General features: G+C 46.2%; 40 protein-coding genes. 28 read left to right on the top strand and 12 right to left on the bottom strand.

Annotated elements, in window-relative coordinates; translation table 11 throughout:
* Window positions 1–81: 81 nt before the first annotated feature.
* The 7 genes from DN062_RS18605 to DN062_RS16995 all read left to right on the top strand — a co-directional run bounded on the left by DN062_RS18605 (window position 82) and on the right by DN062_RS16995 (window position 16,967).
* A complete protein-coding gene (locus DN062_RS18605) occupies window positions 82–9,195 on the top strand; it encodes a coiled-coil domain-containing protein (protein ID WP_205126767.1) in 9,114 nt (3,037 codons plus the stop codon).
* Window positions 9,196–9,284: 89 nt separating this feature from the next.
* Window positions 9,285–10,616 carry a TolC family protein gene (locus DN062_RS16970; protein WP_112160490.1) on the top strand — a complete coding sequence of 444 codons (1,332 nt, stop codon included), beginning with the start codon at window positions 9,285–9,287 and terminating at the stop codon, window positions 10,614–10,616.
* Window positions 10,606–12,792 (top strand): type I secretion system permease/ATPase, encoded by a 2,187-nt coding sequence (locus DN062_RS16975; RefSeq protein WP_112160491.1) that lies wholly within the window; start codon window positions 10,606–10,608, stop codon window positions 12,790–12,792. The genes DN062_RS16970 and DN062_RS16975 overlap by 11 nt, the downstream gene beginning before the upstream one ends.
* Window positions 12,793–12,803: 11 nt before the next feature.
* Complete coding sequence (locus tag DN062_RS16980) at window positions 12,804–13,997, top strand: HlyD family type I secretion periplasmic adaptor subunit (protein WP_112160492.1); 1,194 nt, start codon at window positions 12,804–12,806, stop codon at window positions 13,995–13,997.
* 289 nt (window positions 13,998–14,286) lie between these two features.
* A complete protein-coding gene (locus DN062_RS16985) occupies window positions 14,287–15,765 on the top strand; it encodes a SulP family inorganic anion transporter (RefSeq protein ID WP_112160493.1) in 1,479 nt (492 codons plus the stop codon).
* Window positions 15,766–15,779: 14 nt separating this feature from the next.
* Window positions 15,780–16,631 carry a universal stress protein gene (locus tag DN062_RS16990; protein ID WP_112160494.1) on the top strand — a complete coding sequence of 284 codons (852 nt, stop codon included), beginning with the start codon at window positions 15,780–15,782 and terminating at the stop codon, window positions 16,629–16,631.
* Between the two features lie 108 nt (window positions 16,632–16,739).
* Entirely contained in the window at window positions 16,740–16,967 is a 228-nt protein-coding gene (locus tag DN062_RS16995) for a DUF2798 domain-containing protein (protein ID WP_112160495.1), read from the top strand.
* Between the two features lie 7 nt (window positions 16,968–16,974).
* Here DN062_RS16995 and DN062_RS17000 read toward each other — a convergent pair whose 3' ends face one another.
* A complete protein-coding gene (locus DN062_RS17000; protein ID WP_112160496.1) occupies window positions 16,975–19,344 on the bottom strand; it encodes an EAL domain-containing protein in 2,370 nt (789 codons plus the stop codon).
* Complete coding sequence (locus DN062_RS17005; RefSeq protein WP_112160497.1) at window positions 19,341–20,255, bottom strand: tetratricopeptide repeat protein; 915 nt, start codon at window positions 20,253–20,255, stop codon at window positions 19,341–19,343. Before DN062_RS17005 ends, DN062_RS17000 begins: the two co-directional genes overlap by 4 nt.
* A gap of 239 nt (window positions 20,256–20,494) precedes the next feature.
* Between DN062_RS17005 and DN062_RS17010 the strand changes: the two genes are divergently transcribed.
* A complete protein-coding gene (locus DN062_RS17010) occupies window positions 20,495–22,822 on the top strand; it encodes a diguanylate cyclase (protein WP_112160498.1) in 2,328 nt (775 codons plus the stop codon).
* A gap of 18 nt (window positions 22,823–22,840) precedes the next feature.
* Here DN062_RS17010 and DN062_RS17015 read toward each other — a convergent pair whose 3' ends face one another.
* Window positions 22,841–23,251: a DUF3429 domain-containing protein gene (locus DN062_RS17015; protein WP_112160499.1), complete on the bottom strand. Its 411-nt coding sequence runs from the start codon at window positions 23,249–23,251 to the stop codon at window positions 22,841–22,843.
* Between the two features lie 227 nt (window positions 23,252–23,478).
* Between DN062_RS17015 and DN062_RS17020 the strand changes: the two genes are divergently transcribed.
* The 3 genes from DN062_RS17020 to DN062_RS17030 are packed head-to-tail and all read left to right on the top strand — an operon-like array spanning window position 23,479 to window position 28,678.
* Window positions 23,479–25,701: a GGDEF/EAL domain-containing response regulator gene (locus tag DN062_RS17020; protein WP_112160500.1), complete on the top strand. Its 2,223-nt coding sequence runs from the start codon at window positions 23,479–23,481 to the stop codon at window positions 25,699–25,701.
* A 28-nt stretch (window positions 25,702–25,729) separates the two neighbouring features.
* Entirely contained in the window at window positions 25,730–26,707 is a 978-nt protein-coding gene (locus DN062_RS17025; protein WP_112160501.1) for an ABC transporter substrate-binding protein, read from the top strand.
* Window positions 26,708–26,716: 9 nt separating this feature from the next.
* Window positions 26,717–28,678, top strand: a complete 1,962-nt coding sequence (locus tag DN062_RS17030; RefSeq protein ID WP_112160502.1) for a sensor histidine kinase — start codon at window positions 26,717–26,719, stop codon at window positions 28,676–28,678.
* A gap of 6 nt (window positions 28,679–28,684) precedes the next feature.
* Here the strand turns inward: DN062_RS17030 and DN062_RS17035 are convergent, their stop codons facing one another.
* From DN062_RS17035 to umuD, 7 genes are all read right to left on the bottom strand, one after another.
* Window positions 28,685–29,422: a glycerophosphodiester phosphodiesterase family protein gene (locus DN062_RS17035; protein ID WP_112160503.1), complete on the bottom strand. Its 738-nt coding sequence runs from the start codon at window positions 29,420–29,422 to the stop codon at window positions 28,685–28,687.
* Window positions 29,423–29,434: 12 nt separating this feature from the next.
* Window positions 29,435–30,490, bottom strand: coding sequence for a sn-glycerol-3-phosphate ABC transporter ATP-binding protein UgpC (gene ugpC / locus DN062_RS17040; protein ID WP_112160504.1), 1,056 nt, complete (start codon window positions 30,488–30,490; stop codon window positions 29,435–29,437).
* 3 nt (window positions 30,491–30,493) lie between these two features.
* The gene (gene ugpE / locus DN062_RS17045; protein WP_112160505.1) at window positions 30,494–31,342 is read right to left on the bottom strand and encodes a sn-glycerol-3-phosphate ABC transporter permease UgpE; all 849 of its coding nucleotides are present in this window, start codon (window positions 31,340–31,342) and stop codon (window positions 30,494–30,496) included.
* Window positions 31,343–31,350: 8 nt separating this feature from the next.
* On the bottom strand, window positions 31,351–32,235 hold the full coding sequence (gene ugpA, locus DN062_RS17050) for a sn-glycerol-3-phosphate ABC transporter permease UgpA (RefSeq protein ID WP_112160506.1): 885 nt from the start codon (window positions 32,233–32,235) through the stop codon (window positions 31,351–31,353).
* Between the two features lie 69 nt (window positions 32,236–32,304).
* Entirely contained in the window at window positions 32,305–33,633 is a 1,329-nt protein-coding gene (gene ugpB / locus DN062_RS17055) for a sn-glycerol-3-phosphate ABC transporter substrate-binding protein UgpB (protein ID WP_112160507.1), read from the bottom strand.
* Between the two features lie 174 nt (window positions 33,634–33,807).
* Window positions 33,808–35,085, bottom strand: a complete 1,278-nt coding sequence (umuC, locus tag DN062_RS17060; protein WP_112160508.1) for a translesion error-prone DNA polymerase V subunit UmuC — start codon at window positions 35,083–35,085, stop codon at window positions 33,808–33,810.
* Window positions 35,086–35,091: 6 nt separating this feature from the next.
* On the bottom strand, window positions 35,092–35,592 hold the full coding sequence (umuD, locus tag DN062_RS17065; RefSeq protein WP_112160509.1) for a translesion error-prone DNA polymerase V autoproteolytic subunit: 501 nt from the start codon (window positions 35,590–35,592) through the stop codon (window positions 35,092–35,094).
* Between the two features lie 504 nt (window positions 35,593–36,096).
* Between umuD and DN062_RS17070 the strand changes: the two genes are divergently transcribed.
* From DN062_RS17070 to DN062_RS17095, 6 genes are all read left to right on the top strand, one after another.
* Window positions 36,097–37,020, top strand: coding sequence for an Rpn family recombination-promoting nuclease/putative transposase (locus tag DN062_RS17070; protein WP_112160528.1), 924 nt, complete (start codon window positions 36,097–36,099; stop codon window positions 37,018–37,020).
* A 156-nt stretch (window positions 37,021–37,176) separates the two neighbouring features.
* The gene (locus DN062_RS17075; protein ID WP_112160510.1) at window positions 37,177–37,425 is read left to right on the top strand and encodes a type II toxin-antitoxin system HicA family toxin; all 249 of its coding nucleotides are present in this window, start codon (window positions 37,177–37,179) and stop codon (window positions 37,423–37,425) included.
* Window positions 37,422–37,772, top strand: coding sequence for a type II toxin-antitoxin system HicB family antitoxin (locus DN062_RS17080; protein WP_112160511.1), 351 nt, complete (start codon window positions 37,422–37,424; stop codon window positions 37,770–37,772). The genes DN062_RS17075 and DN062_RS17080 overlap by 4 nt, the downstream gene beginning before the upstream one ends.
* 282 nt (window positions 37,773–38,054) lie before the next feature.
* Entirely contained in the window at window positions 38,055–38,372 is a 318-nt protein-coding gene (locus DN062_RS17085) for an Rpn family recombination-promoting nuclease/putative transposase (RefSeq protein WP_112160512.1), read from the top strand.
* Between the two features lie 203 nt (window positions 38,373–38,575).
* The gene (locus DN062_RS17090; RefSeq protein WP_112160513.1) at window positions 38,576–38,980 is read left to right on the top strand and encodes a nucleotidyltransferase substrate binding protein; all 405 of its coding nucleotides are present in this window, start codon (window positions 38,576–38,578) and stop codon (window positions 38,978–38,980) included.
* Window positions 38,977–39,300, top strand: a complete 324-nt coding sequence (locus DN062_RS17095) for a nucleotidyltransferase domain-containing protein (RefSeq protein ID WP_112160514.1) — start codon at window positions 38,977–38,979, stop codon at window positions 39,298–39,300. The genes DN062_RS17090 and DN062_RS17095 overlap by 4 nt, the downstream gene beginning before the upstream one ends.
* Window positions 39,301–39,536: 236 nt before the next feature.
* Here DN062_RS17095 and DN062_RS17100 read toward each other — a convergent pair whose 3' ends face one another.
* Window positions 39,537–39,860: a flagellar protein FliT gene (locus DN062_RS17100; protein ID WP_112160515.1), complete on the bottom strand. Its 324-nt coding sequence runs from the start codon at window positions 39,858–39,860 to the stop codon at window positions 39,537–39,539.
* Between the two features lie 223 nt (window positions 39,861–40,083).
* On the opposite strand from DN062_RS17100, the gene DN062_RS17105 reads away from it, so the two are divergent.
* From DN062_RS17105 to fliS, 4 genes are all read left to right on the top strand, one after another.
* Complete coding sequence (locus DN062_RS17105; RefSeq protein WP_112160516.1) at window positions 40,084–41,961, top strand: flagellin N-terminal helical domain-containing protein; 1,878 nt, start codon at window positions 40,084–40,086, stop codon at window positions 41,959–41,961.
* Between the two features lie 81 nt (window positions 41,962–42,042).
* A complete protein-coding gene (locus DN062_RS17110; RefSeq protein WP_112160517.1) occupies window positions 42,043–42,438 on the top strand; it encodes a flagellar protein FlaG in 396 nt (131 codons plus the stop codon).
* Between the two features lie 55 nt (window positions 42,439–42,493).
* On the top strand, window positions 42,494–44,542 hold the full coding sequence (gene fliD, locus DN062_RS17115) for a flagellar filament capping protein FliD (RefSeq protein ID WP_112160518.1): 2,049 nt from the start codon (window positions 42,494–42,496) through the stop codon (window positions 44,540–44,542).
* Between the two features lie 22 nt (window positions 44,543–44,564).
* The gene (gene fliS / locus DN062_RS17120; RefSeq protein ID WP_112160519.1) at window positions 44,565–44,960 is read left to right on the top strand and encodes a flagellar export chaperone FliS; all 396 of its coding nucleotides are present in this window, start codon (window positions 44,565–44,567) and stop codon (window positions 44,958–44,960) included.
* 83 nt (window positions 44,961–45,043) lie between these two features.
* Here the strand turns inward: fliS and DN062_RS17125 are convergent, their stop codons facing one another.
* Window positions 45,044–46,015 carry an Rpn family recombination-promoting nuclease/putative transposase gene (locus DN062_RS17125; protein WP_112160520.1) on the bottom strand — a complete coding sequence of 324 codons (972 nt, stop codon included), beginning with the start codon at window positions 46,013–46,015 and terminating at the stop codon, window positions 45,044–45,046.
* A gap of 591 nt (window positions 46,016–46,606) precedes the next feature.
* Here DN062_RS17125 and DN062_RS17130 point away from each other — a divergent pair.
* From DN062_RS17130 to DN062_RS17160, 7 genes are all read left to right on the top strand, one after another.
* Window positions 46,607–47,059 carry a helix-turn-helix domain-containing protein gene (locus DN062_RS17130; protein ID WP_112160521.1) on the top strand — a complete coding sequence of 151 codons (453 nt, stop codon included), beginning with the start codon at window positions 46,607–46,609 and terminating at the stop codon, window positions 47,057–47,059.
* Window positions 47,059–47,628 (top strand): PIN domain-containing protein, encoded by a 570-nt coding sequence (locus tag DN062_RS17135; protein ID WP_112160522.1) that lies wholly within the window; start codon window positions 47,059–47,061, stop codon window positions 47,626–47,628. Before DN062_RS17130 ends, DN062_RS17135 begins: the two co-directional genes overlap by 1 nt.
* A 264-nt stretch (window positions 47,629–47,892) precedes the next feature.
* Window positions 47,893–49,353 carry a sigma-54 interaction domain-containing protein gene (locus tag DN062_RS17140; protein WP_112160523.1) on the top strand — a complete coding sequence of 487 codons (1,461 nt, stop codon included), beginning with the start codon at window positions 47,893–47,895 and terminating at the stop codon, window positions 49,351–49,353.
* Window positions 49,350–50,402, top strand: a complete 1,053-nt coding sequence (locus DN062_RS17145) for a sensor histidine kinase (RefSeq protein WP_112160524.1) — start codon at window positions 49,350–49,352, stop codon at window positions 50,400–50,402. The genes DN062_RS17140 and DN062_RS17145 overlap by 4 nt, the downstream gene beginning before the upstream one ends.
* Window positions 50,403–50,456: 54 nt before the next feature.
* Window positions 50,457–51,863 carry a sigma-54-dependent transcriptional regulator gene (locus DN062_RS17150; protein ID WP_112160525.1) on the top strand — a complete coding sequence of 469 codons (1,407 nt, stop codon included), beginning with the start codon at window positions 50,457–50,459 and terminating at the stop codon, window positions 51,861–51,863.
* Window positions 51,864–52,169: 306 nt separating this feature from the next.
* Window positions 52,170–54,125: an acetate--CoA ligase gene (acs, locus tag DN062_RS17155; protein WP_112160526.1), complete on the top strand. Its 1,956-nt coding sequence runs from the start codon at window positions 52,170–52,172 to the stop codon at window positions 54,123–54,125.
* 113 nt (window positions 54,126–54,238) lie between these two features.
* Window positions 54,239–54,835, top strand: a 597-nt coding sequence (locus tag DN062_RS17160; RefSeq protein ID WP_112160527.1) for a response regulator transcription factor, incomplete at its 3' end; no start/stop codon positions are given.

Consider the following 54,835-nt stretch of genomic DNA (forward strand, 5'->3'; position numbering starts at 1 on the left):
TTGAATGCCGCTATAGCCGATCTGCAAGCACAAATTAATGGTCTGAACACCGAAAGTGCAACAGCGGCTGACTTATCTGCCTTGGCTGCTCAATTAGCGGCTACTCAAGCTGATCTTGCCACGTTGTCAGGCTTATCGGCTGCGGGTGATGCTGCCAATGCAGACGCGCTAGCGTCTGAGGTTGCGAGCTTAAACAGCGCGTTGGTTGCTGCACAGACGCAAATGCAAAGCAAGCTTGACCAAGCGGTCGCTAGCATTAACGTGGAATTGGTACATCTGCAGGATCAGATCAACGCCTTAGACGGCGATGAAGCGCTGGAGTTGGTGTTAGCACTGCAAGCCGCTTTTGCTGATGCTGAAGCCAAAATCGCGGTTCTCGAAGCCTTTATCGAATCGGCTGAAGCGGCTGATTTAGCCTCTGCACTGGAAAGCGAAGTGGCAGCACTTTATGCCGCCTTGAGTGACAATGTAGCGACATTGAACAGCTCCCTTAATGCACTCCAAGCCAGCCTGCAAGCCAATATTGATCAAGTATCCAATGATCTGTCTGCAGCCTTGAATGCGGCGATTGCCGATCTGCAAGCACAAATTAATGGCTTGAACACCGAAAGTGCAACCGCGGCTGATTTATCTGAATTAGCTGCTCAATTAGCAGCTACTCAAGCTGATCTTGCCACCTTGGCAAGCTTATCGGCGGCGGGAGATGCTGCCAATGCAGACGCACTAGCGTCTGAGGTTGTGAGCTTAAACAGCACGTTGGTTACTGCACAGACACAAATGCAAAGCAAGCTTGACCAAGCGGTCGCTAGCATTAACGTGGAATTGGCCAATCTGCAGGATCAAATCAATGCCTTAGAGGGCGATCAAGCGCTGGAGTTGGTGTTAGCACTGCAAGCCGCTTTTGCTGATGCTGAAGCCAAAATCGCGGTTCTCGAAGCTTTTATCGCATCAGCAGAAGCGGCTGATTTAGCCTCTGCACTGGAAAGCGAAGTGGCAGCACTCTATGCCGCCTTGAGTGACAATGTAGCGACATTGAACAGCTCACTTAATGCACTCCAAGCCAGCCTGCAAGCCAATATTGATCAAGTATCCAACGATCTGTCTGCAGCCTTGAATGCGGCGATTGCCGATCTGCAAGCGCAAATTGATGGCTTGAACACTGAAAGTGCAACCGTGGTTGATTTATCTGCTTTGGCCGCTCAACTGGCGAGCACTCAAGCCGATCTTGCCACGTTGTCAAGCTTGTCATCGGCGGACGATGCTGAGATTCTTGCTACATTGGATGCATCACTATTAGCGCTTCAAACCAGTTTAGTGACCTACATTGATCAGGTGTCCGAGGATTTATTGAGCTCGCTTAATAGCAGTTTTAATTATCTGCAGACACAAATTAGTGGCTTAGAAAATACGTCAGCGGCGGATTTGTCTGAATTGGCTGCTCAACTGGCAAGCACTCAAGCCGATCTTGCCGCATTGTCCACCTTATCGGCGGCGGGCGATGCTGAGATTCTTGCTACATTGGATGCATCACTATTAGCGCTTCAAACCAGTTTAGTGACCTACATTGATCAAGTGTCCGACGATTTATTGAACTCGCTTAATAGCAATTTTAATTATTTGCAGACACAAATCACTGGCCTAGAAAATACGTCAGCGGCGGATTTGTCTGAATTGGCCGCTCAACTGACTAGCACTCAAGCCGATCTTGCCACTTTGGCAAGCTTATCTGCCGCTGGCGATACAGCCAATGCTCAAGCCTTGGCTGCTGAAGTGGCAAGCTTAACTTTAGAGTTAGCTGCACTCGAAACACGTTTAGAAAACAGCATCATTGAAATGACGAGCGATCTTTCTGCATCCCTAAATGCTGCGATTGTGGATCTGCAAGCACAAATAAATGGATTAAAGACAGAAAGTGCGACAGCGGCTGATTTATCTGCGTTAGCAGCCCAATTAGCGGCCACTCAAGCCGACCTTGCTGATTTGCAAACTTTGTCAGCCGCGGGGGATGCTGCAAATGCTGCCGATTTGGCTACAGAAGTGGCAAGCTTAACATCGGCGTTGGAATCATTGGAAACGCGTTTACAAGACAGTATTGATCAAGTGTCAAGTAATCTTACAAGCGCTCTGAATGCTGCCATTTCTGATCTTCAAGCGCAAATTGATGGCTTGAGTACAGACAACGGAACGGCTGCTGGGGATTTAGAAGCCTTAACTGAAGAAATTGAGACCCTCAAACAAGAGATAGCAGATTTAAAATTAGCCTCAGGAATTGATACTGGACTGACTGATACACTGGATGATCTTCAAGAGCAAATCACAGGTCTTCAAAGTCAGATCGATGATTTAAAAGCGGCATTAGAGGCACTCCAGCCCCCCACCGATCCTTTCGAAGGCGATACCTTAGTCTTCACGGTTGCTGAGCTTTTTGGCAGCAATGGCACGGCTTCAGTCAGCATCATCGCAGAGGCACTGCTTGAAGTACTGGCAACCTATGATGCCAGTACCATCACCATCAAAGTGACTGAGGCGTTGACGGTTGCCCAAGCCACGGCGCTGTCGCAAGCAGGCTTAGTGGCAGGAGCAGACAAGGTCGAATACGACATACGCGACTACGCCACCACTGTGCAAGCGGCCCTAGCGAATCCAGATCAAAGCTTAGCATTAGTCGGTGCAGGCCAAGTTGTTGCCATTGGCAATGAGTTGAATAACACCATTGATATGGCGGTCATGACCTCTGATATCAATCTTCGTGTCGAACTGGACGATGGCAATGACACCTATTTTGCAGGCCGTGGCGATGAAACCATCGTTGGTGGTCAAGGCGCTGATACGATTTATTTAACGCACCGAGACACATCTGCAGACACCGTCGTTTATCAATCGATTCTTGATGGTCAAGTACTGCCAAATGTTCTACTAAGCTTCTCAACCAATGAGCAAGACTACCGTGAAGGTTCCGTTCTGACGGTCAGTGTCAATGGATTAAGTTATAGCTACACTGTGGAAAAAGATCAGACCGTCACTGAAGCGCTAGAAGCGCTGGCCGCAGAACTCAGACAGTCTGCAGATGTTCAGGGTGTGGTTCTTAAGGTCGATTTAGATGTGGATACAAAAGTCGCCGACTTGGACATCTTTGCGAGTGGCAGTGTGCTAAACGTGTCCGGTGGTTCGACAGGCACCGAGGCGATAGTTAACGCAGGTCTAAAAACACAGATCCAGGTTGCGTTCTCCAGTGATGCTGAGGACTATCCAGCGAATACCAATGGCACGAATACGACAGAATTTACACGCTATATTAGTGTGACGATCAGCGGTATTGTTATCTCTGCTGAAGTCGTTGCTGGAGAGCCCGCTGACTCGGTTGCTGCCCTTGTTACAGCCATTAATGCGGCGCGTCTGGTGAATGATGAGTCAACACTTGTCAGTGGTAGTGTAGATCATAACCCTGTTTATCTCGGCGATATTATTGCGGAGGCAACCGCATCTGACGCGGTTTTGACGCTTATTGCGAATAGCGTTGGTGAAGAAGATGGAGCCACATTTGACGTCTCTGAAGCGACGATCACTGTTCCGGGCGTGCAGCAAGAAGTGCAGGTGGAGTTTAGCAAGAACGATGCCGACTATTTCGATGGTGGTAAGTTGCGTGTGACGATTGAGGGTGCATTGATTGAAGTCGATATGGTTGCAGGTGATGCTAAAGCGACCATTGAAAGTTTGAGACAAGCAATTGTTGACCAAGAACTAACGAGTCTCGAATCTGTCAGGTTTGGCCTCACAGAAATGTCGGTGAAACCACAATCACGTACTGGATTGAGCGATAATATTCGTAGCTTCTCAGCAAATGATTTAGATCTTAGTAGTGCTACTGGGATTCAAATTCTGCAAGCAGGAGAAGGCTTTTTTCGTGCATCAGGTCACGGAAGTCTTGAATTTAAATTTTCTTTATTAAATAACGAAGTTTATGATGATGTTTATGCGCTAGTAGATGCTATTAATGCAATTTTAGATTCAGATGAAAATTACAAGTTAACCGCAAGTTATAACAGTGAGTTTAATGCGTTAGACTTTGTTTCTAGCTCGGGTGGATTTAGTGGAATCATCTCGGAATCATTCCTGACGTTCAAGGGAAAGGTAGTTGATGGTAGTGTTATTACACTAGTGTCTGCTAGCGAAGGCGAGGATACGCTGAGTGTTTCGGCTAGCTTGGATTATCCTGGTGAAGCCCAACAAGCTACGCTAGAACTAAACAACTCTCAAACAGGAAAGTACGCAGACTACACCTTTGATAATGATGGTCAAGGTCCTGATTTTGACCGTGCAGCTGAAGTCTATTTTGAAGACGGCAAGGCTTGGATTACCATCACCCCGGTTAATGCAGAGGGCGTGAGGGACACAAGTAATGCCGTAAAAGTCTCGGCAGAAATGGGGAAAGATGCAGAAGAGACCCATGCCAACCTTGTCGCGGCCATTAATGAGAAGATTAATGGCGTTGAAATACTCGGTGAGCCACCTGCCCCTGATCCCATCTTATCTGAACTCCTAATAGGTGCGGAGTTATCCGGCAACGGTATTACCTTAACCGCTAAAGAGAATGGCAAACAAACCTTCGAAATTAGCGACATCACCTTAGATTATCAAGGTGTTAAGCAGATCGCGACCGCCAGCTTTACCACCTCTGACGCGGCGTACTATGACGGTGGCAAAATTGCGCTTGTCGTTAAACTGAGCGAAGACAAAACAGTCACCTTCGAAGTGCCAATGAAAGCCAACGAAGGGCCTGCATTAGAAACACTAAATGATCTCAAGGCACTATTAGACGCTGCGATCAATGATGCGAATCATGAGCAGTACATAGGCGATGTCATCGGTGCCGTTGACTTTAATCAGGATTCAGGCGAATTCACTCTGACTTCGAAAGAGAGCGTTAAAGAAGCCTTTACCATTGAAGAAGCAACGATTTCTATTGAGCCGGTGCAGCAACAAGCGACGGCGAGCTTTAGCAGTGATGAAGCTGATTACTATGAGGGTGGATCGATTGGTTTAACCGTCAATGGTAAGTCGTATGTGCAGGAGATGTTAGGGTCGACTTCAGAACCTGCTTTACTTTTTAATTTTTATAATCATCATCACCATTATGATGCCTTTCTGACAAAAGATTATTTGCTTTATCCCATGTCTTACTTCACGCTGACCATAGATGGTAATGATTACGATAGTCACGTTTTTCAAACTTATGTTCAAAACATGTTTGAAGTGCAATATGGGCATATTCGAGTTGAGCACTTTTTGGTATGGTTAGAGAGCCTAAATGGTATAAATAATGCGGAAGTGGTCGACGGACAAAATCAAATAAAAATTACACCTGCGTCCGATGTGCAGGTTAATTTTACTGGTTATCTTGAATTTTATGGTCAAAATAGTTATTTCTTCTTGTGGAGTGGTAATCCAGATTCCATTATTTTCCAACCAGAAGAAAGTATTATTACTTCAACCCTAGAAGCCCTAAAAGCACAAATAGAAGCCGATATAGCACAAGATGATGACGATAGCTTCGGCCTAGAGTCAATCACCCTTAACGGCTCAACCTTCACCCTCACGGCGAAAGATGCGGAAGATGGCTATGGTGAAATCAATATCACCGACGTCTTTAAAACGATGCCTGCACAGTCACAAATCACTGAAGTCGACTTCAGCGGTGTATTGCCGCAAAGCGTGTTAGACGGCGAGCAGCCTGAAGTGAGTCTAGGCATCGCTGGCACCCAAATCACCGCTAAAGCGGGTATCGATGACAATGCCACCGTCATTAATCTTGCCCAAGCTCTTATAGATGCACGTGATGGGGTCTTTGAGACTTTCAACGTTACACAAGGTATTGTTGAAGGGACAGACGGCGAGTACTTCGCCCTAATAGGTGAACAGCCTCTGTCTGCCGATGACGCCCTCAGTTTTGAACGGATCGAAGGCACTTTAACCATCAATGGCACTGAGGTCGTTATTGACTTTATGCCGACTCAAGCCAGCGATGGGGCAAAAACGGGCTCCAGCGTTCAAGATTTTATCGACTACCTTAACAGCTTCCCGCTTGTGGGGTTCGTTGAGTTAATCAATGGCGTCATTGCCATCGCGCCAGTCGTTAACCTTGATGGGCCAACGACAATCGACGCTAACTTAAGCTTCAATGTTCAAACTGACGGCTATGCCGAAGCGGATTACAGCAATGCGTTTGTTGATCTCACTGGAGCAGAGGCCGTAGCCTTCGAGCCAGCTGAACCTGCAGCGTTAACCATCGACTTTTTCTACACAGGTACACCGACCAGCTTTACCAACTTCGATATTCGTTTGAACGTCAATGATGGTCCGCTTTTACAGGCCCAGGGAGTGATTGCAGCAGGGTCTTCGTTGGCTGATATTGCGATTGCACTGAATGCCAGCTTAGCCTTTAGCGGGAGTGTTGTGTTTGAAGCGGTTGGTAGCGATCAGTTGATTGCGCGTACTGTCGAGACTGGTGCTGAGGCGAAGCTGTCTTTTGTGAGTGCAAGTCTATTTACGGATGTGGGTGCGGGTACGGGTGTGGCGAATAACTCACCGGTCAATGGCAAAGATGAGGTCCTGGCTGAGGACGCGAAGCCTGCCAGTGTGCTCTTAACCGAGTTTGCCAACCTGAAAGAGACCGCAGTACTCAAAGAAGGCGATTATGACGTTGCGCTTTCAATTAATGGTCAATCGGTTACTACAGAGTTCAATGCCACTGGCGATGCAACAGTGGCCGAATATTTAGCGTTTATTGAGTCTGCTTTGCAAGGAGTGGCAAATGTTGAACTGACGGCCGATGGCTTACAAATCACCACCCTTGAGACTGGCAACCAAGCCAGTATCGAGATCGCGGCGGGCGGTTTGTCATTAACGACCTTTGCCGTGCCTGTTGCGGCTATTGCTGATAGCGTTGGTAAGGTTGAAGTTGACGGCACAACCTTGATTCTGACGGGTAAAAACCCGGGTCCAGATCAAATGAACGTTGATGATCAGGGCTACACGTATCAGGTGATTGATCCAGAGCTGAGCCGAGTGCAAGTGATCGATTTGAACTTCTCAAATTCACAGTTTGACAATGTCAGCACCACGCCGAAAGGCACACTGATTAGTGTCACTGTAGATGGCATTATGTCCTCAGTGAAGCTTTGGGATGCCACTGACCCGCAAATTGCAGAAGGTGATAATTACAATCCTCATATAGCGTATGTCAATGTTGCAGGTCTGACCAGCACACGTTCAGAAGTGATTGTTGCAGCCTTAAAAGCGCAGATGATTCTGGACCATGGTTTGTCTCCAACCTCATCAGAGAGCCAGTTAGGGGCCGTGTTACAGGGGTTTGTTAATATCGCGACAGGTGAGTTTGAGGAGTCAGCGAACTCGAACAGTCTGCGGTTAGTGTCCGGTGAGTTTGGACCGAATAGCTTAGGCAGTATTGCCGAAGGCAGTATCAGCGTTCTAGTTGTGAATGCTGCAGATGTAACTCTGACCAACGCGGTATCGGCTGAAACAGTGGAAGATGGCACATTTGTGTTTAAGGACGAAACATCGAGTCTTAACGTTTTTGATAAAACCCATGAGCCCGGCAGTCAGTATGCTCAAACAGGGCAGGATGCTGGGGTGATTAACTACAATGATTCAGTCGACGCCAGTGCAGAAGGTTCAGACTATCTGTTGACGCTGTTGGGCGATAATCTTGCAGACTTTATACAGGGATATAAGAGTGGAGAGTCGCTGAGTCAGTTACTTGATCAGTATGGCATCAACAAAGACTACCTCTACGATGAGTATGAATTGGGTGAGTATACAAATACAGCGCCCGATGACTCATTTGCCTCAGTGACAGTATCGGAGCTAGCAGGTTTAGTATCAGGTGGCCGCACGGCTAGTGATTACGCGCTTAAAGCGGGCAACTATAGCTTCATTATCCAAATTGATGATCGTCAGCCGGAGGTGATTGAGTTTACGGCGTCCGCTACTATGTCGCTTATGAGTTTGGTTGATAGTTTACAGGCGCGTTTCCGTCCCTTTGGACAGCAGGAAATAGCAACCGTGACTCTGACAGAGCAAGGGTTGGTGATTACTTCAAGGGATTCAGGTGAAAACTCCGCGGTCAGTTTCTTATCTGACACACCTCTGTTCATTCAGTCGGTTGCGATGCTCAATGGTTTGCTGGATATCAACGACCAAGTGAAGGAAGGTGTTGCAGCGAAAGATGTTGATCAAGCTTGGGTTAATCCGGGCACTAATCACAACAGTGACTTCGAAAACGCATCTTATTACGGAGATAATCCTCTTTCAGGAGAAAATAACGAGGGTGTGCAGCAAACCCATACTAACCCTGAATCAGGTTATGTTGCCGATACCAGTTCGCCGAATCCTAATTCTAGCAATACTAACCAAGGTGATGGCGATCTATTCGGATCTGATCCTGGAAAGTACACTGATGAAGGTTTAGTGACGGATTATTTAAATGGTGGAAATCAAAATGGTGATGGTGTCTACACCTCGATTGATAACAAGGATCTAACCAATATCATTAATGAGACGGAAGCTGTCGAAGGTGTGGAGGCTGGTGAGTTAACCGCCAGCGATTCTGAAGACTTAGACATTGAGGTCGTTGAAGAAGGCTTTGCTGAATATGCTTGGGATGATTCAGTAGTCGCTGTTCTCAGTATCGGTATCTCGGGTCCTGATGTGATTCATCATTTCCAAGTTGATCATGATCTGATTGCCTTGGAGGGCGACTTGTTGCAGTCGACAGTGAGTGGAGAGGTTGAGTATTTGTCCAGCTTTGAATTTAAAGCTGGATTTGATCTAAGCGAAATGGAGTTCGGCTTAATCAGCGCAGCGCACAATCAAGCGGCGCACATGACAGTCGCAGCAGCGGATTTGACCAATGCTGAGAAAGTGGCGGATTTGCTAAACGATTTGTTTAACTTCAACTCTGTTACCGACAATGGTGAGATTAATACCTCGATCTTTGCGGTAGCTGCCGCTGACAATGCCGATGTGACCGCCATTTGGGCACATCAGCAATCCTCAACGGATGACAGTAGTTTGGAATCCTACGAGATGAAACTCTTGGCGTTGGTGAATACCACGGGAGGCGAGTTAACCGCTGAAAATTTCTTGCCACAACCGTCTGAGCAACTCTTGGGTTAATGAAGTTTAGTCGTTAGTGCCATCAAAAAACGTCGCCGGGCAGCCGGCGACGTTTTTGTGTTTTGATTAAGACGATAAGGACAACAAGCATGGTAAATGTGTCAAATCGATTTAGGTGGAAGCATGGTCTGCTCGCTTTACTTTGTATCAGTGGCGTGTCGGCAATCAGTGCAGAGGAGTCCGTGCATTTAGCCTTAGATGAGAAGTTTGATGCGCAACAGGCCCAAACTCAGCAAATCATCCATGCATCCGAAGAGCGCTTGGCGGATTTGATGCGAGAGGCCCTGTCACAGCATCCAAATATCCGGGTGAGTCAGGCCGAGTTACAAGCGGCGCAAGACGATCGTGAAGCGGCCGAGTGGGGACGATTCCCTTCGGTTGGTCTTGATAGTCAGTGGCGATCCGGTGGCTTGCAAACCACTGCTCGTATTGAGCAACCTTTGTGGACGGGGGGACGTATTCGGGGCAACATCGATTTAAGTGAAGCCCGTGAAGATGATGCGCGTGCTGGGGTGATGGAAACCCAATTAAGATTGCTGGAAGAAACGGCGTCGGCTTTCTTCGAGATCCTGCGTTTACAATCACGTATTGCGATTGCAAAAGAGAATGAGCGTGAGTTGGAAGGCTTGCTGGGCACCATCGAGCGTCGTGTCCGCGCTGAAATCAATCCTGTCGCGGATCAAACTCTGGCCTCTTCTCGTTTGTACCAAGCGCAGGCCGATGTGCAGGTGTTGATGCGTCAATTAAGAGTGGTGCGCAGCCGACTGAATCAATTGGTGAACCGCGAAGTGTTTCACTTGGTCACGCCACAAGCCTTTGAGCTGGTCACGGTGAATGAGCCTTGGGTAGCGGATAGAGTGGTCAGTTATTCGCCCACACGTGAGCGCCTGTTAACTCAGGTGCAGCAAGGTCGAGCCGATATCGCCATTACCCGCGCACAGAGTTTGCCATCCGTGGTCTTAGGACACGAACAACGAGTTGGTAAGCGTGTGAACGGCGAGGACTCATCGCGCAGTTACGTTGGGTTACAGATGCAATTGGATTCTGGTTTGGCCAATTTTTCTCGAGTGAGAGCCGCGCATGCGCGACTGGATGCCGCTACCGATCGGATTCAGGTGTATGAGCGCGAGTTGCGGACCACAATTGACAGTTTGCAAGCCGAGATCGACACCCTAGAACAGCAGATTCCAGCAACGCAAAATATGCTGGCGGCTGCTGAGCTCATTGTTGAGTCTTACTTACGTCAGTTTCACGTGGGTCGAAAAAGTTGGTTGGATGTGCTGAATGCGCAACGCGAGAAAGCCCAGGCACAAGCCATGTTGGCCGACTTGCAAGCGCCGTTAGAATTGGCCAAGCTGCGATTGTTATTATTAAGCGGTGACATTAACGAGAACACCTTAGGACGTTTGGATGAGTATTGAGACTTCTCAAACCACCCCCCCGATTATCCCAGCCGCTGAGACGCGCAGCCCGCGTGAGGCATTAGCGGGTTTGTTGTCAAAGTTAGCCGGTCTGAAGGGGCAAGCCATGCCAGCCTTTCGCTTGAGCCTGATTGAGCAAAGCCGAGACGGTCTGCAGTTGGATGATTTGCCTTGGCGTGATCAATGCATTGAAATGTGGATGGCAGCCTTCCCCAAAGGTCAGTGGCGACAGACAGAGGTTAATAAACTCGCACCCGGCGATTTTCCGTTGCTGTGGGTCGCAACAGACTATGCCCTTGCCTATCTTGTGAAAGGGCGTTTAAGTCATGGTGCCTGCCGTGTTGAGACACTGGATGGAAAAACCCTAGAACTTCAGGCCTCTGATCTTAAGGGGGGCTACTGGCTGGCCTTCGAAGTGTCGGAAGCTGTGAGTTCTATGGGAGACTCTGCTCCTAAAAGTGCCAGTGATTGGTTTGCCTTTGCCTTGCGTAAGCATCGTCGCGTGTTTATCGAGGGCGTATTTGCGACCTTTATTATCAGCTCCTTAGCCTTGTTTTCGGCGCTATATACGATGCAAGTCTATGATCGTGTTGTGCCAACGCGTGGCTTTTCCACTCTATGGGTGTTAACCGTTGGGATCATGGTGGCCATACTATTGGAGTTCATCATGAAGCAGGCGCGTTCCTATATTGTCGAGCGTGCATCGAAGCGGATTGACTTGGAATTGTCAGACGTCTTCTTTAGCAAGGCCATGGACATACGTATGGATGTTCGTCCGGCGACGGTGGGCACTTTCGCGTCTCAGATTCGTAACTTCGAGTCGGTTCGCGCGTTTATGACGGCGTCCACTTTGTTCATTTTAGCGGATGCGCCCTTTGCGTTGTTTTTTATTGGCGTGATTGCCATGATCGGCGGGCCCGTGGCGTTGGTGCCCTTGGTGATGGTGCCGATTGCGGTGATGACGGGCTTTTTGGCCAGTCGTAAAATTAAAGAATATACGCGCTTGCAAATGACCGAGTCGAACCAAAAAAATGGCTTATTGATTGAGTCGATTGATGGCATTGAGTCGATTAAAGCGGCAGGTGGTACATGGAAAATGCAAGACCGTTATCGGCAGTTGACGCAAACACTGTCGGCGAATGAGCTACGTTTAAAGCTGTTGTCCATGCGCTCTACGAATTTGTCGCAATCGATTCAGCAAATTAACTATGTTGGGATGATTGCGGTGGGCGCTTATGCCATTAGTAATGGCCAGCTTTCGATGGGAGGTTTGATTGCCTGCTCGATTATCGCAGGCCGAGCCTTGAGTCCAATTTCGCAAATTCCTCAACTGGTGTCTCAGTGGAATAATGCCAAAATTGCACTGGAAGCCTTAGACAATATTATGCAGGTACCTAGCGACCGTGAAGTGGACGCTAAACTCATTATTCCCGAGGCGTGTGAAGGTCGAGTGCGTCTGGAAAAGGTCAGCTTTGGGTATACACAAGAACGTCCGACCTTTGCCTCTTCGGCGTTGTTAATTAAGCCGGGTGAGCGCGTTGCCGTGATTGGCTCTGTCGGCTCAGGCAAGTCAACGTTGATTAAACTCTTATCTGGCTTGTACAAACCGCAAGCAGGCAGTGTCTATTTAGACGATATTGATATGCAGCATTTGGCTCCGGCGTTTTTGCGTGAGCATATTGGCTATTTGCCTCAGGATGTTCGCCTGTTTAATGGTTCGCTAAAGGCGAATTTAACACTAGGCTTGCCAACCCCGAGTGATAGCCGTATCTTGCAGGCGGCGGCACTGACGGGATTGGATCAAGTGATTCAGAATCACCCTCAGGGGCTTGAGTTAGAGATTACTGAAGGTGGGCGAGGTTTATCCGGTGGGCAACGTCAGTTGGTGGGGTTAACCCGTTTGCTGTTGGCACAACCTAAGGTGATGCTCTTGGATGAGCCGACCGCTTCGATGGATTCTCGTCTTGAAGCCAAGGTCATGAAGCATCTGTTCCAAGAAATTTCACCTCAGAGTATTTTGGTAGTCGTCACGCATAAGCCAGCAGTCTTACCTCATGTCGATCGAATCATTGTGGTGGATTCTGGGCAAATTGTGATGGATGACACGCGCGATAAGGTGTTGGCTTTGATGCGCCAACCAGTAAAAGCGCCTACAACAGGCACGGCCCCTCACTAAGTGGAAAATTTATGAAGTTGTTATGGTTTTTACGAACCTCAGACGCCTCTGCATCGAGTCATGAGGACAATACCCAGTCACCACGTATTGTGATCTGGGGAACTTTGTTGGTGTTATCCTGCTTCTTTACTTGGGCATATTTTGCTGAACTCGATGAGGTGACACGGGCCCAGGGCGCGGTGATTTCGAGCTCAAGAACCCAGCTGATACAGTCACAAGATGGTGGCACCCTAGAGGACTTATTGGTTCGAGAGGGTGACACGGTGGAGGCAGGGCAGTTATTGGTTCGTTTGGATCGGACCCGTGCAGAAGCGTCGTACTTAGAAACTCGCGCGCATTTTGCGAGTTTGTCGGCCATTGCGGCGCGCTTGTTGGCTGAAGCTTTGGATAAAAAACCGGAGTTCCCACCGGTGTTAGATGACTATCCGAGCTTGGTGTCCAATCAGCTAGCGTTAATGCAAAAGCGACGCGCGGCACTGAATGAAGAGCTCGCGGCGTTGGCGAATGTGCGTTCATTGTTGGAGCAAGAACTGCGGATGAATCGTCCTTTATTGGCCTCTGGGGATGTCAGTCGCACGGAGTTATTAAGGCTTGAGCGGCAGGTAGCCGAAATGGATGCGCAGATTACCAATAAGCGCAATGCCTATACTCAAGAGGTGCAAAGCGAGTTGAGCCAAGTGATGGCCGAGGTCAGTTCGGTTGAACAGCAGTTGGCTCAACGCCGAAATCTGCTGGATCAAACCGAGCTGTTTGCACCCATGCAAGGTATTGTGAAAAATGTGCGGATCAATACGCTAGGTGGAGTGATACGTCCAGGTGAGGAGGTAATGCAGATCGTGCCTCTGGAGGATGATCTGCTGATTGAAGCTAAAATCAATCCGGGTGATATCGCCTTTTTGCACGTGGGTTTAGAGGCACGGGTCAAGATAGATGCCTATGATTTTACGATTTATGGTGATTTGCCAGGTCGTTTGATTTTCATTAGTGCGGATACCTTAAATGAAGATTTACGAGAGGGTGAACAGCCGTATTATCGTATTCGCGTGCGGACCGATGGTCGTAAGTTTAGTGCGACGGATCGGGAGTTGGATATTCAGCCGGGGATGACGGCAACCGTCGAAATCAAAACCGGACGCCGCACGGTGTTGCAGTATTTGACGAAGCCGATTATCAAAACGCTAAGTGAGTCGATGGGCGAGCGGTAATACGGGTAAATCGAGCCTAGCGTTTTACAGCCTAACCCAAAACAGCGTATAATCGTGCCTTCGATTACTTATCTGGAAAAAGTCGGATGCTGACGCATTATATGGCTGTGACTCCACCCTAGCGTTCCCTCATTGTGATTCTCACCATCAAATTTGGTTGAATTGCAAAATCCCTGTAATAGGCTGAGTTTATCTTAGTCCCTTTCGTATGCCTGTTTGCCAACTCTGAATAATCCTCATTGAAGGGTGACGGGCAGTTGTGTTTACTCTCTGATAATGGATGCTTTAAATGTTGTTTTCTTCAACGCGCCAAGACTGGCTTGGCAATGTGCGTGGTGATTTGCTCGCGGGTTTAGTGGTGGCTTTGGCATTAATTCCTGAGGCGATTGCCTTCTCGATCATCGCGGGTGTCGACCCTCGTGTAGGCTTGTATGCATCATTTTGTATTGCCGTGATTATATCGATTGTTGGTGGCCGTCCGGGCATGATTTCGGCGGCAACGGGGGCAATGGCATTATTGATGGTGACGTTGGTTCGTGAGCATGGCTTAGAGTACTTACTTGCCGCGACGATTCTAACCGGGGTTCTGCAAATAGTCGCAGGTTACATCAAACTAGGTGCCCTGATGCGCTTTGTGTCGCGCTCGGTGGTGACAGGCTTTGTTAATGCGCTGGCGATTCTTATCTTTATGGCACAATTGCCTGAACTCACCAATGTGACTTGGCATGTATACGCGATGACAGCGGCAGGTTTGGGTATTATTTACCTCTTCCCCTATATCAATAAAACCATCCCATCGCCGTTGGTGTGTATTTTGGTGCTCACAGGTGTCGCACTGCTTCTGGATCTGGATATTCGCACCGTGAGTGATATGGGACAACTGCCTGATACCTTACCGATTTTCTTATGGCCGGATGTGCCCCTGACTCTTGAAACACTTTGGATTATTTTGCCCTATTCAGCCGCGTTGGCTGTGGTCGGTTTGCTAGAGTCCCTAATGACAGCAACGATTGTAGATGATTTAACCGACACCAAAAGTGATAAAAACCGTGAGTGCAAAGGACAGGGTATCGCCAACATCGGTGCAGGCTTACTCGGGGGTATGGCGGGCTGTGCAATGATTGGACAGTCGATTATTAACATTAAGTCGGGTGGACGTGGTCGACTTTCAACCCTATCGGCAGGCGTGTTCTTGTTGCTGATGATTGTCTTCATCGGTGATTGGTTAGGTGTGATTCCAATGGCTGCTTTGGTGGCGGTGATGATCATGGTGTCGATCGGAACCTTTAGTTGGGAGTCCATTACGAATCTTAAGAAGCATCCAATGTCGACCAATGTTGTGATGCTGGCTACCGTAGTGGTGGTCGTTGCCACGCATAATTTGGCGTATGGTGTGTTTGTCGGCGTCTTGATTGCAGCACTTAACTTTGCCAATAAAGTGGGCAAGTTCTTGTACATTAAGTCTGAAAAAGAAGTGGGCAATACACGTCGTTATCACGTTGTTGGACAAGTGTTTTTCAGCTCGGCTGAGTATTTCACTGCTGCTTTCGATCTTAAAGAAGATCTAGACAAGGTCATTATTGATTTAAGCCGTGCGCACTTTTGGGACATTACGTCCGTTGCCGCATTGGACATGATCGTGATTAAGTTCAGACGTGAAGGCATTGAGGTTGAGTTAATCGGACTGAATGAAGCCAGTGCCACCATCGTTGATCGTTATGGTGTTCATGATAAGCCTGATGCCATCGAAAAATTAATGGGTCACTAAGGAAGGATCAGACAATGAGTCAAGTTATTGCGTGTATCGATACCTTTAACCATACGGCTGAGACCGTGTGCGATTATGCAAATTGGGCTTCTGTGCAAATGCAGGCACCTTTGACGCTTTTGCATGTTCTGGAAAAAAACGAAGCACCTGTTAAAGCCAATTTATCGGGCAGTATTGGCTTAGGCGCCCGTGAACATTTGCTCGAAGAGTTGTCCAGCCTAGATGAACAACGCTCTAAAATTCTACGTGAACAAGGACGCTTGTTGTTAGAAGAAGCCAAAAAGCGCGTGGATGTCACGGCGATTCCTTCTCTAGAAACGTTGCAGCGCCATGGCGACTTAATTGAAAATCTACTCGACCTTGAGGCATCAACCCGTTTATTGGTGATGGGACGAGAGGGCAGCCATGCACACGAGACCTCACATATAGGTTCTCACCTAGAAAGTGTGATTCGTACCGTACAGCGACCTATCCTAATTAGTGTCAGTGATTTTAAAGCCCCGTCACGCTTTATGATCGCGTATGATGCCAGCCCCACTGCAAAAAAGGTGTTGGAGCGCGTGGCTGCCAGCCCTTTGCTAAAAGGCATTCCTTGCTTTGTGCTGATGGTCGGTGCTAAAACTGAGACTCAACTCGAGCAGTTAAGCGAAGCAAAGCAGACCTTGGAAAAGGCTGGGTTTTTAGTAGAGACGGATATACGCGCGGGCGAGGTGGATAGTGTTATACATCAAACACTGAAGGACGTAGAAGCCGATCTATTGGTGATGGGCGCCTACGGACATTCACGTATTCGGCAGTTTTTAGTGGGCAGTACTACCACTAAGCTGCTGCGCAGTGCTCAAGTACCATTACTTTTACTGCGTTAATGGATATTAAATTAGATTATTCTAATACATAATAGCGAGCACTAACGTTATTTGTCTGTGAGAGGCTTCTATTGAAGCCTCTTTCTATTTTTTAATGGGAGAAGGTTGATGTTACCAAAACGCTATACTCATCTCGTTGGCACTTTTTTGATGTCGATCCTCATGGTGTTTATCATGACGGCACTGATTACATTCATTAATACTGGCGTTGATTCAGGCTTTATATTGCGTTGGGCTAAGGCGTTTGTTGTTGCTTGGCCGCTTGCATTTTTACTGATATTTACGTTCGGTAAACGGATGCAACAGTTGGCAGCAAAGATTTGCACTCAGGATTGAAGCGAGTTTAAGGCAAGGTGCTAGGGCTTGGCATTCCAAAATAGGCGCCTTGAGAAAAATCGACGCCTAGTGCGGCAATTTGATCCTGTACCGCTTCGCAATGGACAAACTCAGCCACTGTTTGCAGGTTGAGTTGTTTTGCGAAGGTGACAATTCCTTGCGTTAAAATACGGGCATTCTGATCTTCATGAATGGACTTAATGAGGCTAGCATCTATCTTGATAATATCCACATTTAACCTGAGTAAGTGTTCAAAATTAGAATAGCCTGTGCCAAAGTCATCAATCGCAATACGGCAGCCATAGGCTTTAACCTTCTGAATAAAATGAATGACCTCTGCATAGTTTTTGATCCCGTCGGATTCAAGAATTTCAAAAATAACACGATGGCCAATATTGGACGACTGCAATGCGTCCATGATTTTCGCAGTAATATTTGGATCAACCAAGTCTGAATAGGAAAGGTTGATTGAAAACTCATAAGGGAGTGTTGAAAAGTGCTGAAAGCATTTTTCAATCATAATTAAGGTCAGTTGACGATCCAGTCGTAAGCGGTGCGCGATATCTAAAAAGACACCGGGTGAAACCAGTTCGTTGTGTTCATTTTGCATACGAATGAGGCACTCGTATTTAGAAATGCAGTGTTGATGGTTGTCGTATATGGGTTGAAAGTAAGGAAAAATTCGATCGTCATTCAGTGCCTCTCGCAGTTGACGTGCACGAAATTGATTCTCTGCGTAGAGGGCGTCTTTGGATTGTGAGTGATCGTAGACACAATAATGAAGTGATTGTTGGCGTGCTTCGTGAAGTGCTATGGCGGCTTGGGTCGTTTGTTTATTAGATGCAAGTGAATTTGACGATGTGCTAGAGGGTAAAACGGCACCACACGTAAAGTCGATGCTTAATAATTGCTCATGCCAAAGGACATTAAATGCCTTCAAGCGTAAAAAGAGGGCTGAGAGGGTTTCGTGTATTGCTTGCTCATTGGAAAAATGACCGACTAACGCAAACTCATCGCCGTATACACTGAACAACTCTGTTTGCAAGGCTTTCGGCAACTCTTGCTGAAACTCATTTAACCCTTTGGCAAAGGCAATTAAAACACTATCACCACATTGATCACCGAACAGCGAATTAATTTCACTGAATCTGTCTAGGTTGATTAAGATTAATCCTGAGTTTGGGTGTTGATGTAAATGCTGTGTTAGACGTAGGCGATTAGCAAGACCGGTCAGGCTGTCTGTATAGGCCGTCCTTAGGTCTGCTAAAAGGCGAATAATTCGTCGAATTAAATAGACGGACAGCAAGATCAAAATAACTGCAGTGGTAAGCAGAATTGTTTGATTGATGTGTTTGACTGGAATAAGAACCGAATCAATTTCTTCCTGAGGAACACCAATACCAAATACCATGCCCGAAAGTGTGCTTGAGTGCAAAAGGGAATAAGACCGCTGATCCACATTGATTCGAGAGATCAGCGGTGAGGTTTCACGGTTAAATGCTTCGAAGTAATGTGAACGCTGAGTCAGTTGTAATTCCAAAATTGAATTAATGAGGTTTTGAGCATGTCGTGTATCATCACTCAGGCTTAAACTTGAAAGGTTACGATTGTTGCTGTCCAGTAAGAAGGCAAAACTGTCCTGTGTCACTTCAATGTAACTGACAAGGTCAATGATTCGGTCCGCTGTCCAGTCCGTTGTTGCAAATCCTATGAATTGCCCGCGGGCATTAATCATAGGGGTGATTAGGGTTATTTGTGCTCGGCTTTTCCGTGCGTCAAAATAAACGGGCGTCCAATAGATATCCTTAATACGACCTCTTTCCCATCGCCAGTTGGCTGGGATCGCTTGGGTAAACCAGTCGCGCATTTCGTAGGACGCATCTTGAGTGTTCACTTTTGTTATTTCGTTGCCATCAAAAACAAACGCGGGATTGTAGTGGCGTTGATTTCCGCTGAGGATGTTAGGTTCATACCATAGGCCAATGCCTGCAGCACCATCAAAATTGATGAGGGTATCGCGTAGCGCGATTTCCAGCTCATTTTGAAGTTGCAGTTCATCGGTAAACAGATTGTTGGTTTCGTAGCGTAAACTGTAAAAGGTTTCTCCTAACTGACTCACGGCCGTTGTAAACTCTTCTAGAGATTTTTGCTCGTACTCAATGCGTCCCAGCCCGGTTCGATACACTTCACTAATTTGTTCGTTTCTGAGATCGACAATAACACGTTGTGAGTAGTTTAGATTTAAATTCGACAGGGTCCACATGCCCCCAAAAAGCAGGGTGACCAAAAGAACGATTAGCCAAAGAATAGACTGGCGAATATTATCATTCAGTATCTCATTGAGTTTCGATAGGGTGCGTGCCGAACCACTACTCATTCGGGTTTTTCTTCCAGAGCGTTGAGCGCCTGCTGTGCTTTTGTGTGTCCCATACTGGATGCACGTTGATACCAGAGTGATGCTTGACGCAGGTCAGTGTGCGTTCCGTGCCCTTTCTGGTGCAATTGCCCTAAAAGGTAGGCGGCCTCAGCTGAACGTGGCGCTGCTCTGTTGGCCCAATGTAGCGTTTGATCATAGTTTTCGAGCGCGTAATGCACCCTTGCCATCTGTGTTTGCGCAGCAACATCGTTCTGTTCAGCAAGGGGTTGGCACATTGTTAAGGCTTCATGATAGTTTCGGATACTCACGAGCAGATAGCATTCTTTTAGCGCATCCGTGTTTGAGGGTGGACTGTCTGTGCGAGAAGGTGAACTCAGAGTGTTGGTGGCTTGAGTCGCATCCATGTTCTGCGCGCTTGCTTTTTGAGTGGCGTCCTGCGGTATGGATGCGGCTAAGCGCTGCGCATAGGCGTTTACATCGTTCGGGCAGGAATACAAATACCCGGCTCGGTAGCGATTTAAGTTCGCTGGTGTGAGGGTTTGGTTGTTAAATCGCTCAGCAATGGCCGCACACCGACGGTCTCGTTCAGCTCGAACGCTGTTTAGTTCTGAATTTAACTCTTTGCGATGGCGGTTTCGTTCAAGATACTGCGTTAACGGATCAATGTATGGTTGTGCGAACAATTGATTAATTTCGCGATTTTGTGAGTGGTTGCGCTGTGATGATTGGACGGATGTCTGGCTTAAGTCTTGGATGGCTTCTCCTGAACGCTTAATAAGTCCACCTGTCTGCTTAAGAAGTGTTTGACGTTGAGCGGTTTCGCAGCCCACAAGCATCATAAAAACGCAGATAAAGGCCATCATGCGACAGACTGACGTTAGGTGAAAAGAAAAAAAGGGTGGCTGAGTCATGTCGTAGATTCAATCTATATGAATAACAGGCTGTGGCTATAGCTTCTAAGATACATAACGTACCATACTTCAGCGAGACACTAAATCACAATTCTTACAGCTGCTGCCTAAGATGACAAATTGTTGACTAAGATAAATACACTCGACATCACGACTCTCAACGCATAAGATCAAGCGTCTTGTGCTTTGTTGTGATGAGTTTGCCTTGTTCAGCTTAATCGGTTAGGAATCCGTATGAAATGACTTGTAGTCTTAAGTCTAGCGCTAAAAGGAGTGCACAACAGATCGGTGTTGGTTTGCTTGTTTTAATATTCGCACTTTTAACCGTCAACTCCGTCTTAGCGCACGAGCAATCATCTATCGATGTCGAAGAAGAAATCATCATCCAATTAAAATGGAAACACCAATTCCAATTTGCGGGCTATTACGCTGCGCTCAATCAAGGCTATTTCGCAGAAGAAGGGCTTAACGTACGTTTGAATGAGCGTGACCCTAGCATCAATATTATTGACCAAGTTATTAAGCAAGAGGCCCATTATGGTGTTGCCGACTCTGTCGTAATCCTGCAAGCAGCCAATAAGCAGCCCGTCGTACTTGTCGCCGCCATTATGCAGTATTCAGCCAATGCTATTATGACCATGGCGCATTCGGAGATTAGGAGTCCGCAAGATCTAATTTCACGTCGTATCTCTTTTTACGATAATGATTCCGATGGGATAGATATCTTAGCCTTGTTAGCCAAGCAGGGAATTCGGGGTGCAAATCTAATCCGTAAATCTTGGGATGAACGAGTCGATGCGTTGATCAATAATGATGTGGATGCAATCGTCGTCTATGTCACCAATGATCCTCATGTATTTAAAGAAAGAGGCTATGACGTAAATCTCATTTATCCTCGGGATTACGGCGTAAGCTTGTATGGCGATATACTTTTTACCCATCAGCAAGAAGCAGAACAGCATCCCGAACGAGTGGCCGCAATTCGACGCGCCGTGATCCGTGGTTGGCACTATGCGTTGGATCATAAAGAAGAAATGGTCGACTTTATCTTTGAGCATTACAACACCCTCGGTAAATCTAAAGAGACCTTGATGATCGAGGCGCTGGGCATGGAGGCTTTAATCTCTCGTTATACCACCGAATTAGGAGAGTTTGATCAAGGCCGTATTGACTATATCGTCGATCTTTTAGATACGCTTAACTTATTGGAAACCAATGATATTGGTGGCAAACATTTAGTTTTTTCGTCGAATACGAATGGCGTACTTTTAACCGAAAGTGAAAAAGCATTTCTCGCCTCTTTAAATACGATAAGGGTGGGTGTCGAAGCGGTTGGATATCCACCTTTTGAAATGCTGAATGAAAATGGACAGTATCAAGGGATTGCCGCTGACTATTTAGCACGTTTAGAGGAGCTGCTCGGCATTCGATTTGAGTTTGTTCGAGAAGATACTTGGTTGAATGTGTTAGAGCATTTAAGTACTAAAGAAATAGATCTAATAGCGGCCGCCGCTCAAACGCCTGATCGTCTTCAGTATGCTTCTTTTTCCAGTCCTTATGTGCGTTCGCAAATGGTCATCGTGACACGCAATGATGTCCAGTATGTGGCTAATATTCGTCAACTTCAAGGTCAGTCCATTGGCGTGGTTGCTGATTATGCGCCAGATGAGTTGCTATCTCGATACTTTCCAGAACTCAGCTTAAAGCGTTACCCAAGTACAGTTGATGGATTACGTGCATTATCCGTTGGGGAAGTGGACGCATTTGTGGATAACTTGAGTGTTGTCAGTTATTTAATCCATCGTGAAGGTTTGGCAAATTTAAAAGTATCGGGCCAAACACCCTATGTTTTTGATTTGTCGATAGGGGTTCGTAATGATTGGCCGCTACTGCAAACAGCGATAGATAAAGCCTTAGCTTCTATGTCTTCTGAAGAGCAGAGCGACATTTATCACCGTTGGATCAAGTTTGAGGTCGTTGAGCATGTGCCCTGGAAAAACATATTGCCTTTTATGATCGCCGCTGTTTTTGTTGCCATGGTTCTCGTCTATTTCCTGTTGCAGTTACGCTCAAAGAATCAACTGCTTGCCCAAGTCTCTGTAACCGATAAGTTAACCGGTACTTACAACCGCCATCATTTAGACCATATACTGATGGAGCTCTTCAAAGAAGCAAAACAAAAGCGGCAGTCTTTAGCGATTGTATTGTTTGATTTGGATCGTTTTAAATACATTAATGATGAGTACGGGCATCAAAAGGGCGATGAGATATTGCAGAGGTTTTCAAAAATCGTCAAAGACAATGTTCGTTCCACCGATGTGTTTGGTCGCTGGGGTGGTGAGGAGTTTCTGTTGGTCTGTCCGTTGACCAATACAGAGCAGGCCATACAAGTAGCTGAAAAAATACGGCATTTATTGAGTGAGCAAGTGTTGATTGAGAATGAACGGGTCACTGTCAGTGCTGGAGTGGCCTCTGCAAACCTAGTGCTGAATGTGGATGCTTTAATTACGTCTGCCGATAAAAAACTCTACCTCGCAAAAGAAAAAGGGCGCAATCGAGTGGAGTAAAGAATTTTAAGGTTTATTTCAAAAGAAAAAAACGCATAGATGACAAACCGATACTATGCTCGTTAATTGCCATCGCAAGGATGCATAACCCGTTGGATAGGCTTCATCAATCCCTTCTGCAACTTCAACAATTCTCAGCAGTATGAAAAGCCCTGTCTGAATGAGCAGTATGTAATCAGATAGCCAAATAAAGCTTAGAAAACTAAAAACCGGAAAGCTAACAGCCCAAAGTGCGAGTCGGTTTCGAGAGGGTTGTTGATACAATACTGGCCATATGACGCCAGACATGAAGCCAAGGATTAAACAACTGTAGATGGAAAACAGTAAAGATGTCTCATCTAGTTGCTGAGAGTTGCCTGTAATAAGTGCATAGGTGAGATAGATAAAGGGCAGTAAGCCTGAGTAACCCAGCGTTTTTATCAGTAGCATATCGGCATCCGTAACTCATCAGGTTTTGCGCTTCTACGATGTTTGAAGTAAGTCAGATTACTTCCTTTGAACCAAGCTTCGAAAGGTACATGCAAGTGACGTTCTGCCCTTCTTACGCCTAGATATTTCGTTGTCCAATGACAGGCTTAAAAGGTTCTTGCCAATTGATCTTACATTAGCTAGATTGAAACTAGATTAATCGATTTCATTTTGTATGGAAGGCTCAAATGACAGATGATGAGCTGGTTTCCTTTGACGATGAAATAACATTTCTTGCCGAGGAGGCATGCTCAGGTCAACAGGACGACATCTGGAATGTTTTGATTGTTGACGATGACCAGGATGTACACTTAACCACACAAATGGCGCTCGCCGACCTCTCAATCGAAGGTCGTAAACTTGCATTTCACAGTTGTTTCTCCGGTAAAGAAGCGTTTGACTATTTAGTCACTAGCCAGGTTGAGGTTGCGGTGATTTTGCTTGACGTCGTGATGGAAAGTCATGATGCAGGCCTTAAGTTAGTATCGAGGATTCGAGAGGATCTAAACCTAACCTTTCCTAGGATTATTTTAAGGACAGGACAACCCGGCTATGCCCCAGAAGTCGATACCATTCGTCGATTAGACATTAATGATTATAAAACAAAATCCGAGTTGACACGTGGAGGTCTTTACACAGCCTTATCTGTCGCGATTCGTTCCTATGCTCAGTTGCGTCAAATTGAGATTAATCGTTTAGGTCTTGAAAAAATTGTTAAGGCTATTAATGATTTAAGCCGAATTCGTGGTTTGAGTGCTTATGCTGAAGGTGCAGTTCTTCAGATATGCTCCATATTGTCTATACCTGAAGAAGGACTCGTCTGTGTGCAAAACACAGTGTCGGGCGTTGACGAACCAATCATTATTGCTGCAGCGGGTAATTTTGCGCAACTGATTAATCAGCCATTAGATTCTCTTCCCAATCTGTGTATGAAGTCAGCATTACGGCAAGCATTAAGCCAACGAACAAATATAATAGGGCGTTATACCGCCCTTTATTTTGGTTTAGAGAATGACCGAGAGATGGCGGCATGTATAGAATCGAATCGCGCCTTAACCCCAGTAGACGAGCACTTATTGAATGCATTTTGTGCCAGTGTTTCGGTAGGAATCGATAACCTTGGTTTGAATGCGCGAATCGAGACCTTAGCATTTGTTGATCCTCTGTTAGGAATTGCCAATCGCTATCGCTTTGAACGCGCCATTACTGAACAACAAGATCTTTTCAAAAATTGTGTTCTGATATTAGTCGATATCGATGATTTTTCATCCGTTAACTCCACGCTCGATCAGCACTTTGGAGATGATGTGCTTAAAGCCGTCTGTTCAAGGCTCAGTCATTTCATATCCAGCGACGTCATCTTAGGGCGTGTGGCTGGAGATTGTTTTGCGTTAGTTGGTCCTGCTGAGTCTGTTAAGTACAATGAAATTATTCGGTTATTTCAAGACCCTTTTATTGTTAATAATGAGTCTTTAAGGATTTCAGTCACCTGTGGTGTGGTGTCTTTAGAGCAAGAGGGTATGGCGACGTCAGGAACCGAGTTATTAAAAGATGCTAACATTGCGTTGAAGCAAGCAAAGCTTTTTAGTCGAGGCAAAGTTCAATACTTTAAAGCCAGCTTGCGTCAAGCCGCAAAAGATCGTATCGAACTGCTAACGGGCTTGCGCGAAGCTTTTTCATCAGAACGCTTATTTCTTTACTATCAGCCACAAATTGATTTACGAACTCGACGTGTGATTGGAGCGGAAGCACTTCTTCGCTGGCGTAACCAACATGGCGAGTTTATTCCGCCAGATCGCTTTATTCCTTTGGCTGAGCAGTCTGGTACGATTATTCCAATCGGAGCTTGGGTGTTAAGAACAGCCTGTGCTCAACTGAAGCAGTTGATTGATTTAGGCTACTCTGATTTCAGAATGGCGGTTAACGTTTCATATGCACAGTTTCGCGAACCCGACTTTGTTGATGTTCTGACTAAGGTGATAAACGAAGCGTGTGTGCCCGCTCAGCAACTCGAGATTGAGTTAACCGAGTCCATTGCCATAGAGGATCCAATTTCCATCAATCAAACCTTGTCTGCTATCCGAGCGCTAGGGATTAAAGTGGCAATGGATGACTTTGGAACGGGCTATTCGTCATTAAGTGTATTGAATAAATTGCGAATAGATCGCTTAAAAATTGATCGTGCTTTTGTGGCGGATGTGTCTCCTGTTGCCACAGATGGCAATCTTGCGCGTGTCATTATTCATCTTGCTAAAGACTTTCAATTGAGCGTTATTGCAGAAGGTATTGAAACAGAGTCTCAGTTAAATGAGTTAATTAAGATGGGCTGTGATGAGGGGCAAGGGTACTTTATTGCCAAGCCTATGGATGCAAAAACGTTTGTCGATTGGTTGATGGCGGACGCAAAGTAATTTAAAGGGTACCTAGAGGCTGCATACGATGAATGCGATCGCGAGGTTTTGTTTTGCGGGAATCGTTTTTTTTGTTGGCATTGTCATTATTGCCATCCTTAAGCCTGAAAATACAAAAGTAATTAAAATTGGTGTTGTTAATTACTTACCTATGCTAGAACCCACATTTGCAGGCTTTAAACAAGGCATGTCTGATCTTGGTTATCAAGATGATCAAATAGAGTGGGTGTATTCTGGTGCAATTGAGCCTCATCAACAAGCAGTTGAAGCTGAAGTGAAACGATTTGTTGATCATGAACGAATTGACCTGTTATTGACAATCGGTACATTGCCAACTCTTTTTGCTAAAAATTTGACTAAAGATCAGCCCCGACCAACACCTGTAATTTTTGCTCCTTTAATTAACCCAATAGGTGTTGATATTGTTAGTAGGTTGGATATTCCAGGAGGCAATGTAACGGGAGTGCATAATGGTAACAATGCAGAAAAAGCCGTTGAGTGGTTGTTAACGCTAGCTCCAAATACACATTATTTTTATACCTTTTATCATCCTGATGATAATGTTTCGGTATCGATTATTGAGGACATAGCATTTACACAACAATTTTTTTATCCCGTCGTGTTTCGCTCTCTTGCCGTAAAAAGTGAGCGCGAAGCGCTTGGTCACTTGCATAGTTTGCCTCGAAATAGTGCCTTATTAATCACTCCAACACCCAGTTTAGGATCGATGTCTTTATTGCAGGAAGCGGCTTTAGCTCAGGGAATTTTTGTTGCTGGTTATAATGTGTCGGCTAATTATAACTTGATGAGTTATTCTGTCGATTGGTATAAACAGGGATATCAAGCAAGTCTACTGGCAGATAGGGTGTTGCAGGGAGTCGATCCAAGCGTGATTTCTGTAGAGTCGGCTGAAAGTTATCTTACATTTAATCTTGCTAATGCGCATGCATATGGTTTTAAAGTAGATCCAAGATTTTTAAAACTATCAGACATCATTTTAAGATAAGGAGTGACCATGGTTGCTCGATTGCGCAAACGACTCAAGCAAGAAATGGCATTGTCGTTTTTATTGGTCACGCTGATCGCGCTAATGATTGTAGGTAGTGTTTCCGCTTATCATATTTATAATTCGCAACGTCAGTTGGTATTGGTTACCCAGCAGCAGGTTGCTCAGCGAGTGAGTCAAGAAGTCCGTGGTTTGTTAATGCGCAGTATCCGGCATCTTGAACTCTTAGTCGTTACCAGTAATTTTGACCGCCAGTCGTTATCGATCCAATCTAATATTTTATTTGAGTTTTTTCATTGGAAGAAAGCACATGACTTTATCGCCTTGTATTCATCTGATAAAGCGTACTTATTTCATACTCATCGCGTGTATGCTCAAAACCAAGGGCTTAAAGATTCAGAATTAATTGACTTAGCATTAAACGATGTTATTCGAACTCAACAAAGCTACTTCGGCGAGATTATTTATAACAGCACAACGGGTGAACCCAGTATTCTGATAGCCTTGCCAGTAAAAGATGTCGTGACTGGGCAGTTGGCTAACATTATTGTTGTTTCTCTGCGCTTTAAGGCCATATGGGAGATAATGGCTAGAGAAGCTAGAGAGTCTCAGTTTTCAGTGTTTCTAGTATCCGATGATCATCGAGTGGTTGCTCATAATGATCCCTCAGTGGTTTTAGCTCAGCAGCGCTTTCATCTTGAAGAAGATGAATATGTTAGTCGAGGTGTTAGTGGATATCGTGCCATCATTGGTCAAGCAAGTTTGTCCTTAGGAAATAGACACTACTTAGTCTATTCAGAGCAGAGCTTTCGTCATGCTTTCTCGGAGGCTAGGGAAAAAGCAGGGTGGATGTTAGGCGGAGTGTTATTGGCATTTTTAGTGGCCGTGACTCTAGGTATTCGATTTAGTCGAAGAATCACTCAGCCACTTGATCAACTAATGTCGGGTGTGAGATCTGTAACGAGTGGTGATTTAGATCGACAAATTGAAGTATCGGGTCGTAATGAGTTGTCTATATTGGCTCAGTATTTTAACGAAATGACACGACAGTTACGTGATTTAATATTTGAATTACGTTCTAAGACAAAGGATTTAGAGGCCGAAGTGTCTTTCCGTGTTCAGGCTGAAGATTCACTGCGCACTCTTAATTCAGAGTTAGAGCAACGTGTTCTAGAACGGACACAAATCCTGCAAGAAACCTTGGATCATTTACAATCTACGCAGGAGTCGCTAGTTCAATCAGAAAAGCTTGCAGGCTTAGGCGCTATGGTGGCGGGTATTGCCCATGAACTCAATACTCCAATTGGTAATGCCTTAATGATGTCCAGTACATTGAAGGAGAAAACTCAGGAGTTTGAGCAATCCCTTCAGCAAGGATTACGGAAGTCGGAACTGCAAAGCTATACGGATCTTGTCAAAAAAGGCAGTGAAATTTTATGCTTAAACTTGAATCAAAGTGCTCGACTTATTTCCAGCTTTAAACAAGTTGCCGTGGATCAAACCAGCTATCAGCGACGTTCATTTTTATTGAGTGAAGTCGTCGAAGAGATTGTTTTGACGATGGCGCCAACTTTGCGTCATTCAAGAGTAAAAGTTTCTGCATCCATACCCGACTCTATTCGCTTGGATAGCTACCCAGGCCCGTTAGGGCAGATTTTACTAAACCTTATCAACAATGCCATCTTACACGCTTTTTCAGAGGGAGAGTCTGGAGCAATACAGATTCAAGCCAAGCAAGAGGGCGATCGTTTATTGCTGATGCTAGAAGATAATGGCAAGGGGATTCAACCAGACAACTTGGGACGTATTTTTGATCCTTTTTTTACAACACGTTTAGGCCAAGGAGGATCGGGTCTTGGACTGAGTATTGTGTTTAATTTGGTGAAAGGGATATTGGGGGGACGTATTGAGGTCAGCAGCGAACTGGGCAAAGGCACCCAGTTTCGCTTAGACATTCCATTAATAAGGTAAGGCTGATTATATATTGATCTTGACCGTGTCAATCCGGTGTGGGTTGTCGGTAAAAAGACCGTCTACTCCCATGTCGTACAGAGGTTTTGCTAAATCTCCCTGATTCACGGTATACACATAGAGATCTAAACCCTGCGCTTTGATCGATTGTGCTTGTTCTTTGGTGAGTGGGGCATGATACAAATGCACGCTAACAGCATTGATTTCATTTACTATTTGGAGCCAGTCCTCTGGTAAGCCTTCCCAGAGTTGTCCAAGTTGCCATTCAGGTTGCTCATTACGAACTGCCTTTAAAATTTCTGTATCAAAGCTTGAAATGATCAGTCGATCAAAGTCGTGCCAATGGGCCAGTAACTCAGGGATAACCGCACGTACAACCTCGTTAGCACTATAGTTCGGGTAGGATTTTATTTCTAAATTCAAGCCAAGCCCTAATTCGCTCAAATGCATTAACATCTGTGCCAGCGTGGGCATACGTTCTTGCATATAGTCGCTAGAAAAATGACTGCCAATGTCTATGTTGCTAAGGTCTTGCTGAGTAAGATCGGCAAGGAACCCCGTTTGGCGAGTGAGGCGATCCAGAGTGTTATCGTGAAAAATCACAGCTGTGCCATCGCCCAGCAGGGTAACATCTATTTCGACCCAAGCCATACCCAAGGCGTGGGTTAGGGTCATGGCAGCTAGGGTATTTTCAGGCGCGAGTGCAGCACAGCCGCGATGCGCGATTAATGGGCAAGCAATCATCTGTATCCCCTGTTATTGAATATCTGTGCGCCGTTGGCTGGATTGGTTGAATGGATGGACCTTATTGAGCGGAATATACACGCTTAGAGTGGTATTTTCACGCACCTGAGGATCGATGTCGACACGTAGTGTCAAATCCTGACCCAAGGGTGTTTTGACGTATAAATGACTTTCTGCCCCAGCAGGCTCAAACAAGCAGACTTGACAGTCCAAACGCAGAGCATCTTCCTTAGGCTTAGACAGTAGCAGTTGATCTGGACGTATTCCCAGAATATCGGTTGTTGCAGGTAAGTGACTCAAGAGCTGTTGGTTATCGCTCTGTTGAAATTCAGTAAAAGGGATAAGGTTCATGCTGGGTGAACCAATAAACTGCGCGACAAACAGGGTTTCCGGACGGTTATACACATCCATAGGACTGCCGACCTGCTCAATGCGGCCTTGATTTAGTACCACTAAACGGTCGGCTAAGGTCATGGCTTCGAGCTGATCATGGGTCACATAAAGTGAGGTTGTTTTCAGACGTTTCTGCAGTTGTTTAATTTCTAAACGCATCTGCACTCGAAGCTTAGCGTCCAAGTTTGATAGAGGTTCATCCAATAAAAACACCTTCGGTTCACGAACCAAGGCTCGCCCCATGGCAACACGTTGCCTTTGTCCGCCCGATAAGGCTTTGGGCTTACGCTCCAAGAAGGGCGTAATTTCTAGCATTTTAGCAATCGCATCTACTCGTGTTTTAATTTCATCTTTAGAAAATCCACGGTTCTTAAGGCCATAGCCTAGATTGTTGTAGACAGTCATGTGTGGATACAGCGCATAATTTTGGAACACCATCGCAATATCACGTTCTGAAGGCTCGAGATCATTGACGCGTCGTTCGCCAATAAATAAATCACCCTCTGAGATGCTTTCTAGGCCTGCAATCATTCGTAATAAAGTGGATTTTCCACAGCCTGAGGGGCCAACGAGTACAATAAATTCACCGTCTTTGATTGTTAAATCAATCTCTGATACGGCTCTCACATCGCCTGTGTATATTTTTCCTAAGCGGTTTATTTGAATAGATGCCATGGTTTACTTCTCTGTTTCCGTCAGGCCTTTCACAAAAAGACGCTGCATAAATAAAATCACTAAAATGGGTGGGAGGGCGGCTAAAACCACCGTCGCCATGACGAGATGCCACAAGGGTTCTGCATCGGCACCTGTCACCATGCGTTGTATGCCCATCACGATGGTGTAGTACTCAGGATCGGTGGTGATCAAAAGTGGCCAGAGGTACTGGTTCCAGCCGTAAATAAACATGATGACAAACAATGCAGCGATATTGGTGATCGATAGGGGTAGCAAAATATCTTTAAAAAACTTCATAGGACCTGCGCCATCAACGCGTGCAGCCTCTAACATCTCTTCTGGAATCGTCATGAAAAACTGCCGGAACAAGAAGGTGGCCGTAGCCGATGCAATGAGCGGGATGGATAAGCCTGCAAAACTATTGAGCATGCCTAGATCCGCAACCACCTGAAACGTCGGTACGATTCTGACTTCGACAGGTAGCATAAGGGTTAAGAAAATGACCCAAAAAAAGAACATGCGAAATGGAAAACGAAAATACACAATTGCAAATGCAGACAACAAGGATACCAGCAGTTTGCCAATCGTGATGGTCATGGCCATTACGAAACTGTTCCAGAGCATCGTATGAAGAGGAGGCGTTCCTGCACGTGAACGGCCTTCAAATAAGACTTGTTTGTAGTTTTCAAGTCCTTGAGAGCCTGGCAATAAGGGGAGGGTGCCACTTAAAAAAGTGCCCGCTTCATGTGTCGATGCGATCACCGCTAAGTAAACAGGAAACACCACCAGTGCAACCCCTAGGATAAGGATGCAATGTGTCACGAAGCGTGACCAAGAATTGTTTTCAACCATAAGGATGCCTAGTAATTAACTTTACGTTCGATGTAACGAAATTGAATCACGGTTAACAGCACGACGATGGCCATTAAAATGACGGACTGAGCTGCTGATGAACCTAAATTCATGCCAATAAACCCGTCTCTAAACACCTTATAAACAAGAATATTGGTTGCTTGAGCAGGCCCACCTTCGGTTGTTGCATGGATAACACCAAAGGTATCGAACATTGCATACACCACATTGACGACCAATAAAAAGAAGGTGACAGGAGACAGAAGGGGAAACACGATCGTCCAAAAACGTTTGAAGGGTTTTGCGCCATCAATGGCGGCCGCTTCAATTAACGATTGTGGAATAGACTGTAAGCCTGCTAAAAAGAATAAAAAATTGTACGAAATTTGCTTCCAAGCGGCGGCAATAATCACCAATAGCATTGCGTGATTGCCATTGGCACGGTGATTCCACTGATAGCCAAGCATGTCCAGTGCATAGGGTAAGATGCCAAGTGTGGGGTTAAAAATAAACCACCAGAGTATGCCTGCAATCGCAGGTGCCACTGCATAAGGCCAAACCAGAAAGGTCGTGTAAACATCACGGCTGCGGATAAGCTTATTCACTAATACGGCAAAAAGCAGAGCAACGCTCATGGACAAGAGCGTGGTGCCCAGCGAAAACGTAAGCGTAACTTTGAGGGCTTGCAGATACTGATCATCGGCAAACAGGCGAGTAAAGTTATCAAACCAGACAAATTCTGTTTTAAAGCCAAACACGTCTTGACGAAGTAATGACTGATAGAGAGCCTGAGAAGCAGGCCAGACAAAGAAAATGAGCGTTACAATCACCTGGGGTGCCAAGAGTAAATACGGCAGATAGCGGTGATTAAACGTCATGCGTTTCGTTTGCATCGTTGAGTGATCCTGGAGCTAAAAAAGACCCCCGTGCGATGCAACGGGGGTTGAATGAGAGGCGTTCGATTAACGGTTAGCCGCTTCAAACTCACGCAGTAAGGCATTGCCACGTCGTACTGCAGAATCGGCCGCTGCTTGACCTGATTTTTGTCCAGTCATTACGGCTTCCATTTCTTCAGAGATGATGTCGCGGATTTGCACAAAGTTACCGAAACGTAACCCCTTCGAGTTTTCAGTCGGTGGGTTTAATGTCATTTGTTTAATCGAGGTATCAGCGCCAGGATTGGCGTCATAATAGCCCTGTGACTGAGTTAGATCATAAGAAGCCTGAGTGATGGGGAGGTAACCCGTGCTTTGGTGCCAATCCGCTTGAATCTCTGCTTGTGAGAGGTATTCAAAGAAGGCCGCAACGGCAGCATAGTCTTGCTCAGCATGGCCACGTAAAACCCATAGGGTTGCACCACCTATGATACTGTTTTGGGGGGCACCCTCTACGTCATCGTAGTAAGGTTGAAAACCAAAACCGACATCAAACTTGGCATTAGCGAGTACACCTGAGCGACTGGCTGATGAGCCAAAGAACATGGCACATTCACCTGAGTAGAATAAAGGTGCTGCATCAGGCCCAGGACCCGGGCCACCCCATTTGAATACACCCGCGTCTTGCCATGTTTTCAAATTATCCCAGTGACGGGCGACCTCTGGATTATTGAAGGTAAATTCTGTATTAAACCCTTCAAAACCATTTGCCTGAGTGCCTAAAGGTAAATTGTGCCAGGCACTGAAGTTTTCCAGCATGACCCAGCTTGGCCAAGAGGTCGTGAATCCGCAGTTACTTGCACCTGTCTCACGCAGTTTTTCTGACGCGCTGACCATCTCGGCCCAAGTGCTGGGTGGGTTATCACTATCCAACCCGGCTTTGGCAAAGGCGTCTTTGTTGTAATACATGATGGGGGTGGAAGAGTTGAACGGGAAAGAGAGCATGTTACCATTTGGGTCTGTGTAGTAACCCACGACGCTTGGAAGGTAGGCGTCTTTATCAAACGTTTTATCGTGATCGGCCATCAACTGGTAAATCGGATAAATTGCGCCGTCTGCCGCCATCATAGTGCCTGTGCCCACTTCGAACACCTGAACGATATGTGGATGTTGGCGGGCACGGAAAGCCGCAATAGCGCCTGTCATGGTTTCAGTGTAAGTGCCACGAAAACTTGGAATCACTTCGAACTCATCTTGGCTGGCATTAAAGCTTTTAGCAACATCTTCAAGTTTTTCGCCAAGTTCACCGCCCATGGCATGCCACCAGTTGACTGACGTTTTTGCCTGAGCGGTACCCGCGGCCAAAGACACACTGAGCACTAGGGTGCTGAGCGCAAAGGTTTTGATTGAACGCATGTTTCTCTCCTGACTTGCACTGGTTATCTGGGGGATCTTGTTATGATTGGGCCCAGTTTTTTAAAGTGATTTAAAGTCAGCAGACATTAGTGATTGATTATTAAAGGATCATTACATTTATGTGATGGTTTTGTGATGGCAGTGCATTCAATAAACGGAGAGGGTTTCGGGCGATTAGACCACCCAAGGAATGTCTTCCCAGCGTGTGGTATAGCTGGGGGATAGTTTTTGGCGCTTCATTGACCAATCTTTACGCATTCCTTGGCTTGCAATATACAAGCGTCCTGCTGAGCTGTGGTTAACTTGATCGAGCAGTTTCATTAGGGTTTGGGAGTTGGCATGTGGGGTTGCTGGGTCGAATAAACTGGGTTGATAGACGCCGGGTTCATAGAAGTCCGAGAGCATTACGCCTGCTTTCATGAAGCGGTGGCCGTCTTGCCATATCTGCTGTAATAAATTATGTGAAGCTTTGATTAGCTCACGGGTATCATCGGTGGGAATAGTCATTTCAAGACTGCGTGATGGGGCGTAGCGAGGTTGCAATGGATTGAAAGGGTTGGTGCGCATAAACACGGTGATCATTTTGGCATAACGCTGTTCTTTACGTAGTTTTTCAGCGGCACGTGCTGTGTAGTCTGAAATTGCTTCTCTCATTACAGAGAGTTCATGAATACGCTGGCTAAATGAGCGGCTGAAAACAATTTGTTGCTTAGTTGGCGTAATACTTTCTAAAGGCAAGCAAGACTCGCCATTTAGTTCTCGAACGATGCGTTCCACAACCACTGAATAGTGTTTTCGAATATAGTGAGTGTTTGCGTTTGCGAGATCCAACGCTGTAAGAATACCTTCGCTTTCCATACGTTGAGTCAGTTTTCGGCCAATTCCCCATACCTCACCGACGGGCACTAAGGCCATGAGCTTGCGTTGTCTTTCTCGGGCCGTGAGATCGACGACGCCTTGTGTTTTTGAGTAGTGCTTGGCGGCATGATTGGCAAGCTTAGCCAGCGTTTTTGTTGGGGCGATGCCTACACAGACGATGATTTTTGTCCACTGTTTGAGAGTGTGTCTCAGTGTTAAGCCAAAGTCGAAGAGAGATGTGAGATTGTCAATGCCTGTTAGATCAAGGAAGGCTTCGTCAATCGAATACACTTCAACAGTTGGGGCCAGGGTTTCCAAGGTCGACATGACACGCGAAGATAGGTCGGCATAGAGCGCGTAGTTGCTAGAAAAAGTAGCGACTTGGTAGCGGTTGACGAGGTCTTTAATTTGATAAAAGGGTACGCCCATTTTAATGCCAAGCTGCTTTGCTTCTTGTGAGCGTGCGACTACACAGCCGTCATTATTGGAGAGAACGATTAAGGGTTTATCTTTTAGGTCGGGTCGAAAGAGTGTTTCACAGCTGGCAAAAAAATTGTTGCAGTCAACGAGAGCAAAGATAGGTTTTTTAGACATCTGGCTTTATTCATCAGTGAGTGAAGGGGGATGCGTTTTGAGGGTTTGTTGTTTGTGTGAGGCCGTGGCACTGGATCGAGTGATTTTGCGAATGATGTTGGTCACGATGCCAAAAATCTCAAATTGATGTGATTCGTTGATTTCAATAGGGGAATAAGCGGGGTTGCAGGGAACGAGTTTAGGCTTCGGATATTGTTCGAATTGTTTGACAGTCATTTCACCATCTAATGACGCGACGACGATGTCTTTGTGTTTGACTTCGAGTGAGCAGTCAACGATGAGGATGTCCATGGGGTAAATGCCTGCGTCGATCATAGAGTCACCTTGAACGCGAACAAAAAAAGTGGCGCTAGGGTGTTGTATACAGAGTTGGTTTAGGTCGAGCGTGTGTTCTACGTAGCCGTGTGCTGGAGAGGGAAATCCGGCTGATACGCGTTCTAGGAATAGCGGTATTTTCAGCTGGCTGGTTTGTTGTTCTTGGCATGGGTTTAGGGTGGTAGCGTTCATTTCCCTTCCTCTTTTACTGTTTATATATACAGTATCGCGGATTGTGTGAGGGTTGACAAGGGGGTTTTTACGGTTGATAGAGGCGTTGAGCGGGCGATAGTTATGCACAGTAGCTGTGAATAAGTGTGTGGGTTTGAGGTGTACTTGTGCTTAGGCCATATGTGGGGCGTGGGTTTGGTGGGGGTGGTTGTTCTTTGAGCAGGTGGATTGGTAGGTCGTTTTTTATGGGGAAAGTATTCGCTATGGGTAGAATAATCGTTATTGGTAGGGTGCGCGTGATAGGTACTCTGCCCACCTCTCTCAGAGAGCCGCCGTAAATACGTCCGTGTAGGCTTGAATGCTGCATCCATGCGGCATGCACTCTCTGAAAGTGATGGGTAGAGTGCCTTTCGGAGTGTTGTGGTGTACTAAGGTTTTTAAAATCGTTAAGGTTAGGAGTTCAAACTGAGTGAGTTGGGTTTGCAGCTTTAAAGGATAAATAACTTAAGGATCAGGATGATCATCATGCAAAAATTCGATTTGTTAGACCCCCGTAATGACTATGTGTTTAAACGCATTTTTGCTGAAGCGCCGGATTTGTTGGTGCATTTGATTAATGATGTGCGGCCAGATTTGCCGAGTATTACATCGGTAGAGGTGTTAAATCCAAGCATTAATCCTGCTGAGTTGACAGGCAAATACATCATTCTCGATGTGCTGGCGCAGGATGCTGAGAATAACCGCTATAATATTGAGATGCAGGTACGCCGTTACAATGCGTGGGGTAAGCGCAGTGCGTATTATTTGGCGCGGATGTTGAGTGAGCAGTTGGATGCGGGGATGGATTATGCCAAGCTGCAAGCCGCGGTTGGAATACATCTTCTGGATTTTGATTTATTTATAGACAATGAGACTCAGCAACAACAGGCCGTTTGGCGTTTTGAAATGCGGGATGAAAAGCAGCCGGATGTGCGCATAGGGAACGAATTGCAGGTCAATTTGATCGAACTGAAAAAGGCGGATCGATTAGAGTTGAGCTCGGGGTCTTTGAGGTTTTGGATTGAGTTTCTGGAGCATTGGCAGAGTCTGGTTCAGATGGTGGATATACCTTATGAGCCAGTGAGAAAGGCAATGGAGCGATTAAAGATGATTAGTGCAGATGAAGAAGAGCGTCGGTTGGCATTTGTGCGTCAGCGAGCGATGCATGATGAGGCGACCTTGTTGAAAGAAGCGAGAGAGGGTGGTTTTGAGCAGGGCATTCAAAAAGGTATAGAGCAGGGAATTGAAAAAGGCATTGCACAAGGCGTTGAAAAAGGTCGCCAAGTCCAAATGCGTGAAACGGCTCTAAACTTAATATCAATGAATGTTTTTACGGATGCACAGATTGCGCAAGCGTCGGGTTTGTGTGTCGACCAAGTTGAACAGCTGAGGCTTAAGGCTAACCACTGAGTTTTTGCTTGAGTGAGAAGTCGGGTTGTTTGGTTTAAGTACTCTGCCCACCTCTCTCAGAGAGTTGCCGTAAATACCTCTATACGACATTTAAGTCTATTATTGCTTACTTATTTGTTTGCAACTATAATTAGTCGCAAATGGGAAGGGATTCCAATGAATAAACGCAACAAACAGTTATTTAAGCTGGGTAGTCATACCAATACTTTTCTTTGGAGAGATTTAGAAACGCTGATGTCTCAATTAGGGTATCAGCAACAAGAAATGGCTTGCTCCCGTGTGCGTTTTTATAATCCTGAGACGAGTCACATAGTGCACTTACATAGACCACACCCCGAGAATGTAATTAAAGGCGGTGCATTGAAAGCAGTGCGCGTGGCACTGAAGCAGGAGGGCTACCTATGAAACATCTGAGCTATAAGGGTTATCTAGGAACGATTGAACCCGATTTGGATAGCGGCATTCTGTTTGGAAAACTGGCCTTTATTCGTGATCTAGTCACCTATGAATCCTATGATCTAAAAGGACTAGAGCGTGAATTTCAGGCATCTGTTGATGGTTATTTGGCGGATTGTACTGAACTGGGTAAAACACCTGATACGCCATGTAAAGGCTCGTTTAATGTCCGAATCGGGCCTGATCTTCATATGGCCGCAAGTGTTGTAGCGAGTCGTGAACATATCTCACTAAATGACCTAGCTCGTCGAGCGTTGAGTGAATACATTGCACATCACGCAAGTAACGAACACTAATGCTATTCAAGTTGGCGTTCTTGCTGTCGTGTTCGCTAGAGCGCTGTTGTTATAGGCACTCTACCCACCTCTTCCAGAGAGCCGCCGTGAATACGTCCGTGTAGGCTTGAATGCCGCATCCATGCGGCATGCACTCTCTGAAAGTGATGGGCAGAGTGCTTTTCAGAGTGTTGTGGAGTACTTGGCTTTTTAAAAGCATTAAAGTTTAGGCAGCAAGTTAAGCTATTGAGTTGGGTTTACGGCTTTTAAAGGATAAGCAATATAAAGATCAGGATGATCATCATGCAAAATTTCGATTTGTTAGACCCCCGTAATGACTATGTTTTTAAACGCATCTTTGCTGAAGCGCCGGATTTGTTGGTGCATTTGATTAATGATGTGCGGCCAGATTTGCCGAGTATTACATCGGTAGAAGTTTTAAATCCAAGCATTAATCCAGCTGAGTTGACAGGCAAATACATCATTCTCGATGTGCTGGCGCAGGATGCGGAGAATAACCGCTATAATATTGAGATGCAGGTACGCCGTTACAATGCATGGGGTAAGCGCAGCGCGTATTATTTGGCGCGGATGCACAGATTGCGCAAGCGTCGGGTTTGAGTGTGTCAGAGGTTATGGTTTGCGAGACGATAGTAAGCACTAATCTGACATGGAAACGTTTTATCTCTGGTAGATTAAGTCGAGGCATCGATTTGGTCATTCAGCTTTGTCTTGCAGAGTGTTGTGGTGTACTCAGCTTCTTAAAAGTATTAAAGTTAATTTTGTAAGTTCAGTGAGTCAGTTGGGTTTGAAATGGGAGTGTTATGACGGAGCAGGATATTCGCTGGCAACAGCGCTACAGGCAATTCAATCGAGCGTATTTGTTATTGGTGCAAGCGATTGCAATTGAGTCGCCAAATATCGTTGAGCGTGCAGGTTTGATTCAGTTTTTTGAGATGGCATTTGAGTTGTCTTGGAAATTGTTGAAAGATTATCAACAGGCAGAGGGTTTTGAAGTGAATAGCCCACGGGCTGCAATTAAACTGGCTTTTCAAAATGGGATTGTTGATGACGGGCATGTTTGGATACAGGCGCTTGAGGATCGTAATCTAACAACTCATACGTATAATGAAGAAACGGCTCAGCAGGTTGAAAAAAAAATTCGGGAAACGTATTTTCCATTATTAAACGTGCTTAATAATCGATTTTCCGAGCTGGAAATAGAATGAACTTGGTGTTAAGGACAGGCTTATCGGATTCTGATTATGCATTAATTGCAGAGGCTGCCAAGCAGCAGTCTGAGATTGAGTCTTTAGTTTTATTTGGTTCAAGAGCAAAGGGTAATTTTCGAAAAGGCTCTGATGTAGATATTGCTGTGAAAGGGCTGTCGGTGACCTATGATTCGGTTATACGATTGAGTGATCAGTTGAATGAAGTTCTACCTCTACCGTATTTTTTTGATGTGTTGAACTATAACACCTTATCCGACCCTGAATTGAAAGCGCATATTGATCGTGTGGGTATGGAAATTTATATTATAAATAAATGATTTATAATATTTTTTGTGTTTGGAAACGCTGCCCATCCCCTTCAGAGAGTCGCCGTGAATACGTCCGTGTAGGCTTGAATGCCGCATCCATGCGGCATGCACTCTCTGAAAGTGATGGGTAGAGCGCCTTTCAGGGTGTTGCATTGAACTAAACGTATAAAGCAAAAGCCTGAGTGTAAACAGAGTAAGCAAACTGGCTTCAAGTTTATGAGCCAGTCCAAAGTTCATACATCGCCTTAACCCAGCGGCTTATACGCCTTCTGCATTCGCTGTCCTTTTTTCAAATCATGGTTTTCATCAAGCAACTCAGCTTTGAGTCGTTCTATGCGTTGGCTCATGCCTTGATCAGCGTCTTTTATTTGATTCAGAATTTCAGCCAAACGTAGGCTTTCTTGTTCGGATTGCACTGGTCGTTCGGAGATGTGATCGCGTAGTTGCAGCAAGAGCTTTTCGCGTTCGTTTTGCAGCAACTCGAGCGCTGCCCAATCCCTTGCATCTGTATAGGACAGCGCTTGTCGGGTCAGGTCCGATAACTTTTCGGCTAGGGACATTAAGGTCATGCACGCGTCTCCAAAGATAGAATAAACATTTTTTCTAAAGTTAAGTGTGCGCGAGTCGATAACTGAATTCAACCACGGTGCTTTGAATCAAATATGAAAAAAGTTCTAAAGGTTCTGACAAAGTGGGCGATATATAGATCATAAGCTCAGTTGACATGTCAGTCAGCTGTTGATGAATAAAGACGCATACGGGCATTCCGATGCACTCTGAGGAGAGACTCTCATGGCTATGGTAATTAACTCAAATATTCAGTCACTCAATGCACAGCGTCAGTTGAACCTGTCTCAGGGTGATTTGAAAAACTCTATGGAACGTCTTACCAGTGGTAAGCGTATCAACTCAGCAAAAGATGATGCAGCGGGCTTGGCTATTGCAAACCGCATGACGTCACAGATCAAAGGTTTGAACCAAGCGGTGCGTAATGCCAACGATGGTATCTCCATGATCCAGACCGCTGAGGGTGCACTGCAAGAAACCACCAACATTCTTCAACGTATGCGTGAGTTGTCCGTGCAGTCTGCAAACGGAACCTACGACACAGGTAACCGTTCAACTCTGAACGCTGAGGTTACCCAGCTGAAATCAGAATTAACCCGTATTGCCGAAACCACAAGCTTCAACGGTCAAAAACTATTAGATGGCACCTTAGGTGAAATCGGTTTGCAAGTGGGCTCTGAGTCTAACCAGACGATCAGCTTTGAAGTGGGTAAATTAGATGCTAAAGGCTTGGGTGGTCAGGCGGCTGGAGATGTTATTGGACGTACATTAGGTGGTACTACTAATGCTGCAGCTTTTACCGGCATCACTGGTGATGCTACCCAAGTCAATGGTTCCGCAGTTCAAATGACCATCAATGGTCAGAACGTTGGTAACTTGCAAGCAGCAGCTGCCGCAAATGATCTTCAAGGCGTATTAGACGAGATCAACAAAAATGTTTCTGGAGTAACAGCATCAGCCTTTACTGAGCTTACTGCAACAGGTGCAAATAACACAGGTATTATACGTGGTCCTGATGTTCTTTCAATTGAGGTTGTAGGCCCATCAACTGAATCTAACCGGATTGACATCAAAGATACCGGAAGTATGCAGGAAGTTGTTGATAAAATTAATCAACAAGGTAACGGTCTAATTAAAGCTGAGCTAGACAACGATGGAAATTTGCAGTTGTCAAATGATACAGGTGCTCAGATACGTGTCGTAGGTAATGTAGCTGCTACTGGTACAGTAATAGGCGGTACTGGTGTACCTGGTACTCCTGTTGCAGGTAGTGCAGTACAAGGTAATGGTGCAGCCGCAGTTGGCTTCGGTGCCGCAGGTGCTTTCAGTAATGCACAATTAGCCTTTACCATAACTGATCCGAATGTTCCATCTGTTGATATTGCTTTTAATACTGGAGTTCCTGGTGACATTGCTGCAGTTAATGCCGCAAATGCGATTATTAACAATGTAGGCGTTCAAGCAAGAACTGGATCAGATATAAATGGCGCTATAGTAGGCGCGAACAGCACCTTAGTTGAAGGTGCAATCAAAATTAATGGCGTCAATGTTGGAGCAACAGGCACAAATGCCAGTGCTCAAACAAGAGCCGAAATATTAAGAGATGAGATAAATAAAGTTTCTGATCAAACAGGTGTTGTCGCTTCAGTTGAGCAGGTTGGTGCAATTGCAGATGCCTTCCACCTGAAACTTGATTCAGTCAGTGGTGATGAAATTAAACTTGAGCTGTCAACTGCTGCAGCAACCGCAACTGGCCTTATTGAAACCAACAATGCCCAGTCTGTCGGAAACTCTGTCGCTAACATCGATATCTCAACTGCAGCGGGTGCTCAAAAAGCGATCGATATTATCGATACAGCGTTGGAACAGGTGAACTCGACTCGTGGTGATCTTGGTTCGGTTAACAACCGTTTAGAATTCACCATTAACAACCTGTCGAACATTTCCGAGAACTCTGCAGCTGCACGTTCACGGATTGAAGATGCGGACTTCGCCGCTGAAACTGCAGCACTGTCACGTGCTCAGGTATTGCAGCAGGCCGGTAGTGCGATGTTGGCTCAGGCCAATGCAGCACCACAGCAGGTACTGTCTCTTCTTCAGTAATTAAGAGACCTTAGGTTATACTCTAAAATGCCACCTGCACCTAACGGGTGGCATTTATCTTTTTAAACAGCGAGGTGTATTATGTCGATTGAAAGCATGAATGCCGCTGCAATCGCTCCCTCTGCGTCTCAATCGCGAGCGGATTCGGTGTCTTCGCGCGGAGAGCCTAATGAGGTTTCTTCAGCTAAGTCGTCCGAGCCGTCCAACTCCTCTCAAGTGAATGCTCCAGCATCTGAAGAACCTAAAGTACTTTCGATTGAAAAACTTGAAGAAGCGATCGATAAACTAAATGATATGATGCGTGATGGTCAGCGCTCGTTGAGTTTTTCGGTAGATGATAGCGCAGAAAAAGTAGTGGTACGCGTAGTGGATGTGCAAACCAGTGAAGTTATCCGGCAAATTCCCACGGAAGAGACCTTAAAGTTTGCAGAGTATTTAGAGGGAATGGTAGGTTTATTGTTTAACGATAAAGCCTAGAAGCTCTATCAATAAGAGCTAAGCGTGAGTTAAGCAAAAAGCGTCGAGGTGAAACATGAGCACAAATCTGGTGAGTGCCCTGGGTGCAGGGTCGGGTATCGATACTAAAACACTGGTCAGCGATCTGGTCGCCATCGAGCGGCAACCCGCAGAAGAGCGCTTGGATAAAAAACAAAGTAGCCTTGAAGCTCAAATATCAGGTTATGGTGTTTTTAAAAGTGGTTTGTCTGAATTCCAGAGTTTGTTGCGTCCACTGAGCGATGCCAAAACCTTTAGTGCACGCAGTGTGTCTTTTACCGAGAGCAACACGGTCACACCCACTAAGCTTGATGCAGATGCTGTGACTGGTAATTACCAAGTTGAAGTCTTGTCTTTGGCACGGTCTCAGTCTTTAGCAACCGGTGGTGTGTCAGATCGTCGAGCAGAAGTGGGCACAGGTACCTTAGAAATTAACTTTGGTAGCTGGAACGCTGGCACGACGGCATTTACCCGCAACACTGCGAAAGAGACACTGCAGATCACCATCGATTCGACCAATAACACTCTTGAAGGTGTGCGTGATGCCATTAATGGAGCGAATGCTGGGGTGCAAGCCTCTATCATTCAAGACGGTGGTCAGTTTCGTTTAATGATTTCATCGCCTACGGGTGAGTCAAATGCCTTGTCGATTACGGCGACAGATACGGGGGGCGGTGGTGCAAGTTTATCGTCTATGTTTGATTTTAATGAGAGCTCAAAAACCCTAACACAGGGTCAAGCCGCAGAGAATGCTCGTTTAAAAATTAATGGCCTTGAAATACAACGCGATTCTAACGAAATCAAGAATGTGATCGCAGGTCTTGAGTTTACGATAAACAAACAAAGTCCTGGCGAGATTATCAACTTTGCTATCACGGAAGACAAGGCGACAGGTGAACAGGCAATTCGTGATTTTGTTGAAGGGTTTAACACCTTTTATAAGCTGTCATCCGATTTGACGGGTTACAGCCGCGATGAAAGCAACCAGTTAGTGAAGGGCGATTTGGCATCGGATGGCATTGCAAAAAGCCTTTTGTCACGCTTACGTGAAATGCTGGTGTCTCCTGTGCGGGGGGTAAATTCAGATTTCTCATCGCTTGCAACTCTAGGCATCAAAACCGAGCTTGATGGAACTCTGTCGATCAACGAAAAAGAATTCAGTGCGGCCATTGCCAATAACTTTGACAAACTCGCTGCCATTTTCTCGCCGCAAATTCGCTCCGATTCTGCGCTTGTAACAGGAACACTGGGTACGGCGGCCAGTAATGCTCAGGCAGGACGTTACGAGATTGAAGTGACTACGGCTCCTGAAAAAGGTCGTTATGCAGGCAATGAACTGGCAGGTGGGTTTACTCCTTTCTCAACGGGAACCGATGATCTGAGTTTTCGATTGCGGATTAACGGAATCGAGTCTGGATTGATTCAGTTACCGCAAAATAAATCCTATGCTTCAGCTCAGGAGTTGGCTGCCGATATGCAGTCATTGATAAATGCCGACCCTAAGTTCAGTGGTCAAATGGCGGGTGTTGATGTTGGGTATGATGCCACCGCATCAGCGTTTACCTTTACTTCACGTGAGTATGGTGCCTCCTCTAATGTTGTGTTTACCAATGTCAGTGCTGATGCGCAAGCGAATATTGGCTTGGCAGTTAGGGCAGGCCAAGCAGGTAAGGATGTTGTGGGTACTATTAACGGCGTTGCTGGCTTTGGTGCAGGGAACGTTCTATTGCCGCCACTTAACTCACCGGGATATGGGTTGAACTTTACTGTGTCTGAGTCGGCTTCAGGCGTGCCTTATTCTGCAACCATCGATTACTCTCAGGGGCTCAGTGGAGAGCTTAATCGTTTAGTGGCAAATTTCTTGGCAAAAGATGGAGCGATTGATACCCGCGAAACCAGCTTGAATCGTGATTTAACACTTATTGGTGACGAACGAGAAAAGCTCGATACGCGCATGGATCGACGATTTATTCAATTGCAGGCACAATTTTTAGCCATGGAGCGTATAATCTCAAGTTTTCAGGCGACAGGTGAGCAACTAAATGGTCTGATTGATCGTTTGCCTTTCACTGCTAGTCGACGTTAATTATAAAATTCGGTAGATCATTATGAACGCACCCAAAGCCTTACAACAATATAAGCAAGTAGATATTCACTCAACCGTGCAAACGGCTTCACCGCATAAGCTTATTTCAATGTTACTAACAGGAGCTCTCGAAGCTTTCGCTAAGGGAAAAGGTGCAATTGAGCGCAATGAAATAGATGCTCGCTCTTCACATCTAAACAAAGGGAATGACATCCTGATTGCCCTGCGTGATAACCTAAACCTTGAAGAAGGCGGAGACGTCGCTGCAAACCTAGATAAGCTTTATGTTTATATGTTGGAAACATCTTTACAAGCCAACCGTCTGAACGACGCCGACAAAGTTCAAGAAATCATGAACCTCCTTCTTGAAATCAAACAAGGCTGGGATGAAATGCCCATCGAATACCGTAACGGCTAGTCACGTATCCATCTCCTCCCTTGCCCCTAGTGTGACTCCGTTGCCTAGGGGCTTTTCTTTGAATCTTCTACTACATCTGTTTGTCAGTGTTTAGATGCAGATCTGAGTTTGATGACTTCTTCTATTGGTAAACCAGAGACATCTGCGATTGTGGCGTCGTCCATATCGGTACGGGTAATCAAATTATGAGCGATTCTAACTTGGCTCGCTTGCTCGCCCTCCATGCGACCTTTTTGTATGCCGCGTATCTCTCCACGCTGTTCACTCTGGAGGCGTTCTTTCTGTACTAAATTCTCTAGATTCTCAGCTAGCATATCTCTGTCCTCTATTAAGCTGTTTAGCTTGTCTAGGTTGATCTTTGCACCTAAGTACTTCAAGTGGCGCTTGATCCAGCGAGTGACGATCTTATCAATGCGCTCCTTATTCGGATCTGCTTTAATAATCGCGACAATTCGATCCACCGCACGTTGCAAGTCTTGAAAGCTTTTACCTGCGTTCTCAATTGAAAACATTCCGCTTAAGGGGGTGCTTTTAAAACCCAAGTCTTCATCAGTATAGCGCCCTTCATCAACCAAGTAATAGCGTAAGTGTGGTTGATAGGCCTTTAAAAAAGCGGGAGGTTCAGGTGTGATCATGTCGAATATATCGTGCTTTGCCGTCCAGCGTTTGGAGCCGTTATATAAAACAATGGGTAAAATGGGTGGTAAACCTTTCTTTAGAGTAGTCTTTTTGTTTTTTAACAGGTGATCATAGAAGCAGGCCACATAATGCAGCAGGCGTATGGGCATTTTGGCATCGGGTTGGGATTGAAACTCCAGTAAAATATAGATGAATATGGGGTGTTTAATGCCATCCCATGTGACTTCGACAGACCAAACGACATCTTCAAGTTTTTCTTCAAACAGGGGCGTGATGTAGTTACCACTGTGGATGGACAGGGTTGAGAAATCCATGATCTCAGCGATTTCGACGGGAATAAAGCCTTCAATAAGCTGTTGAACGAATTCAGGGTAGCTAAAGACTTCCTTGTACGCGGTATCGTAGTGCTTTGCCATAATAGACTCCTTTCTATTGGCGTGTTCTACCTTGTATTACAGTCGAAAGTGTATGTTTTCACTCATCAATACTCAAGCACTAGCACTGATTCCTTTCGTCTGTCGTCACATATCAGGATTATTGGACAGAGAACGCAGGCCCGACACTTCTCTCGGTTGGCACCCTTTTCTAGAGGGGTGGTGGTACCGCTGCCGAGGGACCATCTGCCGCCAGGACGGCGGCAGTTGAGCGGTCATGGATGACGCAAAGCGTGTCCCACGGCAGCGGTACCACCACCCCGGACTGGCACTGAGTTTGGTCAGTTAGTGCGATTGCCCAAGTCTGTACTGAGTCAGAACTTTACTTCAAGTACGGTATCAGTTAAGAAGCCCTCAAATTTATCCTAAATAGGAGGAGCCACATTATGTATGTAGTAGCTTTTGATTTGAAGGTGTCTGATCTTGATCAGCACCGTTTCCTAAGTGCTTTCTTTGAATGAGTGTGATAGCGGCTTACCATGCTAGCATAAGTTTTTTTCGAAAGTTTCGAATATTGACTTTTTTCGAATATTTCGGATAATTACCATGTAAACATAACCGGAGAGAGTGCTAATGAGCATTGTAACGACATTGCCTAGTCCAGAAGAGATTGCTTTAGCGAAGCTTGGCAGCCAAGAATTATCAGCAGTGATTCAAAGTGGTGGAGAAGCCCAGTTAATCAATGTTATCGATGGAATGGGAAAAAATCATGAAATTACCATCCCTTCCAGTGCATTAAGATTGATGATAGAAGTGTTAACTCAACTAGGTGAAGGTAACTCAGTTAATATAACGCCAATTCATGCTGAACTGACTACACAGGAAGGTGCTGATATTTTAAACATGTCTCGTCCCACATTCATTAAATTACTGGATTCTGGAGAAATACCTTTCAGTCGAAAGGGCAATCGTAGAAAAGTTTCTTTTTCAGCAATCATGCAGTACAAAAGAAATCTTGAAAATCTAAGGCTAGAAACGCTTAATGAATTATCAGCATTGGATCAAGAGTTGGGTATGGGATACTGATGTCAACTTACACGGTAGTTTTCGACGCTTGTGTCATGTATCCAGCCCCTCTTCGTAGCTATTTGATGTTTTTAGCTAATACGGGTTTGTTTCGGGCACGATGGACAGAGCAAATACATGATGAATGGATGAGAAATCTTAGAATCAATAATCCTGGTCTTGATCCGCAAAAACTGCAACGTACTAAAGAGCTTATGAATTGTCATGTTCCAGACTGTTTGGTTGAGGATTATGAGCCATTAATCTTGGGAATTTCGTTGCCCGACGAGAACGATAGGCATGTTGTTGCCGCAGCCTTAAAAGGACAAGCAGAGGCAATTATAACGTTCAACTTGAAGGACTTTCCAACACTACAATTAAATCACTTAGGTTTATCAGCGATTCATCCTGATGAATTTCTAAATGATATGTTCGAATTAAATCCTAGTGCTTGTATCAAGGCGGCACAACAGCATAGACAGAGCCTGAAGTGTCCACCGATGTCAGTGGACGATTACCTTGAATGCTTACAAAAGCAAAAGCTGCCAAGTTTTGTATTCAAACTTAAATCATATAGAGCAATCTTATAGCCTAGCCCGACACATCTCTCGGTTGGCACCCTTTTCTAGAGGGGTGGTGGTACCGCTGCCGAGGGACCGTCTGCCGCCAGGACGGTGGCAGTCGAGCGGTCAAGGATGACGCAAAGCGTGTCCCACGGAAGCGGTACCACCACCCCGGATTGGCACCGAGTTTGATCAGTTAGTGTGATTGCCCTTGGGATTCAACCGTCAAATGATTGACAAAATTCAGATACACGTTACCCTAGTGCGATTCAATTTGCTGAACACTGGGCTATGACGACTTATAATTTTGACGTTTTACTCCTCGATGACGATCCAGAGCGGCGTTTAGCAGTGCAAACCTGCTTAGGTTTTCTGGATATCCACTGTCATAATTTTGACTTTGTCACGTGGCTACAACAAGGCGATACCTTCAATCTATCCAATATTGGATTGGTGTTGATGGGCTATAGCCGTTTGCCCTTGTCGCCCGCTAAGCTGATGGCCGCGTTAACTGATGAGCAGCGCTTAATTCCCAAAGTCTTGCTGTGCGAATGGACCGAGTTAGAAGCAGAAACCGCACGGGATTTGGGAGTGTTGGGTGTTTGGTTGCCACCTTTTCGCTATAAAACCTTAATGGACGACTTGCATCAAGCGTCGGTTTGGCGTGGGCGCTCGGTTGCGCAGGAGTTGTGGGCAAAAGATCTGACAGGGTTTGTTGGGCAGAGCCCTAAAATTCGTGAGGTGCGAAGCCTTGTTCACCAAGTGGCCTGTAAAGATGCCAGTGTGATGATTACGGGTGAGTCTGGGACGGGTAAAGAAGTGATTGCGCGCGCCTTGCATGAGCATTCGGATCGGAAGGGGCAGCCCTTTGTCCCTGTGAATTGTGGCGCTATCCCGGCGGAGTTGCTAGAGAGCGAGTTGTTTGGTCATGAACGTGGCGCCTTTACGGGGGCGATCAGCAGTCGAGCGGGCCGTTTTGAAATGGCCAATGGTGGCACGTTATTTTTAGATGAAATTGGTGATATGCCCTTGCCGATGCAGGTCAAGCTGCTGCGGGTGCTACAGGAACGCCAGTTTGAGCGGGTCGGTGGCAGCAAGACGATTGAGGTGGATGTGCGCATTATCACGGCCACACACAAGCACCTCGAAACCATGATTCACGAGGGTGAGTTCCGCGAAGATTTGTATTATCGTTTAAATGTGTTTCCTATCGAAGTACCACCGCTGCGCGAGCGTATTGAAGACCTGCCGTTGCTGATCAATGAGTTGGTGCAACGCTTGGCGGCGCAGGGCTTAGACCCGATTCAGTTTCATCCTGCTGCGCTAGAATCTCTGCGCTGCCATGCCTGGCCTGGTAACGTGCGCGAGTTGGCGAACCTAATTGAACGCCTGTCAATCCTGCATCCTAATCGCGTGATTGGTGTGTCGGAGTTGCCGCCAAAATTCCGACACTGCCCTGAACCCAACCCAGATCACTATCTGTCACATCAAAATAATGAGCGGGTGATCCAGTTGCCTGAGTTACAGACATCAAGCACCCACTCAAAAGGCATTGATTCATTGGCAGGTGCTTTGCAGTTGCCAGAAGATGGGATAGATCTAAAGTCCTTTTTGGAGCAGCAAGAGCGACGCTTGATTGAGCAGGCATTGGACGGTGCGGGCCAAGTAGTGGCGCGTGCAGCACAACAGTTGCAAATTCGACGCACGACCTTGGTGGAAAAAATGCGTAAGTATGGAATTTCACGAGCATGAGCGAGACAGAACAAGCATTGCAGGCGCGGATTGTCGCATTGGAACATGAGGTTGCTGCACTGCAAGAGGAGAAAAAGGCCTTGGCACGCTTGCGTGAGTTGATTGATTTAATGCCCGGCGGGGTGTTGGTGATTGACAATCGTGGCCGTATCGCAGAATGCAATCCCGCTGCAGAGCAGTTGCTTGGAACGCAGTTGCAGGATGAGGCTTGGTTGTCGATTATTCAAACCTGCTTTGCACCACGGCCGGATGATGGCCACGAAGTGTCTCTAAAAAACGGTAAGCGAGTGAGCTTGGCGACCGAGGCCTTACCGGATGAGCCAGGGCAGCTGGTGTTTATTACTGATCAGACTCAAACACGAGATTTACAGGCGCGTTTGCATCATTATCAACGTTTATCCGAAATGGGGCGAATGATGGCGTCCTTAGCACATCAGGTGAGAACACCCTTATCGACAGCCTTGATTTATGCGTCACATTTGATGTCGCCGAGTTTACAGGATGATCAGCGTATCAAGTTTGCGGGCAAGGTAAAAACAAATTTAACGCATCTTGAACAACAAGTACGCGATATGCTGATTTTTGCCCGTGGCGAAACACGCCTTGATAATCAAGTGAGTGCAGAGGCATTGTTGGCCGCGATTGAGGACTTGCTGGATCAGCCGTTGAGTCAGTACGACGCCGACTGTGAATTTATCAATTTGGCAGGCGATGTACATATTCAATGCAATCTCGAAGCCTTATTGGGTGCGGTATTGAACCTTGTTAATAATGCGTTGCAGGCAACGGGTTTGGGAGCTGAGCTGAGTATTCGCTTGGAGCAGGAAAGAGGACGTCTGCGCCTATCGGTACAAGATCAGGGGCCAGGTATTGCGCCTGAGTTGATTGAGCAGGTACAAACGCCGTTTTTTACCACTAAAACGCATGGGACCGGTTTGGGGCTAGCCATTGCGCAGGTGATGGCGAGAGCGCATCATGGTCATTTTGAGTTGAAATCCGTGCTGGGAGAGGGCACCTGTGCCACCTTTATTTTACCACTTAGAGCTTAGCGCTCAGCGCGAAAGGCGAAATATGTCAGTTAATAAGTTAGATCGGGGTTGCGTATGTCCTTGAAGGTGTTAATCGTCGAGGATGATTTGGGTCTGCGCGAGGCTTTGTGCGACACTTTGAGCTTGGCTAATATTGGCTTTGTCGAGGCGGGGTCAGCAGAAGACGCCCTTGTATATTTAGAGCATACCCGTGTCGATATGGTCGTCACCGATGTCAATATGCCGGGGATGGACGGCCATCAGTTGTTGGCGCAGATTAAACAACGTTTTCCTCTGTTGCCCGTGGCATTAATTACCGCCTATGGGCAGGTTGATCGTGCGGTGGATGCCATACGCTCAGGGGCAGTTGATTATTTGATGAAGCCCTTCGAGCCGAAGCAGTTAGTGGAGTTGGTGCTGACGCACACAAAAGGCTGGGTGGGTGATCAGGTGGATACGCCTGTGGCGGAGTCTCCAGCCAGTCAGCATTTGTTGCAGATCGCACAGCGTGTGGCGCAAACTGATTCAACGGTGATGATTACGGGCGAGTCAGGAACGGGTAAAGAGGTGTTGGCGCGTTACATACACCAGCATTCTGCACGTGCGCAGGCCCCTTTTGTCGCGATCAACTGTGCGGCTATTCCCGAAAACATGCTAGAGGCTACCCTGTTTGGCCATGAAAAGGGCGCGTTTACGGGTGCCTTGAGCAGTGTGCCGGGTAAGTTTGAACAGGCCAATGGTGGTACCTTGTTGCTGGATGAAATCAGTGAAATGGATTTAGGGCTGCAGGCCAAGCTATTGCGAGTGTTGCAAGAGCAAGAGGTAGAGCGGATTGGCAGTCGTAAGATGATTAAGCTTGATGTGCGGGTTCTCGCCACCAGTAATCGACACTTAGAGCAGTTTGTCGCTGAAGGTCGCTTCCGTGAAGATCTGTATTACCGCTTAAATGTGTTTCCTTTGCAGTGGTTGCCTTTACGCGAGCGTGTTGAAGATATTGTACCGCTGGCTAAACGTTTGTTGGCTCAGCATTGTAAAAAAATGAAGCGCTCTCTGGCGAGTTTAAGTGAAGCGGCCTGCGAGCGCTTACAAAGCTATGCGTGGCCAGGCAATGTTCGTGAGTTGGACAATACGATTCAGCGTGCGTTGATTTTGCAAATGGGGCCGATGATTCAACAGGATGATTTGCACATGGGAGTGACCAGTATTCCAATGCGACATCTCTCCCCAAGCCCATCGATGAGTTCACCTGCGATAAAAATGGCCGTTGTTGAGCCATCAATACCTGAGCCATCGGTAGGGGGAGCGTTGGATCAGGATTTACGCCAACATGAGAATCAAATTATCATTGATGCCTTGGTGAGTTTTAAGGGAAGTCGTAAGTTGGCGGCTGAGCATCTCGGCATCAGCCCTCGTACCTTGCGTTATAAGTTAGCTAAAATACGTGAGCAGGGGATCAATTTAGATGATCTATTATCCGGATGATGCCTTGTTAGGGAAATTCAACTCAGCATTCTGAGCTTGCACATTAGTCGAACGGAGGGTATTTATCGAAAAATACGACTTTAGAGAAATTCAATGTAGGTCATTAAGTTAGCGCCGTTTTACGTGCTTATTTTAGGTCTTAGTTCTATAGTTAAAGATTGGTGAGACCAATGTCTAATTAAGGCCGAGGGTAAGCTTCTGTATAAACGTATTAAAGCCATGCGAATTTTGCGTTAGTCGCAATAAAAACAAAAAAGACAGCGTATCGGGCGGTATAAAAACAAATCTCAAGCTAAGGGCATATACATGAGTGATCAGAACGTTTTTCCGGTAGATCCAGCGTTTGCAGCAAACGCACATATCGATAACGCTAAATACGAAGCAATGTACGAACAGTCGATTAACGATCCTGAAGCTTTCTGGGGGGAGCAAGGAAAGCGCATTGACTGGATTAAGCCTTATACTCGCGTCAAAAATACATCCTTTGATCCGCATAACGTTTCCATCAAGTGGTACGAAGATGGCACATTAAACGTGTCTGCTAACTGTCTAGACCGTCATCTGGCGACGCGTGGCGATCAAGTGGCTATTATTTGGGAAGGCGACAATCCCGAAGAAGATGAAAAAATCACCTATCGTGACCTGCATGAGCGCGTTTGTCGCTTTGCCAATGCTTTAAAAGCGCAAGGCATCCAAAAAGGCGATGTGGTCACGCTTTACTTGCCGATGATTCCAGAAGCAGCGGTAGCGATGCTGGCGTGTACACGTATCGGTGCGATTCACTCCATCGTATTCGGTGGTTTCTCGCCAGAAGCTTTAGCAAGCCGTATTATCGGTGCGAAGTCTAAGTTGGTTGTTACCTCCAATTATTCTCTTCGTGGTGGCAAGCAAGTGCCATTAAAAGCCAACGTTGATGCCGCGATTGACGATCATGGTGCATCCGCGTGTATTGAGCGGGTGATTGTCGTTCAGCGCACAACCAAAGACGTGGCTTGGCACGAAAACCGTGACGTATGGTGTCACGAAGTCTGTGCAGCAGCTTCTGCTGATTGTCCTCCTGAAGAAATGAACGCTGAAGACCCGCTGTTTATCCTTTACACTTCAGGTTCAACGGGACAGCCAAAAGGCTTACAGCACACTACCGGCGGCTATTTGGTTTATGCGTCCATGACCCATGAGTACATCTTTGACTATCACGAAGGTGATGTCTATTGGTGTACGGCTGACGTAGGTTGGGTAACAGGGCATTCCTATATTGTTTACGGTCCTTTGGCGAACGGTGCGACCACGCTGATGTTTGAAGGTGTGCCAAGCTATCCTGACAACAGCCGTTTTGGCCGTGTAATCGAAAAGCACAAAGTTAACCAGTTCTATACCGCTCCGACCGCTATTCGTGCGCTGATGCAACAGGGTGAGGATGTATTAGGCGATTCGGATCTATCCAGCTTGAAGCTATTGGGATCTGTAGGTGAGCCAATTAACCCTGAAGCTTGGACTTGGTACCACCGTATTTTCGGTAAGGGTAAGTGTCCAATCGTGGATACTTGGTGGCAGACAGAAACTGGCGGCATTATGATCGTGCCATTACCGGGTGCGACGCCAACTAAACCTGGCTCTGCAACGCGTCCATTCTTCGGTGTTCAGCCTGCATTGGTTGATAGCGAGGGCAACGAGATAGTGGGGGCGGGTGACGGTAATTTGGTTATCACTGACTCTTGGCCGGGCCAAAGCCGTAGTATTTTTGGCGATCACGAACGTTTTGTGCAGACCTACTTCTCAACCTTTAAAGGCAGCTACACCACGGGTGATGGTGCGCGTCGTGATGAAGACGGCTATTACTGGATTACGGGTCGTGTCGATGACGTTATCAACGTGTCTGGTCACCGTATGGGGACGGCAGAAGTTGAATCAGCGTTGGTTGCTCACCCTGCTGTTGCTGAGGCCGCAGTAGTGGGTTACCCACATGACCTTAAAGGTCAGGGTATCTATGTTTATGTGACCTTGAAAGCAGGGTATGAACAGTCCGATGATCTAATGAAAGAGTTGCGCAATTGGGTGCGTAGCGAAATCGGCCCCATTGCATCACCTGATTTGATTCAGTTCTCCCCAGGTATGCCAAAAACGCGTTCAGGTAAAATCATGCGTCGTATTTTGCGTAAGATCGCTGAAGATGATTTCAGTGCCTTGGGTGATACCTCAACGCTGGCTGACCCATCAGTTGTTGATGACTTGATTGAGCATCGTTTGAATCGTAAAAGCTAATTGATTGCTTTGTCCTAAATTAACTCCTCTCTGACTGTGTCAGGGGGGAGTTTTGCGTTTAAAGAGATGCTATTATGCATTGACGAAGTAAGCGGGTCTGAGAGAGGAACACCATGCAATTAGCACAAAAGGTTATCATTGCTGACGATCATCCATTGTTTCGCGCAGCTCTGAAACAGGCGGTTATGCAAGCAGTCCCTGGCGTTGAGATCGTTGAGGCTGACTCACTTTCAGCAGTTCAAGGCGCTGCTGAGCAGCATGTTGATGCAGATTTGATTCTATTGGATATCCACATGCCTGGCGCGCATGGTTTCTCTGGGTTGGTGTTTTTACGCGGACAGCATCCGGGTGTACCCGTTATTGTGGTGTCCGGCAGTGAAGAACCCCATGTAATGAAGCGTGCTATGGATTACGGTGCCTCTGGGTTTATTCCTAAGTCTTCTCCATTAGAGGTGATTTCGGAAGCGATTACACAGGTGCTTGAAGGGGAAGAGTGGCTGCCTCAGGAAATCAGCAGTGTTGCCGATTTGCCAGAGGAAGACTATAAGTTTGCTTCAGCGTTGGCTTCCTTAACGCCACAGCAGTTTAGAGTGCTGACCATGTTGACTGAAGGTTTGCTGAATAAGCAAATTGCCTATGAGTTGAGCGTGTCAGAAGCCACCATCAAGGCGCACGTAACGGCCATTCTACGTAAGCTGGGTGTCCACAGC

This window comes from Nitrincola tibetensis (assembly GCF_003284585.1).
Taxonomy (GTDB): domain Bacteria; phylum Pseudomonadota; class Gammaproteobacteria; order Pseudomonadales; family Balneatricaceae; genus Nitrincola; species Nitrincola tibetensis.

Coding starts and splice junctions, on each gene's coding strand:
- umuD (WP_112160509.1), bottom strand. CDS start 35,592: ATGAACGCTACCACCCTAAACCCATGCCAAGAACAACAAACCAGCCAG.
- DN062_RS17010 (WP_112160498.1), top strand. CDS start 20,495: ATGACTTGTAGTCTTAAGTCTAGCGCTAAAAGGAGTGCACAACAGATC.
- ugpA (WP_112160506.1), bottom strand. CDS start 32,235: ATGCAAACGAAACGCATGACGTTTAATCACCGCTATCTGCCGTATTTA.
- DN062_RS17150 (WP_112160525.1), top strand. CDS start 50,457: ATGTCCTTGAAGGTGTTAATCGTCGAGGATGATTTGGGTCTGCGCGAG.
- DN062_RS17090 (WP_112160513.1), top strand. CDS start 38,576: ATGACGGAGCAGGATATTCGCTGGCAACAGCGCTACAGGCAATTCAAT.
- DN062_RS17005 (WP_112160497.1), bottom strand. CDS start 20,255: ATGACTCAGCCACCCTTTTTTTCTTTTCACCTAACGTCAGTCTGTCGC.
- fliD (WP_112160518.1), top strand. CDS start 42,494: ATGAGCACAAATCTGGTGAGTGCCCTGGGTGCAGGGTCGGGTATCGAT.
- DN062_RS17140 (WP_112160523.1), top strand. CDS start 47,893: ATGACGACTTATAATTTTGACGTTTTACTCCTCGATGACGATCCAGAG.
- ugpB (WP_112160507.1), bottom strand. CDS start 33,633: ATGCGTTCAATCAAAACCTTTGCGCTCAGCACCCTAGTGCTCAGTGTG.
- DN062_RS16990 (WP_112160494.1), top strand. CDS start 15,780: ATGAGTCAAGTTATTGCGTGTATCGATACCTTTAACCATACGGCTGAG.
- umuC (WP_112160508.1), bottom strand. CDS start 35,085: ATGTCTAAAAAACCTATCTTTGCTCTCGTTGACTGCAACAATTTTTTT.
- DN062_RS16980 (WP_112160492.1), top strand. CDS start 12,804: ATGAAGTTGTTATGGTTTTTACGAACCTCAGACGCCTCTGCATCGAGT.
- DN062_RS17105 (WP_112160516.1), top strand. CDS start 40,084: ATGGCTATGGTAATTAACTCAAATATTCAGTCACTCAATGCACAGCGT.
- DN062_RS17080 (WP_112160511.1), top strand. CDS start 37,422: ATGAAACATCTGAGCTATAAGGGTTATCTAGGAACGATTGAACCCGAT.
- DN062_RS17095 (WP_112160514.1), top strand. CDS start 38,977: ATGAACTTGGTGTTAAGGACAGGCTTATCGGATTCTGATTATGCATTA.
- DN062_RS16985 (WP_112160493.1), top strand. CDS start 14,287: ATGTTGTTTTCTTCAACGCGCCAAGACTGGCTTGGCAATGTGCGTGGT.
- DN062_RS17025 (WP_112160501.1), top strand. CDS start 25,730: ATGAATGCGATCGCGAGGTTTTGTTTTGCGGGAATCGTTTTTTTTGTT.
- DN062_RS17020 (WP_112160500.1), top strand. CDS start 23,479: ATGACAGATGATGAGCTGGTTTCCTTTGACGATGAAATAACATTTCTT.
- DN062_RS17100 (WP_112160515.1), bottom strand. CDS start 39,860: ATGACCTTAATGTCCCTAGCCGAAAAGTTATCGGACCTGACCCGACAA.
- fliS (WP_112160519.1), top strand. CDS start 44,565: ATGAACGCACCCAAAGCCTTACAACAATATAAGCAAGTAGATATTCAC.
- ugpE (WP_112160505.1), bottom strand. CDS start 31,342: ATGGTTGAAAACAATTCTTGGTCACGCTTCGTGACACATTGCATCCTT.
- DN062_RS17085 (WP_112160512.1), top strand. CDS start 38,055: ATGCAAAATTTCGATTTGTTAGACCCCCGTAATGACTATGTTTTTAAA.
- DN062_RS17035 (WP_112160503.1), bottom strand. CDS start 29,422: ATGATTGCTTGCCCATTAATCGCGCATCGCGGCTGTGCTGCACTCGCG.
- acs (WP_112160526.1), top strand. CDS start 52,170: ATGAGTGATCAGAACGTTTTTCCGGTAGATCCAGCGTTTGCAGCAAAC.
- DN062_RS17135 (WP_112160522.1), top strand. CDS start 47,059: ATGTCAACTTACACGGTAGTTTTCGACGCTTGTGTCATGTATCCAGCC.
- DN062_RS16970 (WP_112160490.1), top strand. CDS start 9,285: ATGGTAAATGTGTCAAATCGATTTAGGTGGAAGCATGGTCTGCTCGCT.
- DN062_RS17070 (WP_112160528.1), top strand. CDS start 36,097: ATGCAAAAATTCGATTTGTTAGACCCCCGTAATGACTATGTGTTTAAA.
- DN062_RS17110 (WP_112160517.1), top strand. CDS start 42,043: ATGTCGATTGAAAGCATGAATGCCGCTGCAATCGCTCCCTCTGCGTCT.
- DN062_RS17000 (WP_112160496.1), bottom strand. CDS start 19,344: ATGAGTAGTGGTTCGGCACGCACCCTATCGAAACTCAATGAGATACTG.
- DN062_RS16975 (WP_112160491.1), top strand. CDS start 10,606: ATGAGTATTGAGACTTCTCAAACCACCCCCCCGATTATCCCAGCCGCT.
- DN062_RS17075 (WP_112160510.1), top strand. CDS start 37,177: ATGAATAAACGCAACAAACAGTTATTTAAGCTGGGTAGTCATACCAAT.
- DN062_RS16995 (WP_112160495.1), top strand. CDS start 16,740: ATGTTACCAAAACGCTATACTCATCTCGTTGGCACTTTTTTGATGTCG.
- DN062_RS17130 (WP_112160521.1), top strand. CDS start 46,607: ATGAGCATTGTAACGACATTGCCTAGTCCAGAAGAGATTGCTTTAGCG.
- DN062_RS17125 (WP_112160520.1), bottom strand. CDS start 46,015: ATGGCAAAGCACTACGATACCGCGTACAAGGAAGTCTTTAGCTACCCT.
- DN062_RS17145 (WP_112160524.1), top strand. CDS start 49,350: ATGAGCGAGACAGAACAAGCATTGCAGGCGCGGATTGTCGCATTGGAA.
- ugpC (WP_112160504.1), bottom strand. CDS start 30,490: ATGGCATCTATTCAAATAAACCGCTTAGGAAAAATATACACAGGCGAT.
- DN062_RS17015 (WP_112160499.1), bottom strand. CDS start 23,251: ATGCTACTGATAAAAACGCTGGGTTACTCAGGCTTACTGCCCTTTATC.
- DN062_RS17030 (WP_112160502.1), top strand. CDS start 26,717: ATGGTTGCTCGATTGCGCAAACGACTCAAGCAAGAAATGGCATTGTCG.